The organism is Pseudomonas sp. B13(2017), from assembly GCF_002113245.1.
Classification (GTDB): domain Bacteria; phylum Pseudomonadota; class Gammaproteobacteria; order Pseudomonadales; family Pseudomonadaceae; genus Aquipseudomonas; species Aquipseudomonas putida_Z.
In genome coordinates, this window is the sequence record NZ_NEJX01000006.1 from 111,754 (window position 1) to 169,424 (window position 57,671).

The window sequence follows — 57,671 nt, forward strand, 5'->3', positions numbered from 1 at the left end:
CACGCCCACTCACTAGATTGCATGCAACCCTGCACACAACAAAACAGGAGTCGCCGATGAACAGGTTCGAGAACAAAGTGGCAATCGTTACCGGTGGTGCTGGAGGCATTGGTGCCGCCATTGCCAGCAGGCTGGCAAGCGAAGGCGCCACGGTGGTGGTCAGTGACGTCAACCTCGAGGCGGCGCAGGCCGTGGCCCAGGCCATCGAAGCAGCGGGTGGCAAGGCCCGCGCGATGGCCGCGGACATTGCCTCGGGTGAGGCCTGCCGTGGCCTGGTGCAGGCGGTTGCAAGCGAATTCGGGCGCATCGACGTGCTGGTCAACAACGCTGGCATCAACCGCCGCGGTAACCTGCTGGCCCTGAGCGAAGACGATTGGCACAGCAGCTTTGCCGTCAACCTGGACGCCATGTTCCACCTGTGCCGGGCCGTGCTGCCGGGCATGATCGAAGCCGGTGGTGGCGCCATCGTCAACACTGCCTCGCAGTGGGGCCTGTACCCGGCGCCCGGGCACATCGCCTACAACGTGACCAAGGCCGCGGTGGCCTCGTTCACGCAGAACCTGGCACGCGACTACGCGCCGCAGAAAATCCGCGTGAATGCCGTATGCCCGGGTGAGATCCACACGCCAATGCTGGAAGCAGGCGTACTGCGCTCGGGCCGCACCATTGCCGACCTCGACCGCATGGTGCCGTTCGGGCGTATTGGCAAACCGGAAGAAGTGGCCGCGCTGGTGGCCTTCCTGGCGTCGGACGAAGCAGCGTTCATGTGCGGGTCGCTGGTGGAGATCACCGGGGCGCAGGCGGTGGCCTGAACAACAACCCTGTGGGGTTTACCCGCGAACACCGGCGCAGCCGGTGCCATGCACCGCGTCGCATTCTTCGCGGGCAAGCCCGCTCCCACAGGGACGGCGTCGCACTTGAGATCACGCGGTACCTGTGGGAGCGGGCATGCCCGCGAACACCGGCAAAGCCGGTGCCATCCACCGCGTCGCCTGCTTCGCGGGCGCGCCCGCTCCCACAGGGACGGCGCGGGCTTCGAGTTGGCGCTGAACCTGTGGGAGCGGGTTCACCCGCGAAGAGGCCCTCGAGCTCAATCACGGCTGCAGCTTGATTTCAACAAAGCCCAGGTACCCGCCAGACACCCGGCACCGGCCCATTCGCGGGTGAAACCCGCTCCCACAGGGAACGTGCAACGTATGAGAATGCTGTTAACTACCTGCCCCCCCAGCCAACGCGACACATCTGCGTGCCAAAATCATCGTGGGGTCCACCAGGGCAACCGTCCTGCCACTCAGTTCATAAGCATCACAGTGGCTGAGCACCAGCGGCAGTTCCGTACAGCCCAGAATCAGCACCGTCGCCCCCACTTCCGAGAGATGCTCGGCCGCAATCAACAACTGGTCCCGACACAGTCCTTCAGTGAAACCAGCCTTGATGCCCCGCTCACCGTAAATGGCCTCCATGACCAGCTTCTGGTAATCCGGCGCCGGCACAACAATCTCAAGCCCGGCGCGGCTCGCTGCCTGGTGATAGACCTGGCTGGCGACGGTGCCTGACGTCGCCAGCAGGCCGACCGTCTTGTCGCGGCCGTATGTTTGCCTTATCCAGTCGATCGTCTCGGTGAGCATGTTGACGATTGGCACGCGCAGGTGCTCCTGGATGCGTTCAACAAACGCGTGAGCGGTATTGCACGGGATTGCAATTGCGTTGGCACCGGCGCTTTCCAGGCGCTTGCAGGTCGCGTACATGGCCATCGTCGGGTCGGTTTCATCATTCAGCAGGCTGGCCGTGCGGTCCGGAATTTGCGGGTTCTGCTCGACCACCATCTTGATATGGTCCTGATCCCGGCCCGCAGGCGTACCGGCAACCACCTTGCCCATGAAATCCACCGTCGCTGCAGGGCCGACACCACCCACGATACCCAGCTTGAAAGGCAGTTCACGGGGCGCACTTGAGCCTTGGGTCGCAAACGTGGCGTAGAGCTCATTGATATCCAGTGCGGCAATGCCACGGCGCTGCAGGTCGGCGCACACCAGCGAAAGCTCGGTCATACCCGGCACGACCAAGGTGGCACCCTGTGCCTGCACTGACAGGCATGCCTGGTACACGGACTCCAGAGGCACGCCATCCAGGTGCCCATCCTTGATGCCGTTGACGCCATACATGGCCTCCATCAGCGCGACCTGCGCTTGCGCGTCGGGGTACACCACATCGTACTGGCGGCCCAACGCTTGTTCGAAGAGCCCGGAATGGCGCACATAATCCGAAGCAAGCACACCGAGTGTACTGCCCGGTTCCGCAACCTGACGGATGTGTCGCACCAAGGCTTCCATCATGTCCAGTACCGGAATCCCCAGCTCTTCCTGGATCTGTGCGCGGAACGTCTGGCTGGCAAAGCAAGGCAGCATGATCGCATCCACACCGCTCGCTTCGAATGACCTGCACACCTCGAAAACGTAGAACTTTCGCGAGGTCATGCTTGCGCTTGCGTCCAGAGGCAGCAGCACATCCTTGAAGGGATGTTGCTCGAGCAGGAAATGAAAACGCCCCTGGTCCTCCAGCACCGCCCGCGACTTCACAAGCTTGTAGAAAAGGTCGCCCCCCGCGAGCGAACCAAGCCCGCCGACAATCCCGATCGTGTGGGCAAAAGCTTGTGGACCTGCTGCCTTCTTCGACTTCATGAGCAAACTCCTCAGGCGGCCGATACCGGGCGGTCGAGGGTGGACGCCCCGCTTGCCGCTTCCGGCTCGGTCTGTGGCTCTGATCTGGCGATCACCGCCGTGGCAATGCTGTTGCCCACGACGTTGGTAGCGGTACGCGCCATGTCGAGGAACTGATCGATACCGATGATCAACAGCAGGCCAGCCTCAGGCAGGTTGAACATCGGCAAGGTCGCAGCGACCACCACCACCGACGCCCGCGCCACGCCCGCCATGCCCTTGCTGGTAATCATCAGTGTCAAAAGGATCAACACCTGCTGGGTGAAACTGAGGTCGATGTTGTATGCCTGGGCGATGAACATGATGGCGAACGCCTGGTACATCATCGAACCGTCGAGGTTGAACGAGTAGCCCAACGGCAGGACGAAGCTGGACACGCGTTTCGGCGCACCGAACTTCTCGAGCGCTTCCATCGTTTTCGGGTAGGCCGCCTCGCTGCTGGCCGTGGAGAACGCCAGCAGCACAGGCTCGCGAATCAGTTTGCCGAGCGTGAAAACAGACTTGCCCAGGCACAAGTAACCCGCACCGAACAGCACTGCCCACAGCAGCAGGATGCCCAGGTAGAACTCGACAATGAGCTTGCCATAGTCGACCAGCAGCCCCAGGCCTTGAGTAGTGATTGCCGAAGCGATCGCTGCAAAAACCCCGATCGGTGCAAATGCCATGACATAGTCAGTGATGCGAAACATCACTTTCGCAAGTTCATCGATGCAGTCCACAATCTTTGTATGGCCAGCTCGGTTGACGCCAGCCAGAGCGAAGCCGAAGAACAAAGAGAAGACCACAATTTGAAGTATTTCATTATTAGCCATGGCCTCGGCAATACTGCGAGGGAATACATGACTGATAAATACCTTGAGGCTGAAGTCCCCCGTATTCACCGGGGCTGTAACGGCATCAGCGTGCTGCGCGACCTGCAAGTTGATGCCAGCGCCTGGTTCGAACAGGTTGACCAGCGCCATGCCGATCGCCAGTGAAATGGCCGAAGCGCAGACGAACCAGGCCATGGCACGAAAGCCGATGCGGCCGACCGAACGTGAATTGCCCATGCTTGCGATCCCGCCGACAAGTGTGGCGAACACCAGCGGCGCAATGATCATTTTGATCAGACGCAGAAAGATGTCCGTCACCATGGAGAAGTAGGCTGCTATCTGCCTGGCGTCCTGTTCGCTGCCTGCGAAATGATGACATGCCCAGCCGACGACTACGCCCAAGGCGATACCTATCGCAATTCGGCGCGGAAGCTTATTGTTTTTCACGATGTTTTCCTCAAGTTATTTTCTATTTCTTCTACTTGGCAGGATTGGAATAAAGACAGGAACAGCAACTCGCCAGGAGAGTGCTGGAGACAAGTTTATCGCCGCGAAAAAACAAGTTGATGAGTAATAGGGCTGACCCTATGCGTTTTCGGAATAGTTTATAGGCATCGCTGTCGAGGCTTGTGCGAACACGCTTACACTGAGCGCCTGGCGAAGGAGATCAGCGATGCAAATCAAGTGGCTGGACGACCTCTTGGCGATCGCCGAGTGGAAGAATTTTTCTCGCGCCGCCGAGGTGCGATGCGTTACACAGTCCGCGCTCTCCAGGAGAATCCGCTCGCTCGAAGAGTGGGTGGGTGTCGAACTGGTTGATCGTGCCACCTACCCGGTACAGCTCACGCCCGCCGGCCAGACCTTCTGCGCTGAAGCCCGCCAGGCGCTCGCCGCATTGATGGCATTGCGCGCCGACCTGAGGGATGTGAAACGGATGCCTGGGCGCTCGATCCAGATCACGGCAGCCCACAGCCTGTCCATGACGTTCCTGCCGAAATGGCTCAGCCAGTTCCAGCAGCAGAACGAGCGCTTCAATGCCCGGGTAGTGGCGGCCAACATCAATGACGCCGTCATCGCCCTTGAAGAAGGCAGCTGCGACCTGATGATTGTCTACCATCATCCGCTCACCCCCATCTCCCTGGACCCTGAGCGCTTCGGTAGCCTGGCGCTCGGCCATGATGCATTCATCCCCGTGTGTGCGCCCGACGCGCAGGGCAAGCCGATGTTCCGGCTTTGCGCAGGCAAGAAGCCTATTCCGCACCTGGCGTACACGGCCACGACATTCCTGGGGAAGGTGGCAGACGTCGTCATTCGCAACGCACCTGAAGTCGCCCCTCTGGAACGCTGCTATGAGGCCGATATGGCGATGCTGCTGGTTCGCATGGCTGTCGAGGGCTATGGGGTAGCCTGGCTGCCCCACAGTGCGGTGAATGACGAGCTGGAAAGAGGGTTGCTCGTACAGGCTGGAGGCGCCGAATGGAGCACGCGCCTGGAGATCCGCTCGTACTGCTCGCTGTTGAATCAGAACCCTACAATGAGAAGCCTGTGGAATACCCTGGATAACGCTGCGCACGGATCGGCCAAGGCTTGAGCACAGTTTTCGCCTGACAAGCTGTTGCGAAATTACTTACAGTGAAATACTGTATGCGCATACAGCAAAAACAAGGAAACACTTGTGTCCAGCACCGCCTCCGCCACCCCGAGCAGCTATGAACAACTGGGTATGCGCATCCAGAAGATCATCAACAGCCCCACTGCCCAGCGCAGCCGCGCGGCGCTGATCTTTCGCCTGGAACAGGAAGCCCCGGAAGACTGGGAAACCCTGCTCGAGGAAATCGCCGAAAACGATAACGTCACCCTCGCCCACCGCGACGATGGCGGTGTGCAGATTTTCTGGACTGTGCCGAAGGAAGACTGACCGCGTATTCAACCTCAGGCCAACGCCTGCAGGTAGGCGCTGGCTTCGCGGTAACGCGCCAGCCGCTCCAGGTCGGTGGGGCCTGGGCAGGGGATGCGCGAAAGGTCGCTGTTGTCGGCCAGGTCGGCCAGCTTGACGGTGCGCGCCAGCGGGTCACCGCCCAGGCGCACCACGAAGTCCTGGTAGGCCTCGCCCTCACGGCGGCTGAGCGCCAGCAAGGCGGCAAGGATTTTCAGCGCGAAACCCTCGCGCGCCAGGTCGGACAGGGTCAGCGGGGTGTCTTCGATCACATCGTGAAGCACCGCGACAATCCGTTGTTCGGTTGTGGAAACCCGCATCATCACGCGTAGCGGGTGGAGGATATAAGCAGCCCCACCCTTGTCGTATTGCCCTTCATGCGCCCTGGCGGCCACGGCAATGGCCCGCTCCAGTGTAGACATGAGGCCCTCCCCGTTCGGCTTCTTCCTGCCAAGCATAGCCAAAACTGTGCGGACAATGTCTAGCGCGCGTTTGACTGTGCCGCGCCGACCTTGCACAAGCGGCCTTGTGGAAGCCGTGTGGGAGCGGCCTTGTGTCGCGAAAGGGCCGCATAGCGGCCCCGGCAATCTGTGCAGGGTTCAAGATTCTGGGGCCGCTGCGCAGCCCTTTCGCGACACAAGGCCGCTCCCACAAAAGGCCGCGCCTGCAGAAACCGGGTTTAGCGCGCTGCGCCGTGCTGGATCACCACCGAATCGGTACCCAGCTTGGCCATCACCTCGGCCTTGCGTGCTTCGGCTTCCTCACGGCTGGGGAACGGCCCCATCAGCACCACCGGCTTGCCGTCGCGGTACTCCACCGAGGATGGGATGCCCTTTTCGATCAGGCGCGCGGTCATGTCGCTGAGCGCGCCCATGTTGGCGCCCTGGATCACTTCCACATCCCAGCCTTGCGGGGCCGGCTGGCCAGCCAGGGCCTCGGCGCGACGCTGCAGCTCGGCGCCGCCACACATCTCGCGGATGCGCAGGTTGTTGCCGCTGTCGTCGACGATGATTTCGTATTGGCCATCGCGCTTGATCGCCACGTAGCTGCGGTAGGCTTCATACTGCCCGGCATCATCCTTGCCGCGGACCTGGCCGCAGATGGTGCCCTGGGTGTCGATCCGCACGTTGCCGAACTTGGCGGTCTTGGGGTTGTGCAGGTGTTCGGCCACCTGTTTGTGCACGCCTTCGACCTCGTTCTCACAGCCCGCCAGGGCGAGCACTGCCATTACCACAGCCAGTTTGCGCACGCGTGTACCTCCAGATTCGAAGGCGCGGATTCTAGCACGCCCTCCCCGGGCAAGGACCGCGACCATACGTTACACCGTGCAACCAGTGGCCATGCACCCCAGGCAGTCATGGCATGCCATGCCTCGTCATGACGGCAGCAGATCCAAGGTCCGTTCGAGCTCATCAAGGTCGATGCGGAAGCCGCTGCCATCAGGTATCCCGACCACAAAGCCGAAATGCTGTTGATCGCGATCAGTCAGGTACTTGTAGAAGCAGACAAAGCGATCAGGTGGCTGCAGCGTCAGCACCGAAGCGCCGGGCGACAGCACATTCATACCGTGGATGAGCTGGCTGCCTTCGACGCCCACCACTACCCTCGCCCCGGCACAGGTTTCCACGATGGTTGCCAGGTCGCACTTCAAAGGGGCAAGGATGCGAAAGCCGCGATGTTTTTGCAGATGTTCGGCGATCTCCAGTTCGTTGTGCAGCAGGCGCGGATCCCCATCACCGCCCCGCAAGATGAAAACCCCCGGGTGGGACTGGTAATTTACCCGCGACAACAACTTTTGGCCCATGGCGCGGTATCGCTCGGACTGGTTTGTGTTGTGGCTGAAGTCATCGAACAGCACCAACTCTCGAAAAAAGGCCGTGTGCAGCCGAAGCGGATGCATGCCAAGCCATTCTTCGTACTGCGCAGCCTGGGAAAAAAGCGGGAACCTGCCGGAGGGTGCCGTGGTGACCGGCACGCCTTCGTTACGGGCCAAAGCATATGTGACGCAATCCTCGGCCAGCCACGTTCCAAACCAACGGTTGCCGTAACGTGAACAATAAGCGGCCCCACGCTCGATCTCTTGCTCCACGACGATTCGCGGCAACCCGTTGGGCCGGTCAGACAGCCAGAAGCTGGCATTGTTCTTGTAGAGTGCGCCATCGATCAGAATGACGTCCTTGATCAGATAGCCCTTGGTAGGGGCCTGTGCGACGCTGCCCAGCCCCTCCATGGTCCGCCGCGGATGCTCGAAAGGAAAGAAACGTTTCGCTTCCCAGCCGGTCACTCGCTCCAACTGATTCGGCAGAAAGAAAGCGGGAGGCGCTGGGGTGACCTCGACCGGGGCGATATCCCAGGTCCTGACCGCAAGGTTCTTCAGGTTCTCCGACGGCTTTCGTACCAGCCGCTTTCTTGCGAGGTACTTGTATGCGGCCAAGCTCCAGCTTTTATGGTCGGATCCCTTCGTGTCTACATCCGAAATGTCGTTCATCATGCAGCGCTCTCATTGAAAGGCTCTCTTTCACGCTCAGTTGCACACTACTTTTTCCAGAATGGGAGGGGACTGGAAGTGAGCATATCGATCACGCAAGTTCTCCAGCAGCAGTTCGCCAGGCGCTTTCGCACAGTAAATGTATATCTTGAATAATCCACCGAAGACCATTTCACGATAGCGGTCGACAACTTCGTCGTCACTTGGCCCATCCGGCAAACCCAGATGCAGTGTGAGCCTGCTGTTCTCGACGGCAAATAACGGGAATTCCCAGAGAAACTTGGCGATGCCGGTCTTCGGCAGCCGGACGAACATGTAAGCCTGGTTGCCCAAGGTATCCACATCACCGCCGCGCCGGCGCTTCCATTTCAAAAGCCCATCGTCCGGACGTGCCAGACATTGGCCGATATCGTAATAATCGAAACCCTGCTCGATGGCCCATTCCAGGGCCATGAAGGTAGTGATCGAGTTGACCTCGCGCAGTCGTTTTGGGTCGTTGAAGACGGCCTCCGGGTAGCCAAAGCGAAGCGTGCTCCAATAGCGCTTGCCGGCCCGGGTTATTACACAACCGAAATGACAGGCTACAACCTCGTCGCCTTTCATCACGAGGTCGAGCCGGCCAACGGTCTTGGCGATGCGCAACACATCCTGGGAATCGAACTGTTTGGCATACAGGCCATGCCGCGCCTGGGCATAAGGCTGCAACATTTCCCGGTCGGCCTTGCCAATCTCCTCGTCCGTCAGCACCTGCTGCATGCGGTACAGTGGCCGACACTTGCGGATGTTGCGGCGCAGTTCACCGTCGTAGCGGGCGATGATCTCTTCCAGCGGACGCCCCAAGGGGATGATGGCACTCAGATAATGGGGCACGTACAGGGCACCTGCACTGGGCATCTCGCTGATCAACACCCTATGGGACGCGGCGCCAGGCTGTTGCGTGCCATCGCCGGACTTGGTGTCGGCCTCGGGTTTACCGCCGATGAGCAGCTTGGCCATTTCCTTGCGGCTCTTTCGACCCACATATAAGACTTCGTAGTCGTTACTTGTCTGCAGCTGAAACCTGGTAATCTCCCAGCGCCACAAACACGCGCGCCCCATTATATCCTGGGCCCAAGCCAAGAACTTTCTTATTTCGAAGCGCATCGACGGCGTTATGAGCTTTCGTATGTGCTTTCTCATTTCATGCCCTTGGAGCTCATCCAGTTAACAGGTAATAAACGCTGCCAAATAAACACGCAATAACCTTTGGCAATTAAACGCCTCAGGCTGCCAGATACCAAAAGATTAAAGATCTGCGAAAAAGATCTGTCAAGACACGCTTAATCATTGATTATTCAATGATTAGCCAGTGAAAACAGTATGTTTTATGGCGCCATTTTTTCTACTTGTGGATATGGCGAAAGATAACAACGGCATACCTGACCATGCGGTCTCAGAGGCCGCCTGATGCAGCCTCCCCTCCCAGGCGCTGGAACCTTTCGCGGCACATGTGTCTACCGACCACACGCCCACCGGCCTGCGCCTTCACGGCCCAATCAGGTGAACAGGCTGGTTATCATTTCACCGAAAAAGACGCCGATCAGCAGGGCAGGCAGGACTACAACCTCGCGCTTGAGGTCCAGCAGTCCCAGTTTGCGGTTGACAGGAAAAATCAGGAAAAGCGTGAAGAAGGTATGCAGCGCCACACCCCAGATGGCATAGCTCACGCCACCGATGGCCATGAGGACCGGCAGCAGGATAAACAGCGAAACGACCCGGATGATGTTGTCCATCGCCACGTATTTGGTCAGCCCCAGGGCCAACCAGAGCTGGTGTGCCAGTGTGAAGCGCAAGGTGAAAAGAGAGAGCGAGAGAATGGCCATGGTATTGCCGGCGCCGACATAACGGTCGTCGTACAGCCAACTGATCAACAGCGGGCTGGCAGTCAGCAAAAAACCGCAAGCGAACAGCGAGGTCAGATCGAACAGCACCCTGGAACGGTAGTAAAGGCTGCGCACCCGCTCTTTGTCGCCACTTCTCGTTGCCTCACTGAAGGCCGGCAAGGCGACTGCCCCCGCCAGCCGCAGCAACACCGACTGAATGGCCCCGAGGATGGCGACAGCGATGGAATAGACCCCTAGTTCCGCGACCGACATACTTCCGCCGAACCAGATCCGGTCACCCTGCATCGCCAGCACCCCTACGGAGGATGACAACAAGATCCAGCGCCCGTAATCGAACACCTCGCGCAGCGCGGCGGGGTCCCATCGCAGGCGGTTGCGCGGCCCCTGGAAGACCAGGTGACTGAGTACGGTGAAAACCAGTGTGCTCAGCAGCCCCGCCGCCACCAATGACCAGATGGAGCGGGTGAGATAGCCTGCCACGAGCATCACGATCAAACCGACAAACTGTGCAATCAGTTCGGCGATCACTACCTTCTTCTGCTGGAAGACACGGATGGCCACATCGACCTTGGGCGACTGGAAGCCATAGATGATCGCGGCGAACCCAGACAACGCCAGCACCATCGGTAGCTCTGGAGCGGCGTAGGTGGAATGGGCCGGCCACAGTTCGATGTACTGCGTGAATTTTGCCCCCAGGGCCAATAGCAACGTCAGAAGGAACAGCACAAACCCACGGATGACTTGCACCGTCCACACGGTATCGAGAAACAGCGGTTCGTCGCCGCGCGAGCTCTGAATGACGTTCGGCCGCAGTCCAACATCGGAAAGCAGTTGCAGCACCACTGCAACAGTGGTGGCAATGGCCATCACGCCGAACATTTCCGGCACGAGCAAGCGGGTGATAACCAGATTGCCGCCCAGCCGCATGACCTGGGAAGCAAAGACAGCGAGAAGGTTCAACGCACTGGCCAACATGGCTCGTTTGCGCAGGCTCAACGGAAGCGACACATCAATCGAAGGCATAGCCGCATCTCTGACCCCATCGCTAGAGACTCACTATAGTCGCAATTCGCTATGCGGTTATCCGACGAGACTGCAGCGCGTGAAATCGCCCTCCGTTGGGCACGACAAAAACAAAAGGGCGACCCCTTGGGGTCGCCCTTTTGATGCCCGGAAACCGGGACTTTTGTTTGGTAGGCACAATTGGACTCGAACCAACGACCCCCACCATGTCAAGGTGGTGCTCTAACCAACTGAGCTATGTGCCTGTCGTGTGGTGCGCATATTAGTGATCGAATGCGTACCTGTAAAGCGTTTTTTTGAGAAAAATCAAAAACTTTCGAGTTTTCTACACATGGGGCCGCCTTGCCGGAGCACGACACTGGTCGGATGGGCTGCGCACCAGCCCCTGGCCGCATAAAATCACAATGAAAAAAGGGGTGACCCTTTCGGATCACCCCTTCTTCGATTTGGTAGGCACAATTGGACTCGAACCAACGACCCCCACCATGTCAAGGTGGTGCTCTAACCAACTGAGCTATGTGCCTGTCGTGTGGTGCGCATTCTACCCATTCCAAAAACCCTGTCAACATTTTTTTCGCGCTAACCTACTGAATCTTAAACTCTTTATAGAAAGGCGCGCTGACGGGGACCGAGTAAAGGATTTTCAACGGACGACTAGCGGGTGTTTATTATTATTGATAGCATCGGTACATTCGTTAAAAATATAAAACACGAGGTTCCTGCAGCATGGCTAACACCCCCTACCCCCAGTCCTACTACGCCGCCTCGGCCAACCCGGTGCCGCCACGTCCGGCGCTGCAGGGTGAGGTGGAAACCGATGTGTGCATCATCGGCGCCGGCTACACCGGCCTGTCCAGCGCCCTGTTCCTGCTGGAGAACGGCTTCAAGGTGAGCATCGTCGAAGCGGCCAAGGTCGGCTTCGGCGCATCGGGCCGCAACGGTGGCCAGATCGTCAACAGCTACAGCCGCGACATCGACGTCATCGAACGCACCGTCGGCCCCAAGCAGGCCCAGCTGCTGGGCCAGATGGCCTTCGAAGGCGGGCGCATCATTCGTGAGCGCGTGGCCAAGTACAACATCCAGTGCGACCTGAAGGACGGTGGCGTGTTCGCTGCCCTCACCAGCAAGCAGATGGGTCACCTGGAGTCGCAAAAGCGCCTGTGGGAACGCTTCGGTCACAACCAGCTGGAGCTGATGGACCAGAAGCGCATCCGCGAAGTGGTCGCCTGCGACAACTATGTGGGCGGCATGCTGGACATGAGCGGCGGCCACATCCACCCGCTGAACCTGGCCCTGGGCGAAGCCGCCGCGGTCGAGTCGCTGGGCGGCATCATCTATGAACAAACCCCGGCCGTACGCATCGAGCGTGGCGCCAACCCGGTGGTGCATACCCCGCAGGGCAAGGTCCGCGCCAAGTTCATCATCGTCGCCGGCAACGCCTACCTGGGCAACCTGGTGCCGGAACTGGCCAGCAAGTCCATGCCATGCGGCACCCAGGTGATCACCACCGAGCCGCTGGGCGACGAACTGGCGCGCACCCTGCTGCCGCAGGACTACTGCGTCGAGGACTGCAACTACCTGCTCGACTACTACCGCCTGACCAGCGACAAGCGCCTGATCTTCGGTGGTGGCGTGGTGTACGGCGCGCGTGACCCGGCCAACATCGAGGCGATCATCCGTCCGAAGATGCTCAAGGCCTTCCCGCAGCTGCAGAACGTGAAGATCGACTACGCCTGGACCGGCAACTTCCTGCTGACCCTGTCGCGCCTGCCGCAGGTTGGCCGTATCGGCGACAACATCTACTACTCCCAGGGCTGCTCGGGTCACGGCGTGACCTACACCCACCTGGCGGGCAAGGTGCTGGCCGAGGCCATGCGCGGCCAGGCCGAGCGCTTCGACGCCTTCGCCGGCCTGCCGCACTACCCGTTCCCGGGTGGCCAGATGCTGCGCGTGCCGTTCAGCGCCATTGGTGCCTGGTACTACAGCCTGCGCGATCGCCTGGGCTTCTGATGTAGCCAGGGCTGGCCTCTTCGCGGGCACGCCCGCTCCCACAGGATTTGTGCTGGTTGCACGGCCCCTGTGGGAGCGGGCGTGCCCGCGAAAGCGCCGGTACAGACAAAGCTATTTGTTCAGGCTACTCACGGCCTGTTTCGCTGCAATCTCCTGCCCCGCCCGGGCCAGTTCATCCGCAGCCTGCAACCAGCGCTGGCGGTCCACCTGGGCCGGCAGTTGCCGCGGTGGCTGCACCAGCACCGCCCAACTCCCAAGCTTCGCCCAGGCCGAGGCAAAGTCATCGAACGCCATCAGCTGCCGCCGGTGCATGCCTGAACGCAACAGCACCCGCTGCTTGTAGCGGTCGTAGCCGATCAGCACGGCATAGCGTGGCTCGCTCCACCAGGCCGAACCATCCTCGTAACGCAGCAGCACCGGGTTGCCCGCCGCCACCTGGGTCAACAGCGCGTCCAGCTGCTTGTCCAGCGGATACACCACCATGCCGTAGTCGCGCGCCACCCGGGGGATGCTGGTGTCCAGCGCTTCGGCGCCCTGGGGCAGGTTCAGCGGCTTGTCCAGCAGCCCCGGCGTGATCGGAGCTCCCTGTTGCGACAGCACCGCCGCCAATGCCATGGCCCCGCTGTGGTTGGCGTTGCCACGGTAGAACGGCACGCTGCTGATCTCGACCCGCTGCGGCAGACCCTTGAGGTTGGCGGAGGGTGCGCTGGCACAACCGGCCAGGCTGGCCGCTACCAGGCAGGCCGCCAGCAGCCGACGAGGGATGGTCTTGAAGGAAGGTTGCTGCATGGACACTCGCTTGCTCCAACGCCGGGCAGGCAGCGCCCGGCTCTGGCCACCGATCATAGGTCGGACAGCGGCGCGGGTATAGTCCGACACCGGTTAGGAGCAAATCGGACCAAGCAATAGACCTTTGGTCAATGGAACGTCACAGGCGAGAGACTAGACTAAAGCAGTGTCTGGAAGGCCAGCGTCGGCGACCGAGCGTGGCCCGTAGAGATGGAGGCACAGATGAGCCTGACCATGGCAATCCTCATGCTGGTGGGCATGTGGCTGAGCGTTGCAGCCGCCATGCTATGGGGTGTACTGCGTATCGTGCGGCGTCATTCCCACTACCACCTGCCACCGCAAGCCCCCGCCAAGCCACAGCCTGTGCGCCGGGCGCGGCGGCATGCCGGGGTGCACTGACTACAGATTTTCCCTACTCCCCTTCGTGGGCTTGCCCGCTCCCACAGGGACCACGTAGCTATCCGGCTGACGCGGCACCTGTGGGAGCGGGCAAGCCCGCGAACGGGGCGCAAGCGCCCCGCTTTTCTTGCATCAACCTTCAGCCGCTTCGCGCTTCAACCGCGCCCGACGGGCCAGGATGTTGAGGATCTCGATCGCCGTCGAGAAGGCCATGGCTGCGTACACATAACCCTTCGGTACATGGGCGCCGAAACCTTCGGCGATCAGCGTCATGCCGATCATGATCAGGAAGCCCAGGGCCAGCATCACCACGGTCGGGTTGTCGTTGATGAAGTTGGCCAACGGGTCGGCGGCCACCATCATGACGATCACGGCAGTGATAACGGCAATGATCATGATCGGCAGGTGCTCGGTCATGCCCACGGCGGTGATGATGCTGTCGACCGAGAAGACGATGTCCAGCAACAGGATCTGGAAGATCGCCGCGGCAAAGCCCAGGGTAACCGTCGACGACACCTTGGCTTCTTCCTTGGCCCCGTGCGGGTCGACGTTCTCGTGGATTTCCTTGGTCGCCTTCCACAGCAGGAACAGGCCACCGGCAATCAGGATCACGTCCTTCCAGGAGAAGGCATTGCCGAACACTTCGAACACCGGGTCGGTCAGCTGGACGATCCAGGCCACCGTGCTGAGCAAGGCCAGGCGCATGACCAAGGCCATGCTGATACCGATACGGCGCGCCTTGGAGCGGTACTCCACCGGCAGCTTGTTGGTCAGGATGGAGATGAAGATCAGGTTGTCGATGCCCAGCACGACTTCCATGGCCACCAGCGTAGCCAGGGCAACCCAGGCGGTAGGGCTAGCGACGAGTTCCAGCAAGTATTCCATTGTTCAAATCCTGCAGCAGCGGTTGGGGGTCAGATTTCCTGGGTGTCTTCTTTCTTGTCGGCGTCCTTGGGCTTGTGCCCTTCGCTGCCGATGGCCTCGCTCAACGCCTGCTGTGCGGCCTTGTTGGTGTCGTCGATGGCCTGCTTGGCCGACTGTGCGGCCTGGTCGAGCATCTGCTGGGCGGATTTCTCGGCCTGCTCGCAACCGGCCAGGGTGAACAGGGCCAAGGCCAGCACCAGCGGCGTGCCGATGGATTTGAGTTGCAGCATGGGTTCCTCGCTTTTCATGTTCCGGCGGCGCACACGGCGCCTGATGGGGTCGCATTCTAAAGAGCGCAACACATCCGGAAAATTCGTATTTTCAGCGGTTATACTTCGGTTTTTACGATTCCGGAAACATTCCGATGCTCAACTATCGGCAGTTGCACTACTTCTGGGCCGTGGCCAAGACCGGCAGCATCGCCCGCGCCAGCGAACAGTTGAACCTGACCCCGCAAACCATCAGCGGGCAGATCAGCCTGCTGGAACAGACCTACGGCCTGGAGTTGTTCCAGCGCGTGGGGCGCCAGCTGGAACTGACCGAAACAGGGCGCCAGACGCTGATCTATGCCGAGCAGATGTTCCAGCTGGGTAACGAGCTGGAGGCCATGCTGCGGGCCGGCCCGCAGGAGCAGATCCTGTTCCGCGTGGGCGTGGCGGACGTGGTGCCCAAGTCCATCGTCTACCGCCTGCTGGCACCGACCATGGAGCTGGACGACGTGCTGCGTATCAACTGCCGCGAAGACAAGCTCGAACGGCTGCTGGCCGACCTGGCGATCCAGCGCCTGGACCTGGTGATTTCCGACAGCCCCATGCCCAGCCACCTGGACATCAAGGGCTATAGCCAGAAACTGGGCGAGTGCGGGTTGAGCTTTTTCGCCACCCCGGCGCTGGCACAACGCCTGGAAGGCCCCTTCCCCGCCTGCCTGCAGGATGCGCCACTGCTTATCCCCGGGCAGGAAACCGTGGTACGCAGCCGCCTGCTGCGCTGGCTGGGTGAGCAGCAGGTGCAGCCACGAATCGTGGGCGAGTTCGATGACAGTGCCTTGATGCAGGCATTCGGGCAGTCGGGCAGCGGCATCTTCGTCGCCCCCAGCGTGATCGCCGAAGAAGTGTGCCGCCAGTACGGCGTGGAGCTGATCGGGCAGACCGAGGCGGTGCACGAGTCGTTCTATGCCATTTCGGTGGAGCGCAAGGTCAAGCACCCGGGGATCGTGGCGATTACCGAGGGGGCGCGACGAGAGTTGTTTCATTGGTAGCAGGCAGATTTGACGCCCCCGCGTTTCAATGGTCATATGCCCGCCAGTTTCAGGTGCCCTGCGCCGCCGCGCGCAGGGTGAAACGGGAAGCCGGTGCGTCGTGTTGCCCACGACAAGTCCGGCGCTGCCCCCGCAACGGTAAGCGAGCGAACCCTTCGAGATACCACTGTGCACATGCATGGGAAGGTGAAGGTTTCATGCCCCTCGCAAGCCCGGAGACCGGCCTGGAGCTTCACTTGGCAACCCGCGGTGGGCGGGCGCAGGCCGGTATCCGTGCGTGCGCCTGCGTGCACGGTGCGCCTTTGCGTGTTTTCCACCGGGATCCATTCATTCCTGCAGTAGTGGAACGACATGTCCCGTATCTTCAAGCTTCACCCCCTGGCGGCCTGCCTGGCCGTATCCCTGCCGGCCCTGGCCGATGACCTTGACCGACAGCCACTGGCCCTGCCCTCCACGGCCATCACCGACACCCAAGGCAGCCACGCCATCGACCTGGCCACACCGACCCAGGCGGGCTCGCGCCTGGGCCTCAGCGCCCTGGAGACACCGGCCAGCACCAGCAGCATCAGCGCCGAGCAGATCCAGCAGCGCAACAACCTCACCGTGCAGGACGCGGTAACCCGCTCACCGGGCATCAGCTACATCGGCTCCCCGGGCGACGGCGGCACGGGTCTGTCCGCCCGCGGCTTTACCGGGCACAACTCGGTGATGACCTTGTTCGACGGCGCACGCCTGTACACCGGTGCCGGCACCCAGACGTTCCCGGTCGACCCGTGGATGGTCGAGCGCATCGATGTGATTCGCGGCCCGGCCTCGGTGCTGTATGGCGAAGGCGCCACCGGTGCGGTGGTCAACGTGGTCCCGAAAAAGCCGTTTGCCGGCGAGGTACGCAACCACCTGCGCCTGGGCTACGGTTCGTGGGACCGCCAGCAGCTCGGCCTGGACAGCGGCGGCAGCCTCGGCGAGCGCCTGAGCTACCGCCTGGCCCTGAACCAGCAAACCGGTAACGGTTGGGTCGACCGCACCCCGTCACGCAGCCTGGCGCTGAGCGCCGCGCTGCGCTTCGATGCCAGCGACGACCTCAGCTTCACCCTCGCCCACGATCGCGGCGATGCGCAGCCTGCCAACTACTATGGCACCCCGCTGATCGACGGCCACTACCGCAGCAGCCTGCGCAAGAAGAACTACAACGTGCAGGACGATGTGCAGCACTACGTCGATGAATGGACCCGCCTGAACACCGACTGGACGTTGAGCGACCACCTCAGCGCCAGCAACCAGCTGTACTACATCAAGAGCCGCCGTCACTGGCGCAATGCCGAGGAGTACAGCTGGGATGCCGGGCGCCAGCAGCTGCTGCGCGGCAGCTACCTGCAGATCAAGCACAACCAGGAACAGTTCGGCGATCGCCAGGCCTTCACCCTCGACCACTCGCTGTTCGGCCTGGCCAGCAAGACCGTGGTCGGCGCCGAGTACAACAAGGTCCGCTTCAACGTCGACAGCAACGCGCCCTACAACGATGTGGGCGGTGACTACGTCGACCCTTGGCAGCCACAACCGGGTTGGTTCCACAGCGCCTCGCCGCTGCGCCCGCAAACGCTGTCCACCACCCACACCTTTGCCGTGTTCGCCGAAAACCGCCTGCAGTTGAGCGATCGCCTGTCCCTGGTCACCGGCGTGCGCCGCGACCAGAACCACATCGTCCAGGAGAAACTGACCACCGACAGCCGCAGCGACCGCAGCCTGCAAGGGGGCAACTGGCGTGCCGGGCTGGTGTTTGCGGTCAGCGACGACCTGTCGCTGTATGGCCAGTACTCCAACAGCGAGGACGGGGTCGACAATCTCATCAGCCTCAGCGCCAACCAGATGCACTACGACCTGACCGAGGCCAGGCAGACCGAGGTGGGCCTGAAGCAGCGCTTCTGGGACGGGCGTGGCGAATGGACATTGGCGGCCTACCACATCGTCAAGAAGAAGTTGCTGGTGGATGACCCGGTCACCCACGAGAAGCAGCAGGCTGGCCAGCAGACGTCCGACGGCCTGGAGGCAACCCTGGAACTGGCGCTGGCGCACCAGTGGCAGGTGTCGGCCAACGCGGCGATCGTGCGCGCCAGGTATGACGACTTCGACGAAATGGTCGGCGGCGTGGCGCAGGACCGTGCGGGCAATCGCCCGGCCAATGTCCCGCGGCGTACCGCCAACCTGTGGCTGAACAAAGGCTTCGGCCAGCGGCTGGAGGCCGGCATTGGCGCGCGCTATGTGGACGAACGATATGCCAATACCGCCAACACCCAGAGCGCCCCCGGCTACACCGTGGTCGATGCCGACATCGGCTGGCAGGTGTTGCCGGATGTGCGGCTGGGGTTGCAGTTGAACAACCTGTTCGACCGCGAGTATGTGCAGTCGGCGTTCAGTGGCCAGCAGTGGCTGATGGGGATGCCACGGTCGTACTTTGCGACGGTGGATTACAGCTTCTGACCTGAACTGCCTGCACCGGCCTCTTCGCGGACTTGCCCGCTCCCACAGGTACTGCACAGATTTCAGAATGGGTGAAATTCCTGTGGGAGCGGGCAAGCCCGCGAAAGGGCCGGTACAGGTCCCACAAAAACAGTTACCAACTCACCATCATTTAGTTATAAGATAACGTTTCAGTTGACATCCATTCCTATCAGCGACCTCCCATGACAAGCGCCAGCGCCACCCCCACCCTGCTCAACCAGCGCCTGCAGAGCATCGATGCCCTGCGCGGCCTGGTGATCCTGTTCATGCTCCTGGACCATGTCCGCGAAACCTTCTTCCTGCACCGCCAGGTGAGCGACCCGATGGCGATCGATACCACCGAGCCTTCGCTGTTCTTCAGCCGCACCCTGGCCCACCTGTGCGCGCCGGTGTTCGTCATGCTGACCGGCCTGTCGGCCTGGCTGTACGGCGAGAAACACCAGGGCCGCGGCGATGTCTCGGCGTTCCTGTTCAAGCGCGGGCTGTTCCTGGTGGTGCTGGAATTCACCCTGGTCAACTTCGCCTGGACTTTCCAGCTGCCACCCAGCGTCATCTACCTGCAAGTGATCTGGGCCATCGGCGTGAGCATGATCGCCCTGTCGCTGCTGATCTGGCTGCCACGTGCCGCCCTGATCACCCTGGGCGCAATCATCATCGCCGGCCACAACCTGCTCGACGGCCTGCACTTCGGCGCCGAATCCGCCCTGCATGTGCCATGGGCGATCCTGCATGACCGGGGTTGGCTGGAGTTCTCCGAAAACCTGCGCCTGCGCACCTCCTACCCGGTGCTGCCGTGGATCGGTGTCATCGCCCTGGGCTACGGCCTGGGCCCGTGGTTCGCCCGTGGCAGCGCGGCCGGCCAACGCCAGCATCGCCTGCTGCTGGCCGGGCTGATCGCGCTGCTGGGCTTTGTCGTGTTGCGCCTGGTCAACGGCTACGGCGAGGCGCCGTGGAGCGCTTACCCGACCGTCACGCAAACCCTGATGAGCTTCTTCAACATCACCAAGTACCCGCCCTCGCTGCTGTTCCTGGCCCTGACCCTGGGCTGTGGCCTGCTGTTGCTGCGCGCCTTCGAACGCGCCGGCCAGGCCCGCTGGATCAGTGCCCTGGCGGTGTTCGGCGCGGCACCGATGTTCTTCTACCTGCTGCACCTGTATGTGCTGAAGCTGCTGTACCTGGCCAGCGTGGCGCTGTTCGGCCGCAACCATGGCGACTACTTCGGCTTCGACGGCATCGCCGCGGTGTGGCTGGGGGCAGTGCTGCTGGCGGTTTCGCTGTACCTGCCGGTGCGCTGGTTCGCTCGCCTGAAGGCGCGGCGGCGCGACATCACCTGGCTGAAGTACTTCTGAAAAGCGTTTTCACCCGGCGGCACGATGGTCTACCATGCCGGCCGCCGGTTTCCACCACGGAATCAATAGGGAATCCCAGGCCCGCCAATTCGGGCCAAACGGAACTGCCCCCGCAACTGTAGGTGCCGAGCCTGCTCCATCGATGCCACTGGGCCACGAACCCGGGAAGGCCGGAGCCAGGCCATGACGCACCAGTCAGGAGACCTGCCGGCCTACATTCACCAACCGGCGGGGTGTCCGGGATTGGCCATCAGTGTTGCCCCTGCCGCCAGCGGGGGCTCGGCGATGCCTGTCCGTGCGTTCCTCACCCGAACTGTCCGATAGGAGATCGCCCAGCATGCTGCCCCGTTTTGCCACCCTGCTCGCCGGCCTCGGCCTCACCGGCCTGGCCCAGGCTGCTGCCACCCACTACCCGCTGACGGTCGACAACTGCGGCAAGCCGCAAACCTTCGCCCAGGCGCCGCAACGCGCGGTCACCATTGGCCAGGCCAGCACCGAGATGCTCTACGCGCTGGGGCTGGGCGACAAACTGGCGGCCACCTCGCTGTGGTTCAACAATGTGCTGCCCGAGTACCAGGTGCAGAACGCCAAGGTGCCGCGCCTGGCCGACAACGAGCCCAGCTTCGAGGCAGTAGTGGGCAAGCGCCCGCAACTGGTGACGGTGCAGTTCGAATGGATGGTCGGTGCTCAGGGGGCGGTCGCCACCCGCGAACAGTTCGATGAACTGGGCATCCCCACCTACCTGCTGCCGTCCGACTGCGAAGGCAAGGACAACCTGGTGGGCGCCGATGGCACCCGCCTGCAGGCGTTCCAGGTCGACACCATCTACAAGAGCGTCAGCCAGCTGGCGGCAATCTTCGACGTGCAGGACCGTGGCACGGCCCTGAATGCCGAGCTCAGAGGCCGCCTGGACAGTGCCAAGGCGCAACTGGCCGACAAGGACCTGTCCGCCACCTCGGCGCTGTTCTGGTTCTCCAGCGCCGACCTGCATATCGACCCCTACGTGGCGGGCCGCCAGGGGGTCGCCGACTTCATGCTGCGCACCCTCGGCGTGCGCAACGTGGTCGAGTCCAGCGAAGAATGGCCGACCGTAGGCTGGGAAACCCTGGCCAAGGCCAACCCCACCTGGCTGATCATTGCCCGCATGGACCGCCGTCGCTACCCCGCCGACGACTACCAGAAGAAGCTGGCATTCCTGCGTAGCGACCCGGTAACGCGCAACATGGACGCGGTGAAGCACGATCGCATCATCATCCTCGACGCCGACGCCATGCAGGCCGGCATTCGCTTGTTCAGCGGCCTGCAGACACTGGCCGCCGCCTTCGCCAGCGGCAAAGCAGCCCAGTGATGATGCGCCTGTTACCCTGCATCGCCGTTGCCCTGGCCGCCCTGTTGGCGGCCCTGCTGGCCGGCACCGCCATCGGCGAAACCAACCTGTCACCCGGCGTGGTCGGCCAGGTGCTGGCCAACCACCTGTGGCAGGCCGGCTGTCCGGTCGACCCGATCGACGCCGGCATCGTCTGGAACTACCGCCTGCCCCGCACCCTGGTCGCTGCAGCCTGCGGCGCCGGCCTGGCCACCTGCGGCGTGATCCTCCAGGCACTGTTGCGCAACCCATTGGCCGAACCTTACCTGCTGGGGCTGTCTGCCGGCGCCTCGACCGGTGCGGTGCTGGTGGGCCTGCTGGGCTTCGGCAGCCTGGCGCTGAGCATGTCCGGCGGCGCCTTCATCGGCGCCCTGGCAGCGTTCGCCCTGGTACTGGTGCTGGCCCGGGCAGCCGGCCCCAGCAGCAACAATGCCCAGGTGATCCTTGCCGGGATCGCCGGCTCGCAACTGTTCAACGCCCTTACCGCCTTCCTCATCACCATGTCGGCCACCGCCGAGCAGGCGCGCGGCATCCTGTTCTGGCTGCTGGGCAACCTCAGTGGCGTGCGTTGGCCTTCGGTGTGGCTGGCCGTGCCAGTTGTACTGTTCGGGCTGTTGGTGTGCCTGTGGCATCGCCGTGCCTTGGATGCCTTCACCTTCGGCGCCGACTCGGCGGCATCGCTGGGCATCCCGGTGCGGCGTACCCAGTTGTTGCTGATCAGCTGCGCGGCGCTGGTGACCGCCGTGATGGTGTCCATCGTCGGCGCCATCGGTTTTGTCGGGCTGGTGATCCCCCATGCCCTGCGCCTGCTGCTCGGCCCCGGGCACAGCCGCCTGCTGCCCGCCAGCGCACTGGGCGGGGCACTGTTCCTGATTGCCGCCGACATCCTGTCGCGCACCTTGATCCCTGGCCAGGTGATCCCCGTTGGCGTGGTCACCGCGCTGCTCGGCGCACCGGTCTTCGCGCTGATCCTGGTCAGCCGCCGGAGGCGCCCATGACGGTCATGACAGCGCTACAGATGGCCCCCTTGAGTTGCCAGAACCTGGGGCTGCAACTGGCCGGCAACACCGTGCTCAGCGATATCGAACTGAGCGTTGTCGCCGGTGAAACCCTGGGCATCGTCGGCCCCAACGGTTCCGGCAAATCCTCGCTGCTGAAGGTGCTGGCCGGGCTGCGCAAGCCAGGCAGCGGCAGCGTGCAACTGCTGGGCGAACCGCTGGCATGGTTGCCCCGACGCCGTGTCGCCCAGGCCTTGGCGCTGGTCGAACAGCAGGCCGACACCCTCGATGCGATCAGCGTGTTCGATGCCGTTGCCCTGGGCCGCACCCCCTGGCTGTCGGCGCTGGCGCCGTTCTCCGGGGAAGACCGCGCGATCGTCGAGCAGGCCCTGGCCGACCTCGACGCCCTGCACCTGCGCACCCGCCTGTGGGGGTCGCTGTCCGGTGGCGAGCGCCAGCGCGTGCACATCGCCCGTGCCCTGGCACAGCGGCCGCAGGTGCTGCTGCTGGACGAGCCAACCAACCACCTGGATATCCAGCACCAGCTGAGCCTGTTGCAACAGGTGCAGGCCCTGCCGGTGACCACCCTGGTGGCCCTGCACGACCTCAACCAGGCGCTCACCTGCGACCGCGTCGCGGTGCTCGACAAGGGCCGCCTGGTCGCCCTCGGCAAACCGCTCGAGGTGCTTACGCCCGAGCGCCTGCTGAACACCTTCGGCGTGCACGCCCACTACCTCATCGACCCCTTCGACGGCGCGCACATCCTGCGTTTTCGCGCCCCCTGAACAGGAAGTTCTGCCCATGCCGCGCCCTGTCGTTTTGCTGCTCGCCAGCGCCCTGCTCGCGCCCCCTGCGCTGGCCGACTCCGCCCAGTCGCAAAGCAACGGCTTTGTCGAGGATGGCCGCTGGAGCCTGCTCAACCGCAGCGTATTCGACCAGCGCGACTACAAGCATGGCGGGCGCAACAGTGCCGGGCGCAACATCTACAAGCCGCGCGATGAACGTAGCGGCAAGGCCGAGGAATGGGCCTATGGCCTGATGGGCACCTTCCGGTCCGGTTTTACCCAGGGGCTGATCGGTGTCGGGGTCGACGCCCACGCCTACCTGGGCGTGCAACTCGACAGCGGCGGCGGGCGCGTGGGCAAGGCACGCTTGCTCGGGGTGGATAACGAGGGGCACCCGAAGAACGAATACAGCCGTGCCGGCGCGGCGCTGAAACTGCGCATGTCCGATACCGTGCTGTCCTACGGTGAGCAACGGGTCAAGACCCCGGTGTTCAGTTCCTCCGACAGCCGCCTGCTACCCGAGACCGCGACCGGGTTCTTCCTTGACAGCACCGAGTTCGACCACCTCAGGCTGGTGGCCGGGCACTTCAACGAGAACGCCGACCGCAATGCTTCCAGCCACGACCAGGGCTTCGTGGTGAACTACTCCAATGGCCGCCAGGGCAACAGCTTCGATTTGGCCGGCGTGGTGTGGAACCCCGGCGCCGCCTTCAGCGGCAGCCTGTACACCTCACGCTACCAGGACAGCTGGAACCAGCATTACCTGGGCAGCACCCTCAGCCATGCCCTGGATGAGAGACGCAGCCTCACCCTCGACCTCAACCTGTACCGCACCACCGACACCGGCAAGGCGCTGTCCGGGCACATCGACAACACCACCTGGAGCCTGGTCTCGCGATACGACCACGGGCCGCACGGTTTCAGCCTGGGCTGGCAGCAGGTGGACGGCAACACGCCATTCGACTACGTGACGCGAGGGGCGATCTTCATTGCCAACGCGGTGCAGATGTCGGACTTCAACGCACCGAACGAGAAATCGTGGCAGGCACGCTATGACCTGAACATGGGCGCCTACGGCGTACCGGGGTTGAACCTGACGGCGTTGTACGTGCGCGGGTTCGATATCGACGGCAGCCATGTCGACCCTGCGGGCGGGTATGCGTACCTGGGGTATGGCAAGGGGGGCAAGCATTGGGAGCGCGACCTGGAGGCACGGTATGTGGTGCAGAGCGGCAAGGCCAAGGGCACCGCGTTTTCGCTGCGGCATAACGTGCATCGGGGCAATACGGCTCAGGCGGAGCTGGATGGGGACCAGATACGGTTGGCGGTGGAATGGCCGTTGGGGGGTGGGTTCTGATGCTCCGCGTTGCCTGAATGGGGCTGCTTTGCAGCCCATCGCGACACAAGGCCGCTCCTACAAGGGATTCGCATACAGATCTGGCCAAGCGCGATCCCTGTAGGAGCGGCCTTGTGTCGCGATGGGCCGCACAGCGGCCCCCAAAATCCATCAGGCAACCACAACTGCCGTATAATCGGCAGCACTCACTGCCCAACCAGGCCACGCCATGCCTCGCCTCCAGAAGTTGCTGCTGCCCCTGCTGCTGACTGCAGCCCTCACCGCCTGCGACCAGAAATCTTCCCGTGAAGAACAGATCCTGGCCCAGCTGCCGCTGCAGGATGCCTACACGCACAACATCGAGCGCATGGCCGCGCTGCTCGGCCGCACGCACCCGCAGCTGCCGCAGGCGACCATCCAGGACGTGCTGCGCAAGCACCTGACCGTCGAGGACCAGCGCCAGGACCTGTTCCGCCTGTACAGCGAAAAGAACTTCAGCGATGCCGAGTTCGCCACCATCGTCGAGGCCACCCAGGACCCGGCCAAGGCCCGTGCCCTGGAAGACACCGAGGCCGGCAAGCGCCTGAGCGAGAAGCTCACCGCCCTGATGCGCGAATCGGCCCGTGACGCGAAGGTGCAGGCCCTGGCGCACCAGCGCATGCAACAGGTTGAAGACGAGCTGGACGCGCTGGAAAACGCAGGCTCCTGAACGCAGTTCCCCACTGCGCTCATAAGGCGTAAGGTTGTTCCCATTTCGTAGCTGTTTTTCGATCACCCGAGGTCAGGATTGCCACACGCCAAGCACGGACTGCGCCTGGATCTACGCACACTCATTCTGGTGCTTTGCGCCCTTACCGCCGTGGTCATGCTGTGCGCCAGCTATTTCGCCAGCTACCGGGTGCAACGCCAACTGCTGATCGACCATGCCCTGGAAGCCAACCGGGTGTATGCGATGAAGCTGGCCAGCATCACCGAGACCTTTATCGACAACGCCTTGCAGCAGCTGGCGTTCAGCGCTGGCGTGCAAGGCCGGCAGCTGGGTGACGCCGTCGCCCTGCAGGCGGAGACCGAGCGTGTCCTGAGCCAGAGCATGGCGTTCAATTCCACGTTCGTGATCGATGCCAACGGGGTGCTGCTGGCGATTTCCCCCGCCCCCTTGCGGCACCTGGTCGGCAGCCACATGCATTCGCCCGGTGCCCAGGAGGCGCTGCAGGCGCGCCGCCCACTGGTGTCGACGCCCTACATATCGGCGGCCAACAACCTGGTGGTGGCGCTGTCGCAACCCATTTTCGACAGCAATGGCCGCTACCTGGGGTATGTCGGCGGCAGCCTGTACCTGCGTGAACGCAACATCCTCAACAGCCTGCTGGGCGAGCATTTCTACAAGGATGGTTCCTACCTGTACGTGGTCGACCGCAACCGCCGTCTGCTGTATCACCCCGACAGCCAGCGCGTGGGGACGGTGGTTGAAGGCAATGAATTGATCGATCAGCTGGCGAGCCTGGGCAATGGTACCCGGCAATTGACCAACAGCCTCGGCGTGGAAATGCTCGCCGGATACGCCACCGTGCCCAGCGCCGGTTGGGGCGTGGTGGCGCAGCAGCCGCTGACCCAGACAGTGACGCCGCTTAGCCACCTGATCCTCAACGTGGTCGGCACCTCCGCACCGTTGGCGCTGGTGGGCAGCATGCTGCTGTGGTGGCTGGCCATGACCATCGCCCGGCCGCTGTGGCAGCTGGCCGCCGGCGCCCGCTCGATGGACCGGGCCGGCACTGCCGAGCGCCTGCATCGGGTACCGGCCTGGTACTTCGAGGCGGCCGAGCTGAAGCGCGCGCTGCTGTTCGGGCTGAACCTGCTGCATGAACGCATCGGCCGGCTCAACCGCGACGCCCAGACCGACCCGCTGACCGGCCTGGGCAACCGCCGCAGCCTGGAGTTCAACCTGTCGTTGCTGGAAGCCGAGGGCCGGGCATTTGCGGCCATCGTGCTGGATGTCGACCATTTCAAGCGGGTAAACGACTGCCACGGGCACGAGGTGGGCGACCAGGTGCTGCGCCGGCTGGCGGAGCTGATGCGCCGCTGCTGCCGCGAGGGTGACCTGCTGTGCCGCACCGGCGGCGAGGAGTTCCTGATGCTGCTGCCGGGGGCCGGCCTGGACGTTGCGGCAGTGGTGGCCGAGCGGCTGCGGGTAACGGTGCAGGATACGCCAGTGGAGCCGGTGGGGGCGGTGACCGTGTCGCTGGGGGTGGCGCATTGGGATGGCGAGACCGAGAGCGAACCGGGGGATGCGTTGAGCGAGGCTGACCGGGCGCTTTACCGGGCCAAGCAGGAGGGGCGCAATCGGGTGGTTGTTGCCTGAGCGTCTTGCTTCGCCTGTACCGGCCCTTTCGCGGGCACGCCCGCTCCCACAGGAACTCTGCTGCCCTTGAGGGTGGCGCATGACCTGTGGGAGCGGGCATGCCCGCGAAAGGGCCGGTACAAACAATAATGAATGCGCAGGCTGTAACATTCCTTGTCATAAAACTGTCTTGTTCCAGTCATAGGATTGACCCCAACCTGACATTTTCACTTCATGGATGAGCGTCTAATGCGTCGTGTGGTTTTCAATCAGAAAGGTGGCGTCGGAAAGTCCAGCATCGCCTGTAACCTTGCCGCCGCCAGCGCCGCCGAAGGCTACCGGACCTTGCTGGTCGACCTCGACCCGCAGGCCAATGCCACCTACTACCTGACCGGCCTGGTCAATGACGCCATTCCTTCCGGCATCGCCGATTTCTTCCGCCAGACCTTGTCGCCAGTCACCGCTGCCGGCAAGAAGCACCGGGTGGCGATCACCGAAACCCGCTACAGAAACCTGCACCTGGTGACCGCCAGCCCCGACCTCAGCGACCTGCAAGGCAAGCTGGAGAGCAAGTTCAAGATCAACAAGCTGCGCAAGCTGCTGGTGGAACTGGGCGAGGACTACGAGCGGATCTACATCGACACCCCGCCGGCGCTCAACTTCTATACCTTCAGCGCGCTGGTGGCGGCCGAGCGGCTGTTGATCCCGTTCGACTGCGACAGCTTTTCGCGCCAGGCCCTGCACTGCGTCATGGCCGAGGTCGAAGAACTGCGCCAGGACCACAACCCGGCGTTGCAGGTGGAAGGTGTGGTGGTCAACCAGTTCGCCGGGCGCACCGCGCTGCACCAGACCCTGGTCGAGCAATTGCGCGGTGAAGGCATGCCGGTGCTGCCGGTGTACCTGAGCAGTTCGATCAAGATGCGTGAATCGCACCAGGCCTCGGTGCCGCTGGTGCACCTGGCGCCGCGGCATAAACTGGCGCTGGAGTTTGTTGATTTGCTGGATGTACTGGAGCGTGCGGCCTGACAGAACCCTGGGGGCGCTTTGCGCCCCTTTCGCGACGCAAGGCCGCTCCTACAAAGACCGCGCCGCCTTTGAAAGCTGTGTACGGCCTTTTGTCGCGATGGGCTACAAGGCAGCCCCAAAATATCAAGCCCGAAGCACTACCCGACCGTTCATCCGGATGGTAGATTCGCCGCCATGAAAACCACCCGGCATACCCGCACGCTGACCGCCTGGACGCTCTACGCCAGCGTCCTGTTCAGCCTGGTTCTGTGCGGCCTGCACCATGGCCAGATGGGTGGCCTGCGCCTGGCCGGCCTGGAAGGCGGTTTCTGCTCGATCAACAGCGAACACGGCGTTGCCATCGACCTGGATGGCGCCGGCGGCGACCAGCACATGGCCCAGCTCGACTGCCCGGTGTGCTCCTCGTTCGGCCTGGCCGTGCCGCTCAGCAGCAGCGGCTGGTCGTTCACCCCGGCGCAAGCCGTGGCCACCTCGCCCATTGTGGTGCGCAGCTGGGCGCAACCGCCGCCGCGCTATCAACGCCCCGCCCTCAACCCCCGCGCCTCCCCCGTTGCTTTTCCCGCAGCCGTACTTCATTTCGCCTGACCTCAGCCGGGCGCGCCTGACTGCGCGCTCGCGGTCAGCCATGACCTTTGCGTGGAAGACACACCAACATGCTTCGCAAAACCTCCCTGGTGCTCCTCATGGGCACCTGCAACCTTGCCTGGGCGGATGCTGCCCCGGTGGAACTGAGCGCCACCACCATCGACGGTGAACGCGACGCCGCCAGCGGCGTGCAACTGGACGAGCCGATCCGCACCGGCTCGCGCCTGGGGCTCACCGCGCGGGAAACGCCGGCCTCGGTCAGTGTCTCGGACCGCCGCCTGATCGAAGAGCGCGGCGCCAAGGACAGCCAGGATGTGATCAACGCCATGACCGGCGTCAATGCCTCGGCCAACCCCGGCTTTGGCGGCTTCGTCGCCTACCGCGGCTTCACCCAGAACCAGGTTACCCAGTTGTACAACGGCATCAACCTGGGCTACAGCAGCGCCACCCGGCCAGTGGATGCCTGGGTGCTCGACCGCGTCGAACTGATCGGCGGGCCATCGTCGTTCCTGCATGGTGCGGGCGCGGTGGGCGGCTCGATCAACTACATCACCAAGCTGGCCAGCCGCGATCAGCAGACCATCGACGGCCGTATCCGCCATGGCAGCTTCGACGACAGTGAAGTGGCGTTCGGCATCAACCAGGCACTGGCCAGCAACCCCGCCGATGCCCGCCACTTCATGCGCCTGGACTTCAGCCGCGGGCAGGGCAACGGCTACATCGACCGCAACGAACGGCACACCGACAGCCTGGCCTTCTCGTTGCTGAGCGACCTCACGCCCAACCTCACCCACACCCTGGCCCTGGAGTACCAGGAAGACCGCGAAGACAGCCCTTACTGGGGCTCGCCGATCCTGCCCGGGCGCAGCACGATGAAGATCGACAACAGCCGCCGCTTCGAAAACTACAACGTCGGTGACGGGCGCTACGAGCAGCGGGTACGCTGGCTACGCTCGATCCTCGACTACCAGCTCAGCGACAGCACCAGCGTGCAGAACACGCTGTACCACTACAACGCCCAGCGCGATTACCGCAACCTCGAACGCTACAGCTACACCAGCGATGGCAAGGTACGACGCAGCAGCCCTTACCTGCAGCGCCACGACCAGAACCTGCTGGGCGACCGCATCGAACTGCGCCACGACAACCAGCTGTTCGGCCTGGCCAGCCAGTGGTCGCTGGGGCTGGATTACTCGCGCATGCGCCAGACCCTTTACCCCACCTCGAGCAGCTGGAGCGATGTGGTCGATGCCGAGCACTTCGACCCCGGCAGCTTCGACGACATCCCCGGGGTGAATGCCGGCCTGACCAAGCAACGCCGCCACGAGGTGACCAACCGCGCGGTGTTTGCCGAAAACCGCCTGCAACTCACCGAACGCCTGGCCCTGCTGACCGCCCTGCGCTACGACTACCTTGACATGCAGGTGACCAACTACGGCGCGGTAACGCCAACCTCGCCGGCGTTCTTCGAACGGCGCTGGGAACCGCTTTCCGGGCGTATCGGCCTGACCTACGCGCTGACCCCGTCCGCCAGCGTCTATGCGCAGTACAGTACCTCTGCCGACTTGCCGGCCGGCTCGCTGGCGGCAGCGACCTATTCCAACGTCGGGCTGTTCGACCTGTCCAAGGGCGAGCAGTGGGAAGTGGGCAGCAAGTTCGACTTTCTCGACGGACGCGGCGCGGCCACGCTGGCGCTGTACCAGATCGTGCGCAAGGACTTTGCCGTGCGCGACTCCAACGACGCCAACCTCACGGTCCAGGCCGGGCAGCAGACCTCACGCGGTGTCGAGTTGTCCGGGCGCCTGCAGGTGACGCCGGAGCTGCTGGCCGAGGCCAACTATGCCTATGTCGATGCGCAGTACGACGAGTTCAACGAGGCGGTCAACGGCGTGTCGGTATCGCGCAAGGGCAACGCACCGGTGAACGTACCGGCCAACGTCGCCAACCTGTGGCTGACCTACAGCCTGACCCCGGCGTGGTCGGTGGGGGCAGACGGGCGCTACGTGGGCTCGGTGTATGCCGACAACGCCAACAGCCTCAAGGCCCCGGCGTACACCCTGTTCGGCGCGTTCGCCCGCTACCGGCTGGATGAACACACCACGCTCACTGGGCGGGTACGCAACCTGACCGACGAGGTGTATGCCAAGCAGGCCTACAACAGCCAGTACTACATGGGGCCGCCGCGTACCTTCGAGCTGGCGCTGGATATGCGCTTCTGAGCCCATGGCCCTATCGCCGGCAAGCCAGCTCCCACAGGTACTGCACAAGCCTTGAGTGCGGTGCAAATTCTGTGGGAGCTGGCTTGCCGGCGATAGGGCCATCAGAGGCAGCCCACCATGTTCGGTTGAATCAGGTATCCCGAGGTCGCCCTCGACAAAGCGCGTTCCAGCGCCCGGCTATCTACTGGCAAGCACAACAATGATGGCGCGGCCCGACCGCGCCACTTTCATCATGCCTGCCAATGGAACCGGAGAGCACTCGCATGCCCGTACCTCACGAGGTATCCCCCGCCACCCTGCGCCGGGTGATCGCCGCCTCGGCCATCGGCAATTTCGTCGAATGGTTCGACTTCGCCGTCTACGGCTTTCTCGCTACCCTGATCGCCAGCCAGTTCTTCGCCAGTGAAGACGCCAGCGTGGCCTTGCTCAAGACCTTTGCGGTATTCGCCGTAGCGTTCGCCCTGCGCCCGCTGGGCGGCATCGTGTTCGGCGCGCTGGGTGACCGCCTGGGGCGCAAGCGCATCCTGTCGCTGACCATCCTGCTGATGGCCGGCTCCACGACCCTCATCGGCCTGCTGCCGACCTACGCCAGCATCGGCTTGGCAGCCCCCGCGCTGCTGACCCTGGCGCGCTGCCTGCAGGGCTTTTCTGCCGGTGGCGAGTATGCCGGGGCCTGCGCCTACCTGATGGAACATGCGCCCAACGACAAGCGCGCCTTCTATGGCAGCTTCGTGCCCGTGTCGACCTTTTCCGCCTTTGCCTGCGCGGCAGTGATTGCCTATGGACTGGAAGCCAGCCTGTCGGCCGAGGCGATGAATGCCTGGGGCTGGCGCATCCCGTTCTTGATCGCCGCGCCGCTGGGGCTGGTCGGCCTGTACCTGCGCTGGCGCATGGAAGAAACCCCGGCGTTCCGCGAAGCCATCGCCCAGGGCAAGGAGCATGAACATTCGCCGCTCAAGGAAACCCTGCGCAACCATGGCCGGGCGATCCGCAACCTGGGGGCCTTCATCTCGCTGACCGCGCTGTCGTTCTACATGTTCACCACCTACTTCGCCACCTACCTGCAACTGGTCGGCAACCTGACCCGCGCGCAATCGCTGCTGGTAACCACCGTGGCCCTGCTGTTCGCCGCGGTCGGCTGCCCGCTGGCCGGGGCGTTCTCGGACCGCGTCGGGCGGCGCAAGACCATCGGCTTTACCTGCCTGTGGGTGATGCTGTGCGTGTTCCCGGCGTACTGGCTGGCCAGTTCCGGCTCGATGTCCGGTGCGCTGCTGGGGGTGATCCTGCTGGCGGTGGGGGCGTTGTGCAGTGGCGTGGTCACGGCGGCATTGCTGTCGGAAAGCTTCCCTACCCGCACCCGCTATACCGCTTCGGCAATTACCTACAACGTGGCCTATACGCTGTTTGGCGGCACCGCACCGCTGGTGGCGACCTGGCTGATCGGGCAGACCGGCAGCAGCCTGGCACCGGCGTTCTACCTGGTGGTGATTGCACTGGTGGCGTTGGTGGGTGGGTTGGCGTTGCCGGAGACTTCGCGGATTTCGTTGCATGATGAGGCTGGGGGCGACGGTGCAAGGGCTGGGGCTCGTCGTACCGTTTAGGATTTTGGGGCCGCTGTGCGGCCCATCGCCGGCAAGCCAGCTCCCACCTCGACCGCATCGCCCCTGTGGGAGCTGGCTTGCCGGCGATGGGCTGCAAAGCAGCCCCAGGATTCTCAACCCTCCTGCACCTCTTCCCGCCGATACGCCCACTGATACAACGCCGGCAACACCAGCAAGGTCAGTGCGGTGGACGACAGAATCCCGCCAATCACCACGGTCGCCAGCGGCCTTTGCACCTCGGCCCCGGTCCCGGTCGCCAAGGCCATCGGGATGAACCCCAGCGACGCCACCAGTGCCGTCATCAGCACCGGCCGCAAGCGCGTCAGCGCGCCCTCCTCGACCGCTGCCCGCAGTGTGCGCCCTTCCTCCCGCAGGCCACGGATAAAGGCGATCATCACCAGCCCGTTGAGCACCGCCACCCCCGACAAGGCAATGAACCCCACGCCTGCGGAAATGGACAACGGAATGTCTCGCAACCACAGCGCCAGCACCCCGCCGGTAAGGGCGAACGGGATGCCGGTGAACACCAGCAGGCCATCCCTGAGGTTGTTGAACATCATCAGCAACAGCGCCATGACCAGCAGCAAGGCCACCGGCACCACCACCTGCAGGCGCTCGGCCGCCGACTGCAGTTGCTCGAACTGGCCACCCCAGCGGGTCCAGTAACCCGGCGGTATCTGTACCTGCTCGATCAGCGTCTGCTCGGCCTCCTCGACGAACGAACCCAGGTCGCGCCCGCGCACGTTGGCACTGACCACCACCACCCGCTTGCCATCCTCGCGGCTGACCTGGTTCGGCCCCAGCTGCAGGTTCAGCGTGGCGACCTGCGACAGCGGGATGAAGCCTATTTGCCCGGCACCCGTAGCAGCACTGGCCGGCACCGGAATCAGCAGGCTGGCCAGCCCGTCGACATCGGTGCGCAGGGTTTCCGACAGGCGCACCACCATGTCGAAACGGCGGTCACCTTCGTACAACGTGCCGGCCGTGCGGCCACCCACGGCAATGGCAATGGCGTCCTGCACATCACCCACGTTGAGGCCATGGCGGGCCGCCTTGTCGCGGTCGATATCGATGGTCAGCACCGGCAGGCCGGTAGTCTGCTCGACCTTTACCTCGGACGCGCCCGGCACGCCTTGCAGGCTGCTGGCGATCTGCGCGGCTGTGCGGTTGAGCACGTCCATGTCATCACCGAACAGCTTCACCGCCACATCGCTGCGCACCCCGGAAATCAGCTCGTTGAAGCGCAGCTGGATCGGCTGCGACAGCTCGTGGTTGCTGCCCGGCACGCTGGCGGCGGCGCGTTGTACCTCGGCGATCAGCTCATCACGCGGCTTGCCCGGGTCGCCCCATTGCTCACGCGGACGCAGCATCACATAGGCGTCGGAAATGTTCGGCGGCATCGGGTCGGAGGCGATCTCGGCGGTGCCGGTGCGGGCAAACACCCGCTCCACTTCCGGCACCTGGGCGATGATCGCCTGTTCCAGGCGCTGCTGCATGTCGACCGACTGCGACAGGCTGGTGCCTGGCACGCGCAAAGCCTGCAGGGCAAAGTCGCCTTCGCTGAGGCTGGGGATGAACTCGCTGCCCATGCGGCTGGCCATAACTCCGGACAGCAACACCAGGGTAGCGGCGCCAGCGAACGCCAGCTTGCGCCGGCCCAGCACCCAGGCCAGCACCGGGGCATAGCGCTGACGCGCCGTGCGCATTACCAGGCCTTCCTCTTCCTTGACCTTGCCGGTGACGAACAGGGCAATGGCCGCCGGCACGAAGGTAACCGAGAGGATCATGGCACCAAGCAGGGCGATGACCACGGTAAAGGCCATAGGGTGGAACATCTTGCCCTCCACCCCGGTCAAGGCAAAGATCGGCAGGTACACCACCATGATGATCAGCTGGCCATAGATCAGCGGCCGACGCGCCTCACGGGCGGCAGCGAACACTTCATGGAAGCGCTCGGTGCGGGTCAGCATGCGGCCATGGCGTTGCTGGGCGTGGGCCAGGCGGCGGATGGCGTTCTCCACGATCACCACCGCGCCGTCGACGATGATGCCGAAGTCCAGTGCGCCCAGGCTCATCAGGTTGGCGCTGACCTTGTTGCTGAACATGCCGGTGAAGGTGAACAGCATCGACAAGGGAATGACCATGGCGGTGATCAGCGCAGCGCGGATGTTGCCCAGGAACAGGAACAACACGGCGATGACCAGGATGGCACCTTCGACCAGGTTCTTCTTCACCGTGGCGATGGCCTTCTCCACCAGGTTGGTGCGGTCGTACACCGTCACCGCGACCACGCCCTTGGGCAGGTTGCGGTTGATCTCGACCAGCTTGGCGGCAACCGCCTGGGACACCGTGCGGCTGTTCTCGCCAATCAGCATGAAGACCGTGCCCAGCACCACTTCCCGGCCGTTTTCGGTGGCCGCGCCCGAGCGCAGCTCTTCGCCCAGGCCGACCTGGGCAACATGGCTGACGCGGATTGGCGTGCCATCGACACTGGAGATGACGATGTTGGCGATGTCCTCGGCCGACGCCACCTGGCCTGGCGCGCGAATCAGCAACTGCTCGCCATTGCGTTCGATGTAACCGGCGCCGACGTTGGCGTTGTTGCGCTCCAGCGCCGCGATCAGGTCGTTGAGGGTGAGTTTGTAGGCCGCCAGGCGCTTGGGCTCCGGCGCAATCAGGTACTGCCTGGCATGGCCGCCGATGCTGTTGACCTCGGCCACCCCGGGCACGTTGCGCAACTGCGGCTTGATGATCCAGTCCTGGATCACCCGCAAGTCGGTCGGGGTGTAGGGCGTGCCGTCTTCCTTCAGCGCGCCCTGCTCGGCTTCCACCGTCCACAGGAAGATTTCACCCAGCCCGGTGGAAATCGGCCCCATGCCCGCTTCGATGCCGTCGGGCAACTGCTCACGCGCCACTTGCAGGCGCTCGTTGACCAGTTGGCGGGCGAAGAACAGGTCGGTGCCGTCGTCGAAAATGACCGTGACCTGCGACAGGCCCGAACGCGACAGCGAGCGGGTCTGCTTGAGCCCGGGCAGGCCGGCCATGGCGGTCTCGATGGCGAAGGTGATGCGCTGCTCGGTCTCCAGCGGCGAATAGCCGGGGGCGGCGGTATTGATCTGCACCTGGACGTTGGTGATGTCCGGTACAGCGTCGATCGGCAGTTTCTGGTAGCTGTGGATACCCACCGCGGCCATCAGGACCACGGCCAGCATCACCACCAGGCGCTGCTCGATGGCGAATTGGATCAGGCGTTCGAACATGCAAGCGTCCCCGTGATCAATGGCTGTGCTCGGCCGAGCCTTTGCCCAGTTCGGACTTGAGGACAAAGCTGCCGGCAGCGGCCACCTGGGTTCCGGCGGCAAGGCCGGTGGTGATTTCCACCTGGCCGGCGTCGCGGCGGCCGGTCTTCACCGGGCGGGCCTCGAAGCCTTCCTCGGTACGGGCAAACACCACGGTCTGCTCCTCCCAGGTTTGCAGGGCGCTTTGCGGTACCACCACGGCGGCGTTGAAGCGTTCGACGCTGACCGCGACATTGACGAACAGCCCGGGGCGCCAGGCACCGTTGGGGTTGGCAAGCGTGGCGCGGACAGTGGCGGCACGGTTCTGCTCGCCGAGCAGGCTGCCGACATAATTGACCTTGCCCTCGACCTGGGCGCCCAGGTCCGGCGCGCTGACCGTGACATTGCGGCCGGTGGTCACCTTGTCCAGGTCGCGCGGGGCGACGGCGAAGGTGGCCCAGACCCGGCTCAGGTCAGACAGGGTGAAGGCATTGCTGGTCTCATCGACCACCTCGCCCACGGTCAGGTGCTTTTCCACCACCACTGCATCGAACGGCGCGCGCAGTTCATAGCGGTTGCCGGCGCCGGCCGGGCCCACGGCGGCGACTTTCTGCCGGGCGTTGGCCAAGGCAATCTCGGCTTCCTGCAACGCCTGACGGGCCTGCAGGTAATCCTGCTCGGCACTGATGCGTTCCTGCCACAGCTGCTGTTCGCGCTGGAAGGTCAGGCGCGCCAGTTCCAGGCGGCGCTGGGCAGCCTGTTGTTCGCTGCGCAGGTCGGAAATCTGCTGGCTGGCGATTACCGCCAGCACCTGACCACGCTTGACCGCCTGGCCCAGCTCGGCTTGCACCGACTCGACCACACCGGGCACGCGTGGCACGACGTGGGCGGTACGGTCCTCGTCGAAGCGGATTTCACCCGGGAAGCTGATGGCGGTGCCCAGTTCACGAGGGCCGGCATCAACCAGTTGCACACCGGCAGCTTCGATCTGGGCGATGGACAGGTGCAGCTTGCCCTCCTCTTCTTCGTGGCCTTCGCCGGCCTGTTCCTCGCCGTGGCCGTGGCTGTCTTCGCCGTGGTCGTCGTGCCGGGCTTCAGTGCCTGACGCGTTGCCGAGGTTGCCGGTCCAGGCCAGGCCACCCAGGCCAAGCGCGGCAATGGCGGCAGCCAGAAGGGCTATCTTGCGTGGATTAGTCATTGTTGCTCCTGCTGTTCAATTTGTTGCTCAGCCCATCGAGGTCGCCATAGATCCGCTCGACCTGCGCCCGCGCGTCGGTCGCCGAGGCCAGCGCCTCGAGGTACAGCCCGCGCGCCTCGATCAGCGTGCGCTGGGCGTCGAGCACATCGAGAAAGGCGAACTTGCCCATTTCGAAACCGCGTGTGGCGGTGTCCACGGCCTGCTGGGCAGAGGGCAGGATGGTGCGGTCATAGGCCTGCACTTCCTGCATGGCCGTGGCCCACTGGCTGACGGCGCTGCGGGTTTCACTGCGCAGGCGCAGCTCCACGGCGTTGCGCAGGTCACGCGCCTGGTCGGCACGGCGGGCCGCGGCCAGCACGTTGCCCTGGTTGCGGTCGAACAGCGGCAAGGGCATCGACAGGCCCACCACATTGACCCGCTCGCGGTCTTCGCGGCTGTACTGGCTGCCAAGGCTGACGGTGAGGTTGGGAATGCGCAGGGCCTTTTCCGAACCCAGGGACGCTTCGCCGCGCTCGACCTGGGCGGCGGCCAGGCGCCATTCAGCCGTTTGCTCGACCTGGTCGAGCAGAGCGTCGGCGCTGGGCGCATCACCGGGGGACAGGTTGGCGGCCTGCAACTGGTCGAAGCTTGCCAGCGGGCTGCCGGTCAACCGTGCCAGGGCCTGGTAAGCCACACTGCGCTGGGTTTGCGCACGGCGCACTTCGGCCTGGGCCTGGGCCAACTGCACCTGGGCCCGGGTGGCCTCCACTGGCGATGACTGGCCAGCGGTCACCCGCCCCTGCACCACTCGCAGCCCACGCTCGGTCAACGCCTGCGATTGCTGCGCCAGCTCCAGCGCGGTCTGCGCGCGCAGGGCCGCGTGGAACGCCTGCACCACATCGGCGCGCAAGCCGTTGCGCTGGCGCTCCAGGTCCAGCTGGGCAATGGTCTGGCCGGCACCGGCCACGGCGATGCGTGCACCGCGCTTGCCGCCCAGCTCCAGCGGTTGGCTGAGGGTGACAGTGGTGGTGCTGGTGTCACGGCGGGTGTCCTCGACCTCCCAGGACAGCTCCGGGTTGGGGATCAGCCCGGCCTGGCGCCGCTCGCCATCGGCAATGCCGATTTCCCGGCCGGCCGCGGCCAGCTCCGGGTTCTGGGCAAAGGCGGCGTCAAGCGCCTGGGGCAGGCTCAGGCTCTGGCTGGCCTGGGCGCTGGCGGCAACAGCCAGCAACAGGCAGAGCAAGGCGGTCTTGCGGGGGATGGGCACGAAACAGATCCTCGTCGGCGAGCTTTGGCGAGGGACTGTAGAAAGCCGCGCTTATCGGGGCGGTGGCGGGAAAATTACAATTTTGTAATCAAGCTGCAGGCGACAAAGCTGGAGCCCTATGGAGTTCCTGTGGGAGCTGGCTTGCCGGCGATAGGGCCGGTACAGGCGATATCAAGTTCGATAATCGCCCACTTTCCCGGTACAGCAGTTTAGTCCAATTGACTAAACTAACCAGTCGGTACAAAACTAGACGCATCCAACAACAACAAAGCGATGCCCGTCATGAAGCCCCTCATTCTCGTGCTCAACGGCCCCAACCTGAACATGCTGGGCACCCGCGAGCCTGCCCAATATGGCCACGAAACCCTCGCCGACCTGGCCCAGGGCTGTGCCGATACCGCCCATGCCCACGGCCTGGAAATCGAATTCCGCCAAACCAACCACGAAGGCGAACTGATCGACTGGATCCATGCCGCCCGTGGCCGCTGCGCCGGCATCGTGATCAACCCCGGTGCCTGGACCCATACCTCGGTGGCCATCCGCGATGCCCTGGTGGCCAGCGAAGTGCCGGTAATAGAGGTGCACCTGTCCAACGTGCACAAGCGCGAACCGTTCCGTCACCTGTCGTTCGTATCATCCATCGCCGTCGGGGTCATCTGCGGCCTGGGCAGCCATGGCTACCGCATGGCCATCAGCCACTTCGCCGAAATGTTGCAGGAGCACAACGCATGAGCCAGCAAGCCATCCTCGCCGGCCTGATCGGCCGCGGCATCCAGCTGTCGCGCACCCCTGCCCTGCACGAACACGAAGGTGATGCCCAGGCGCTGCGCTACCTGTATCGGCTGATCGATGCCGACCAGCTGCAACTGGACGACAGCGCCCTGCCCGGCCTGCTCGACGCCGCCCAGCACACCGGTTTCACCGGGCTCAACATCACCTATCCGTTCAAGCAGGCGATCCTGCCACTGCTCGACGAACTGTCGGACGAAGCCCGCGGCATCGGCGCGGTGAACACCGTGGTGCTCAAGGACGGCAAGCGGGTCGGCCACAACACCGACTGCCTGGGCTTTGCCGAAGGCTTGCGCCGTGGCCTGCCTGATGTGGCACGGCGCCAGGTGGTGCAGATGGGTGCCGGTGGTGCCGGTTCGGCCGTGGCCCATGCCCTGCTGGGTGAAGGGGTCGAGCGGCTGGTGCTGTTCGAAGTGGACGCGGCCCGTGCACAGGCACTGGTGGACAACCTGAATGCCCACTTCGGTGCCGGGCGCGCCGTGGTCGGCAACGACCTGGCCACGGCCCTGGCCGAGGCGGACGGGCTGGTCAACACCACACCGGTGGGCATGGCCAAGCTGCCGGGCACACCGCTGCCGGTGGAGTTGCTGCATGCGCGCCTGTGGGTGGCGGAGATCATCTACTTCCCGCTGGAGACCGAACTGCTGCGCGCCGCCCGGGCGCTAGGCTGCCGCACCCTGGATGGCAGCAACATGGCCGTGTTCCAGGCGGTGAAGGCGTTCGAGCTGTTCAGCGGGCGCCAGGCGGATGCGGCGCGGATGCAGGCGCACTTTGCCAGTTTCACCTGACAGACAAGTGTCGGCTTCTTCGCGGGCTTGCCCGCTCCCACAGGTGCTGCGCAAATTTCACTGATTACGCAAATCCCTGTGGGAGCGGGCAAGCCCGCGAAGAGGCCGGCACAGACAACTCACCCTTTCTCATCCAGCAACGCCTGTATCACCTGCTCCTGCCCACCATAATCCCCCTCGCCAAAGTGCACATGGCGCACCTGCCCCTTGCGGTCGACAAAGTAATGCGCCGGCCAGAACTGGTTGCCCCAGGCGTTCCACACCTTGTAGTCGTTATCCACCGCCACCGGGTAAGCGATCCCCAGGCTGGCTACCTTGTCACGCAAGGTGCCTACATCGTGCTCGTAGTCGTACTCCGGGGTGTGCACGCCGACCACCACCAGGCCCTGGTCGGCATAGCGCCGCGCCCATTCGTTCACGTGCGGCAGGCTGCGCCGGCAGTTGATGCAGTCCCAGGTCCAGAAGTCCACCAGCACCACCTTGCCCTTGAGCCCGGGGCCATCCAGCGGCGCCGAGTTCAGCCACTGGCTGGCGCCGGACAGCGACGGCATGGCACCGTAGCTGTCGCGGGCCATCAGGTGCCCGGCCAGGCCCAGGCCGGCCAGCGCCAGGGCAATGCCGCCAACCTTCAACAACAAGCGGCGATCAATTCTCATGGCAACCGCCGGTGGCGTAGGTGCGGTACTGCACGCTCTGCTGCTGGCCCTTGGAGTCGAGGTAGTCCATGCGGGTGTTCACCAGGCCGCAGGCGTCGCTCTGGTCATCCTGTATCGACAGCACTTTCTTCACATCCAGGTGGTCACCGTAGCGGTACTGCATGACCCCGGTATCGTCCATCGGCATCGTGGAGGCCTGGGCGGCAATGGCGCCAAAGCTGAGCACGGCGAACAGGCTGGCACGGGCGAAGGTAATGAAGTTCATGGCATCTCTCCTGTGTAACGCTTGAGGGTGGGGAGTTGTGCTCCCCGGTCGAGAGCCATTTCACGCCGGCCAGGTATCCCGTATGTGTCGCCCGAAGCTGTGATGTGCTTCCTCCTGTGTCTGTACACATGCCAGATACACTGCAATACAAACCCCCGCAGGCAAGCGCGAATGCGCTCGGTACACTGCGCCCATCCCCTCTTGCACAGGAACGCAGCGCATGGAACACGTCGATCACATCCTGATCGTCGACGACGACCGCGAAATCCGCGAACTGGTCGGCAACTACCTGAAGAAGAACGGCCTGCGCACCAGCATCGTCGCCGACGGCCGGCAGATGCGCGCCTTTCTAGAAGCCAACAGCGTCGACCTGATCGTCCTGGACATCATGATGCCCGGCGACGACGGCCTGCTGTTGTGCCGCGAGCTGCGCGCCGGCAAGCACCGCAACACCCCGGTGCTGATGCTGACCGCCCGCAACGACGAAACCGACCGCATCATCGGCCTGGAAATGGGCGCCGACGATTACCTGACCAAGCCGTTCTCGGCCCGCGAACTGCTGGCCCGTATCAACGCCGTGCTGCGCCGCACGCGCATGCTGCCGCCCAACCTGACCATCAGCGAAAGCAGCCGCCTGCTCGGCTTCGGCCAGTGGCGGCTGGACACCACCGCGCGCCACCTGCTCGACAGCGAAGGCACCCTGGTAGCCCTGAGCGGTGCCGAATACCGCCTGCTGCGGGTGTTTCTCGACCACCCGCAGCGGGTGCTCAGCCGTGAGCAGTTGCTCAACCTGACCCAGGGCCGCGAAGCCGACATCTTCGACCGCTCCATCGACCTGCTGGTCAGCCGCCTGCGCCAGCGCCTGGGTGACGACGCCCGCGAACCCAGCTGCATCAAGACCGTGCGCAGCGAGGGCTACGTGTTCTCGCTGCCGGTGCAACTGCTCGAGTCGCCATCATGAAGTGGCCACGTACCCTGGCCTCGCGCCTGGCACTGATCTTCTTCACCGGCCTGGTGCTGGCCTACGGCCTGTCGTTCGGCCTGCAAGCGTACGAGCGCTACATCAGCAGCCGCTCGATGATGCTCAGCACCCTGGAGCAGGACGTGGCCACCTCGGTGGCCATCCTCGACCGCCTGCCCGCGGCCGAGCGCGCCGCCTGGCTGCCGCGCCTGGAGCGGCGTACCTACCGCTACCGGCTGGACCAGGGCCTGGCGGGCGAAGCCATGCCGACCAGCGACCCGCCCATGGCCGCCGACTCTATCGTCAAGGCCATTGGCGCCGACTATCGCCTTTCCTTCCAGGAAATCCCCGGCCCGAACGCGCACTTCCAGGCACACCTGACCCTGGCCGATGGCGCACCGCTGACCATCGACGTCACCCCATCGCCGGTCCCGGTGGCACGTTGGCTGCCCGTGGTGTTGCTGATCCAGTTGGCCGTGCTGTTGCTGTGCACCTGGCTGGCGGTACGCCTGGCGATCGGCCCGCTGACCCGCCTGGCCCGTGCGGTGGACAACCTCGACCCGGACAAGCCTGGCGTGCAGCTGGATGAAAGCGGCCCGCGCGAGGTGCGCTACGCCGCCGTGGCCTTCAATGCCCTGCAGGCGCGCATCGCTGCCTACCTCAAGGAACGCATGCAGTTGCTGGCGGCCATTTCCCACGACCTGCAAACACCGATCACGCGCATGAAGCTGCGTGTCGAAGTGATGGACGAAGGGGTGGAAAAGGACAAGCTGTGGAGCGACCTGGGTGAAATGGAACACCTGGTGCGCGAAGGCGTGGCCTATGCCCGTAGCATGGACACCAGCACCGAGGCCCCGTGCCGGGTCAACCTCGATGCCTTTCTCGACAGCCTGGTGTTCGACTACCAGGACAGTGGCGCCCAGGTCGAGCGCCACGGCAGCAGCGGCAGCCTGCTGGAAACCCGCCCGCATGCCCTGCGCCGGGTGCTGGTGAACCTGGTGGACAACGCCCTCAAGTTTGCCGGTGCTGCCGAACTGGAGGTGTGCCGCGAGGGCGACTGGACGTTGATCCGCGTGCTCGACAACGGGCCAGGCATACCCGGTGGCGAACTGGATGAAGTGCTCAAGCCGTTCTATCGCGTGGAAGGTTCACGCAACCGCAGCACCGGCGGTACAGGGCTGGGGTTGGCGATTGCCCATCAGCTGATCCAGGCCATGGGCGGCCGACTGACCCTGAGCAACCGCGCAAGCGGCGGGCTGTGCGCGCAGATCGAGCTCAAATGACAGTTTGTGGGAGCGGCCTTGCGTCGCGATAGGGCTGCGCAGCAGCCCCAGGTTTTCAGCTTCGTCGCATGAATTGCCGGGGCCGCTTTGCGGCCCTTTCGCGACGCAAGGCCGCTCCCACAAAAAGCAGGTGGCGTATCAGTACACTCCGATACACAACCCCACCACCACCGACACACTGCAGATACCCCACCCCGACACACTCCCGGTCACACAACCACACCCCGGGAGCCTCCCTGATGAAACCCCTCACCCTTCCCTCCGGCTGGAAGCTGTTCGTCACGCTCGCCGGCCTGACCTTGGCGATGACCGCCGTGGTACTGGCCAGCCAACCTGATCCGGACGGCCTGCGCAGCGCGATCCGTGCCACTGCGCGCAGCTCCTTCGCGCTATTCCTGCTGGCCTTCCTGGCCTCGTCGCTGGTGATCTTGCTGCCTGGCACCAGCAGCCGTCGCATCCTCCAGGAACGGCGCTATCTGGGGTTGGCATTCGCCTTTTCCCACACCGTGCACGGCGTACTGATCTACCGCTATGCCCAGCAATTCCCCGAGCTGTTCTGGGCCGGCCGCACGCTCACTTCCAGCCTGCCCGGCACCCTCGGCTACCTGTTCCTGCTGCTGCTCACCATCACCTCGTTCAAGGCCCCGATGCGCCTGTTGGGTGGCCGTGCCTGGCAGGCCCTGCACAGCACCGGCATGTGGGTACTGGCCGCAGTGTTCTGCCTGTCGTTCTACAAACGCATCCCCATGGGCGGCTGGTACCCGCTGGCGTTCGCCCTGATGTTCAGCGCCATCGCCGTCAAGCTCACCGCCAAGCTGGCGCGCCAGCAACGCCGTAACGCCCGTGCCCTTTCCTGAAGAGAGAAACCAGCATGACCACCTTGACCCGCACCCTGACCACCTTCGACCGTTTCGGTAACTGGAGCGCCGACCTGCCGTTGCGGCTGTTCCTGGCCTGGGAATTTTTCGAATCCGGCTGGGAGAAATTCAATGGCAGCAACTGGTTCGCCGACCTGCAAGCTAACTTCCCGTTCCCCTTCAACCTGCTGCCTGCAGAGCTGAACTGGCAGCTGTCGATGTGGGCGGAGCTGATCCTGCCGTTACTGCTGTTGCTGGGGCTGGGTACCCGGCTGGCCTCGTTGGGGCTGATGGTGGTGACCGTGGTGGCGATTGCCGCGGTGCATTGGCCGGCGCACTGGTCGAACCTGGCCGAGCTGGCCCAAGGGTATGCAATTACCGACCAGGGCTTTGGCAACTTCAAGTTGCCGCTGATCTACCTGGTGGCGTTGCTGCCACTGCTGCTGAAAGGGGCTGGGCGGTTGAGCCTGGATCATTGGCTCAGAGGGCGGTTCTTCAGGTGATATCGCCGGGGCTGCCTTGCAGCCCATCGCCGCGGTTCGTCGCCACGGCAAGCCAGCTCCCACAGGTACTGCGCAAGATTCTGGGCATGCGCTGTACCTGTGGGAGCTGGCTTGCCGGCGATGGGGCGCAAAGCGCCCCAATACCACGATTCAACATGTACCGATGATAACCCCCTGCTCGCGCAATCCCTCCAGCAACGCCAACCCCTCCTCCACAGCACCGCCCAACGCCTGCAACCGAGCCCGCCCACTGCCCTGTTCCAGCGCCAGCAACCGGTACGCCAGCGGCGCCAGGCGCGCGAAGCGCACCTTCAACCCCGCATCGCGATAAACCAGCAACAAGGTCGGCGCCTCTGGCGCGACCGCTGGCTGGTAATCCGCCCCGATCCGCTCCACCGGCCAGCGATAGGCCAACACCCGCGCCACACACGACAACAGTGGCTCCCCTTCCAGCAGGTCGCCTGCCGGGTCATGGGCCGGGTCCTCGGCATCGCTCAGATACAACTGCGCCTCGACCCACTCATAGTGCGCCAGCTCCAGCTGCCAGGGCGCATCCAGCTCGATGCCTTGCAGGTAATCGACGAACGCTTCGGCAATCTCGGTGAACAACGGTGTCTGGCAGCGATAGTTGGCATAGAAATCTCGCACTCGGGCGTGCCAGCGCGGTTCGCCCAACGCCTGGCGCATCACCGGAAAACTGCCGGCCAGCAAACCTTCGATAGCACCATAGAACAGCTCGCGGTAAACCTTCAGGCGCCGGGCCTCCACGCCCGGCGGCGGCGCATGGCGCTGCGGGTCACGCAGGTGCCGGGCCAAGGTGTACTGCTGCTCACGCAAGGTCTCATTCATTTGCATGCCCTCCCGCAGCACGCTGCACAGTGCGGATGCGCGCCGCCTCGGCGAGCAGTTCGGCAAGCGGCGGGTAGTTGAAATCACGCTCGAGCACGGTGGGTTGCACACCGAAGCGCGCACAGGCGACCGCGTACAGCGCCCACACATCTTCCTTCACCGCAGCCCCGTGGGTGTCTACCTTGAGGTCCGGCGCTTCATCGTAATGGCCAGCCACGTGCATGCCGGAGACCCGCGCCTGGGGCAAGCCCGCCAGGAATTCGCGGGCGTCGTAGCCGTGATTGCAGGCATTGACGAAGACGTTGTTGACGTCCAGCAGCAGGTCGCAGTCGGCCTCATCGAGTACCGCGCGGATGAAGTCGAGTTCGCTCATCGCCTGGTACGGCGCGGCGTAGTAGCTGATGTTTTCCACGGCAATGCGCCGCTCCAGGTATTCCTGGGCCTGGCGAATCCGCGCGGCCACATGGCGCACCGCTTCGTCGGTGAATGGAATGGGCATCAGGTCATACAGGTGCCCGTCATCACTGCAGTAGCTCAGGTGCTCGCTGTACAGGCGCACCTGGTGGCGATCGAGAAACTGGCGGGTCTGGCCAAGGAAATGGCGGTCCAGCGGCTCGCTGCCACCCAGCGACAACGACAGCCCGTGGCAGGTAATGGCAAAACGCTCGGCCAACTGCGCCAGGCCCTTGCCGTAGGCACCGCCCACGGCAACCCAGTTTTCCGGTGCGCATTCGAGAAAGTCCACGGCGCCAGCCTCCATGGCCAGCAGTTCCGGCAGCAGGCCACGGCGCAGGCCTAGCCCGGCCTGTAAAGGTACAGGGGACAAAGATGTGGGGTGCATGAACAGGTCTCCGCAACAGGCACAACGCCCCGCCTGACCAGCAGGAGGGGCGTTGCGCGGTTCATGGGGCAGAAGGTCAGGACTTGCCGGTCAGGTGGCTGAACAAGCCTTCGGGCATGGCCTTGCCATTAGCCTGGTAGATCGCCTTGAGGTGATCCGCCGCCTCCTGTTCGGAGATGAAGCCATCATGGTTGCTGTCGATCTTGTCGAAGTCGCCGGCACGGTCCTTGGCCACCGCCAGGAACTCATCGCGCGAGACCTTGCCGTCGTGGTTGCTGTCGGTCTTGGCGAACGAGGCATCACCACACTTGCCCTCGCCACATTTGCCTTCGGCACCGGCCTTGGCGCTGGCACCGCACTTGCCCTCTCCGCATTTGCCTTCGCCCTGGGTGGCCTTGGCGCTGCCACCACATTTGCCTTCACCACACTTGCCCTCGCCGGCCACCTTGGCCGAAGCCAGCTGGTAACCCTGGGCCAACGGCTCGACGGCAAAGGCGCTGCTGCTCAATGCCATGCTGCCGATCAGGGCAGCGCCGAGCAGGCCGAGGGTGTTTCGTACTTGAGTCATGGTGTCGCTCCACTGTGGTTGGAATGTGGAGCCATTAGGCCGTTGCGGTATGTCGTGGATGTATCGCGCGGGGTGCGGTTTTGTATGGGAATGGGTCTGCGGCGTGGGCAGATACAGTGGGATACACAACGGCCCCAAGGTGCCTCGGGGCCGTCGTGCAGGGTCAGTCTTCCAGCGGCTTGGGTGGCGCGGTCGGCTTGGCGGGCTTTGCCGGCTTGCTGTCCTTGGCCTTGGGTTCCGGTGCCGCCGCTGCCACAGGCTCCGGCGCCGACACGGCTTTTTCGCTGGCGGGCAGATCATCGACCGCCTTGAGGATCACCTGCGGGTCGATGGCCCCTCCCTCTTCGTCGTCCTTGAGCATGTGCCGCTCACCGTCCTTGCCCACCAGGATCACCTTGGTGCCTTTGCTGGCACCCAGCTTCAACTCGCGGATCAAGGCCATGGTGGTCTGCTGCTCGAGGTTCTTGTCCTCACGCTTGCCCATCATGTTGGCAACGCTGTACACCACCAGGTTGCGCTCTTTGAAGGCGGCCTGGGTGGCCGGGTCCTTGAGGGCCTCGTTCAACCCACGCAACGTTGGGTCGGCGCTGCTGGGTGCAATGACGACCAAGGGCCTGGCCTTGCCCAGTTCCTTGGCCAGCGGCGCGTCACTGTCGGCAGCAAACACAGGGGCGACAAGCGCGAGCAAGGTGGCGAGGGTCAGTGACCGGACGAGCATGCGTATCTCCTTATTCTCTCGATAAACCAGAAGACTACAGATCAGGGCGAAAGATCCGACGGGCGAGCGTAAACCACCCAGAGGCCTCCATGTTTCAATGAACAGTAACCGGCGGTTACCAAGCGTGGTCACTCTTCGTCGCGAGCCCGAAAAAGTACCTCTATCACTTGTAACTTGAGCATAGTCCAATGCGCCCTCGTCATACCCAACGTTGCAGAGCCTCGATGGTCAGTTGAAGTTCGGTCCTTTCGGTCCATAGCCTGATTTCCGCCATCAACCTGGCGGCGTCCTCGGCATTGGCATCCTCAGCCAACTGGTTCTGAAAACTTCGCGGCACTTCGAGTTCGCGTACGTAGCGTTTCTCGATATATTTTCTCCAGAACGATTGCTGGACCATCCACACTGCCACCGATTGGGCTGTCTCGTTACGCCTTATTTCCTCACGCGCGCGCATGACCGAAGCGTCATCCAGGTTCGGGATGCCCGCGTGTAGCATGCTCTGCGCATTACCAGGCAGGTCCAGGTCCTCGCGCAAGCGGATCGAGTAGGCCAGTGCCCATTCGATCGACTCGTTCCCGCGACGTGCAGCCTCAGCCTCACGCAAGGCGATGAACTCGACCTCCCGCTGCCTCCACAACCGCCGCGCCAACGCGACCAGAACTCGCTCCTGGCTACCAGAAGGGGCAGCCTGCTCGGCGTCCCATTCAAGGCATCGGATTTCAAGTTCCTGGAAGACCACCGTGGCGTTGTCGGCGCAGTTCTCAACCACCGCACGGGAGAAAAGCTCATTGGCCAGCTGTGGAACCTTCTCGATCTTTGCCATCATCGCCAAAACCCGTAAAGCCAGCATTTCCCCAAATCGAGGATGAGTGAAATCTTGCGAGTGCGTGAGCTGTTTGAGCAACTGCATGAAACTCGTCGCCCCATCCATTTGCTCGATAGTCATCCACAAGTTGCTCAGGTCTTCACGGCTCTCGCCATCCAGGCGGTCCGCCCAGCGAAACTTCTCAGGGACCGTGCTGTACTCTGGAATATTCCAGTTCTGCTGCGCCCGTTCAGCCTGACGCAGCAACACAGGATTGCCTGCCAGCGCCACGTAACCTCGCTGCCATAAATTGGACTCGATGAAACCAGGGGGCAACGTAGTGATGAAGTTGTTGGAAGCATCGAGCATGTACAGCGCCCGACAATTCGTGATGCCCTCGGGCAACGATGCCAACCCGGTATTACGTAAACGCAGTTCGGCCAACTGTTCCATCCCTACCACGGAAAAGGGCATGTTCAAACGGTTGTCCGAAAGGTTCAGGTACCGTAGCCGGCGGCAGAGCGCCAGCACTTGAGCCTGAGGCACGTCCAGCGAGATGCGGTTGGCGGACAGGTCGAGAATGCGCAGATCATTGAGCAACGCCAGGCTGCCTGGCAGACGCTCCAACCGGTTGTAGTTCAGTTCCAGAGACGTAAGATTGGGGAATGAAAGAAGAAATTGTTCTGGCACTTCCGTCAGTTGCAGGCTGCGCAGGGAAAGCTCGGTAACATGCTGGAAGATGAACTGTGGCCCCAATACAGGCAATGAGCGCAGCTCATAGCCGCTGTACTGCCAAGCCACAGATTCCCTTTCGTTCTCAGGGACAACCTGACCAGGCACCCGCGCCCGCCAGCAATTCATGATTGCTTTGCGAAACCGCTTGCGCTCGGTTCGTTCACCGGTCATCAGGCCTTGCCGCTCCCAGCCTTTCAAGTGGGCCTTCAACAGCTCCTCTTGCTGTTCGAGCACCCTGAGTTCAGCCTCGGTATCGCGCCCCGAAGCATGCAGCCTGGCCAGCCAGGCTTCGATCTGCTCGTCACTGTACGCGGGGTAGAGTTTGCGCAGGCGCGCCTCGAACGCGCGCGGTCGAGACGCAGGCCGGACAAAGCGTCCCAGGCCCCCACCAAGCGGGTAGCCGACCCGGCCATCCTCCAGGCGCATTGGCGTCAGCATCCATGGCTGTCGAGGGTTTTTGCCCAACGCCTGGGCGAGCACCCTGCTGTGCCCGGCAATTTGCCGTCCCAATACTGCTCTCAAGCTCGCGGCATAGGGTTCAGTGATGCCGAGTGCCGCATGATCGGCAGGGACAAACGCCTCCACCAGGGTCTCGAACAACTCGCCGGGGCCGCGCAGCTCCAGGCCTAGCGCGTCCTCAAGTTCGAACTGCCCGTTGTCATGTACAAGCCTGTAGTTCTGCCCGTTACCAGCGGTAGTCATTAATGGCTGCGGGCTATCGCCATCGTACAGCCGCCAGCGCGGCCTGGCCTCCCTGACATCCAGAGTCTCCAGCAGCGTCAGCGCGACCTTGGCCTGATCCAGGGTCTGGGGCGTTTCGATGAACAGCCCCTCGCAGGCACGCGCAACACGTATGCGCAGTACACTCAGCCGGGACCTTTCGACCAGCCGAAACGGCACCGTGCCGCTGACCAGTGCCTGAAACTCCGCACCTTCGGCCGACAGCTCAGCCAGCAGCTCGCGCGCCGCTCGGCGATGCAGGCTCGGGAATGCCCTGCGCAACGTTGCCACCGCCGCATCGTCCGGCTCCTGCTGCCCGTCATACACCTGTTGAAACAGTTGGCGACGCCTTGCAGAGACCTGCGCCGCCAATGCCGGCCCGTCGTGCTCGGTGACGCCAGGCAACGCCCGGGCCTTCGACAGCAACGGTGCGTCCTCCGGCACCCGCCCAAGCTTCAAATCGTCCAGCAAGGCTTGCAGCCGACGGTCGATCAGCAGGCGCTCTACGGTATCGACCAGCTCGGCCTCAGGCGCACGACCGTACACATGTAACGCCCGAAGATGATCTGCCTCCAGGGCATGGATAGCCATGGCCTGGTCAATCTGTTCATCATCCAGCCGAGCGAAACGCTCACCCAGGCGGCGGAACATCCTGTGCTTGTCTGTCCAGCTGGCCGGTTGCTCGGTCCATAGCCGCCAGGCACCGGCGTCATTGTGACGCAACAAAGGTCCATGGCCACCTCGTGGTGCCAGTTGCCACTCTTCATCTGCGCGCTGCACGATTTCGTAGTTGTGGCCGTCCATGATCATCCAGCTTCTGTCCTGGGCACGGTAGATGCCCATAGCATCGGCTACCTCACCAGCGGGAGGTGCAGCACTGCGAAACGGCACCAGGTCTCCATTCCAGAGCTTCTCGCTGCCGTCTTCCAGGCGCGCTGGCACCCACTGGTCCAATGCGGCCCAGGCCCGGCTCGCTTCCCGCCATACCACAGCGGTGACACCGATCACGGCCAGGTCTTTGGTCACGCTGAGCACATGCTCCATCGCGGCACTGGTATCGCCCTCGCGCCAGTCTTCGACGGCCTGGAACAGCTCGCCCAGCAGGTCCCAGACCATTACCGCCAGCAGCAGTGCATTGAGCGCAGGGATGAACACGCCCGCCACCGTGGCCAGTGTCCAACCCTCGGCAACCAACCTTTGTTGATGAGCTTCCTGGGCCTTGCGGTCAAGGTCTGACACCGGCGTTGCAATCACCGCAGCATCGTCCTTGATGTGATCGATGCGCGCGCAAGCAAGGTGCTCGAACAACGGCAGCGGGTAGTCCCGCATGTGCTGGTCCATTTCCCGGGTTGCCCAATCGGCGACGCCTACCAGGTCCTTGGCAACTCTGGAGAAGAACTGCTGGCTGTCGCGCCGGCGTATGAAGCGTTTGAAGAAATCCTGATAGCGCTTGTCTCGCAGACGCTGGCCCAGGACCTTGCGGGTGAAGCTTTCCAGGTCGGGGCTTGCGGTCCAGGGACCGTGGGGGTCATCGGGAATATAGACAATGATCTTGCGGCTGACCTTGTCATGAAATACATCGAGTATCACGATCTGTTGCAAGTCGCAGCCGAACGCCTTCAGTTGCCGGGCCACCACTTTCGATTCGTAGAGCGTGCCGGGGCGTCCGTGCTTGCACAGGTCCACCACCAGTTCCAGTTCAGCGGCATTCAGTACGCCATCACTCTTGGCCTTGCACGCATCGATCAGCATGACCGAGCTGTACAGCTGGGCAAGCGTCGAAGCCATGCTGCGCCAGCCGCTGGCCTGGCTGTTCGGCGCTTTGAGCACGGAGTCCAGGTGCTGTTGATAGCGCTTGCCCAGGTCCAGCTTGCGGCACAAGCGCGCGAAGGCAGGCGCGGTTGGCGACGCGAGGCGTTGCGACAGGCTGTCGACGATGCAGTTGTCCTTGTGCTGTTCGTTCCGCCCCTCGCCCGGCGTGAAGTTGTCCAGTGCCGCCTCGATCAGCGGTACGTCGAAATAGTCCTTTTCCACCACCGGGTAGCGCCCCCACACGGTGCCCTGGCTGGGAGCGGTGTAGGTGTACCAGCGCCTGAAATACAGGCCATCGACATTTTCCCTGGTGACGAATTCTTCCTGCATGGCGTGTTGTAGCAGCGGCTTGACGAAACGGTCGATGCCCTCGATGCGCGCAAGCTCCTTTTCCAGCCACTGTCGACAGGCCAGGCTGTCTTTCAATGCGTTACGTAAAGCAGCATGCTGCGATTCATACAGACCGTTGGCCGGGATGTTCTGCTCGGTCGGCGATACGATACGCAGCCGGCGAATCCATCTGGGCAGTCGTTTGACGATGAGGTTGTCCTGATAGGCCTGCTCCATGGCCAGCGTATCGGCGGTTGGCGGTAGTTCCTGGCGGGGTGTAGTCACGTTGTTGCGCCTCTGGCTGATCCAAAGGCCCGACACTAGACGCAGGCTTGCCAAGCGATTGGCTAGATAGCTACCACCTCTTCAGAACAGCGCCAGCTGCTGGCCGGTCAGCCCTTCGAAACTGTCGCCAACGAAAGGCAGGATGGCATCAGCCACCGGCTGCAGCTGCCGCGTCAGGTAATGCTCGTAGTCCACCGGTGCTTGCAGGTTTTCCAGGGGTTCTGGGCCCGCCAGGGTGATCAGATAGCTGATCCAGCCGCCGCGCTGGTATTGCAACGGGCGGCCAAGGCGGCGGTTGTAGTCATCGGCCAGCCGGGCCGCACGCACGTGCGGTGGCACATTGCGCTGGTAATCGGCTAGCGGCCGGCGCAAACGCTTGCGGTACACCATCAGCTCATTCAGCTCGCCCGCCAGGGTGCGCCGTACATAATCACGCACATACGCCTGGTAAGGCTCCCCGCGGAATATCCGGCCATAAAGCTCCTGCTGGAACTCCCGGGCCAGCGGCGACCAGTCGGTACGCACCGACTCCAGGCCTTTGTAGACCATCTGCTCGCTGCCATCGGCCCGCTGCACCAGCCCGGCGTAGCGCTTCTTGCTGCCTTCGTCCGTGCCGCGGATGGTGGGCATCAGGAAGCGCCGGTAATGCACCTCGAACTGCAGCTCCAGCGCGCTTTCCAGGTTCATCCGCTCGCGCAGGTGTTCGCGCCACCACTGGTTGACCTGGGCCACCAGCTCACGGCCGATGCGTGCTGCAGCCTCCTCGCCGTGGGCGCCCTTGAGCCAGACGAAGGTGGAGTCGGTATCGCCGTAGATCACCTCGTAGCCCCTGGCTTCGATCAGCGCACGGGTCTGGCGCATGATCTGGTGCCCGCGCATGGTGATCGACGAAGCCAGGCGCGGGTCGAAGAAGCGGCAGCCGCTCGAGCCCAACACCCCGTAGAAGGCATTCATGATGATCTTCAGCGCTTGCGACAGCGGCGCGTTGCCCTCGCGCTTGGCCGCTTCCCGGCCCTGCCATACACGCTCGACGATGGCCGGCAGGCAATGCTCGCTACGGGAAAAACGCCCACCCCGGAAGCCTTCCACCGAGTGTTCATCGTCGGGCAGGCGCAAGCCTTCGACCAGCCCCACCGGGTCGATCAGGAAGGTACGAATGATCGACGGGTACAAGCTCTTGTAGTCCAGCACCAACACCGAGTCGTACAGGCCCGGGCGCGAATCCATGACGAAGCCACCGGGGCTGGCTTCGTCGGGGCGGCTGCCGAGGTTGGGGGCGACGAAGCCCAGGCGGTGCATCTGCGGGATGTACAAGTGGCAGAACGCGGCCACCGAACCACCGCTGCGGTCCACCGCAAGGCCGGTCACCGAAGACCGCTCCAGCAGGAATTCGAGCAGGCGGGTGTGGGCGAAAATGCGCGTCACCAGCTCGCAATCCTTGAGGTTGTAGCGCGCCAACGCCGGCTTGTCCTCGGCGAAGCGGCGGTTGATTTCATCCATGCGCTGGTACGGCGTGTCGATGGCCTTGCCTTCACCGAGCAAGGTCTGGGCGACACTTTCGAGGCTGAACGACGGGAAGCTCCAGGTCGCCGAGCGCAGCGCCTCGATGCCGTCGATCAGCAGCCGCCCCGGGGCATCGGCGAACACGTGGCCACCACCGGCATGGCTGCGCAAGGTCATCGGCGTGCCATTGCGCCCCAGTGCCAGCGGTACCAGCAGCAGCTTGGCGTGCTCGTGCAGCAGGCGCAGGTCGAACTGGATCAGGTTCCAGCCGATGATTGCATCCGGGTCGTGCTCGGCCATCCACTGGTTGAGGCAGGCCAGTATGTCGGCGCGGTCGGCGCAGTAGTGCAGGTCGAAGTCGAGGTCATCAGCCGTGCCGTTGGCCGGCCCGAGCATGTACACCTGGCGCTGGCCACAACCTTCCAGGGCAATGCTGTACAGCTCGCCCCGCTCGCTGGTCTCGATGTCCAGCGACACCAGGCGCAGCGGCGGGCGATAACCCGGCAGGGGCTTGAGCTGGGCATCGCAGAGCACGCCTTGGGCATCCGGTTGGCCGGTGAACTGCACCGGGGCGGTGATGAAGCGCTCCATCAGGTAGCGCTCGGGCGGGCGAATATCGGCTTCGAACACCTCGATACCGGCCGTGCGCAGGCGTTGCTCCAGCTGCATCAGTTGCCGGTGCTGGCGGCAGTACAGGCCCAGCACCGGGCGCTGGTCAAAGTCCTTCAGCTGCAGCGGCCGCAACTCGACACCGGCTTCGTTGGCCAGCAGCACCCGCGCGTGCGCTTCCTGCGCCTGGGGGATGAATGCCACCGATACCTGTGGCGCCAGGCGCAGCTGCCGTGGCCCCTGGTCGGTGGCCAGCCAGAATTCCACACAGGTGCCTTCGGGCGTGTCATGCCAATGTCGGGTCAGGACAAAGCCCTGCTGCAACTCCACCGCGTCGACCTCTGAATCGTTTGTTGTGCTGATTGCGGGATTCTACCGCTGACGCACCGTCGCAGCGCATTTTGTTGGGGCCAGCAGGTGTTTGCCGAAATATTTTCAGCGCCGGGCGCTTGCCGGCGGCCGGGCGTTTGCTCGAACGCGTGTTCAACCGTACAGGTAATTGATGTCCTTGCAGGCCAGCGGCGGCACCTGGCCCAGCAGGAACTCGCGCAGCTTGTGCATCTGCCGCGCCTTGGGGCTGGCCTTGAGCCAGGTCATGTAATAGCCGTCGCCGGTGGCCACCGCGTGCTTGAACGGCGTGACCAGGCGCCCGGCCAGCAGGTCGGCGCTGGCCAGCACCAGGTCGACCACCGAAATACCCAGGCCTTGCTGTGCGGCCGAGATGCCCTGGTCGAGGGTATCGAACACTTGCCCGTGATCGATGCTGATGTCCAGCGCATCCATGCGAGCCAACCAGCGCCGCCAGTCTCGTCGGTCAGGGGACGGGTGCAGGAATTCGCACTGGGCCAGGTCGGCAAGGACCGGTTGTGCCTGGGCCATGTAATCCGGGTGGCACACAGGGATCAGCCATTCATCGAACAGCTTGAAACTCTCGATATCGGCGGGAAAACGCCCGTTGGCCAGGAGGATCGCACAGTCGTAGGGCTCGGAGTAGAAGTCCACGCTGTCGATGTCCATCCACACGCTGGACAGCTGCACGCTGCAGTTGTCCTCGACCTTCTTGAACGCATCCAGCGCCCGCAGCAGCCAGCGCACGGTGAGCGTGGACGGCGCCTTCAGACGCAGGCCGTAGCGGTCCTGACGCAGCAGGGCGCAGGCATTTTCGATGATCTTGAAGCCAACCTTGAGCTCCTGCGCCAGCAGGCGGCCGTGCTCGGTCAGGGCCAGCTTCGGCCCGCGGCGTTCGAACAGGTCGCAGCCGAACATGGCTTCGAGGGTCTTGATGTGGTGGCTGACGGCGCCCTGGGTCAGGGCCAGCTCTTCCGCGGCACGGGTAAATGAGCCATAGCGAGAGGCCACCTCGAAGGCACGCAGCGCGTGCAAAGCCTGAATCCGTTCCGACATGGCGACGCCCTGAGCATGAGTAAGACTAATAGTAGGTCATAGTTCCACGCGTTTTACAACGCCAAGGACGTCTCGGAAAATGCGGGTAAATAATAAACATAACCAAGATCCTGCCTGCATGTGACTTGAACGTTCATCAAATTTACGCCTGGGGAAATCATGTCGACGGGTTATGGAACTTGCTATCGCCTGGATGCGCTAGAGCTGGCCGCTGACCATGTGCGCAACGCGCGACATTGGACCTACAAAGCCGTAGAACATTTTCGCAGTGTCCTCGCCAACCCCGAGTTTCCCTGCCTGTTCGGCCGCAAGGCGGTAAACGGCGCAACCTGCCACATCCTCTTCGCCCGCGCCGGGCAGCTGGCCGATGACATCGCCATGGGCCTGGCCGACTACGTGCGCACCGTCACACCTATCCCACCCAAGCAGCGTATCGGCAGCCCACTGGTGGTGTTTCTCGAAACTGCCGCCGACTACACCCTGGCCGAGCAACAGGCGCTGGCCTGGAAGGTGTTGCGTGGCGTGCACGCGCGCGACCCGCATCCCTGGCCGCAGGGCATCCCGACCGACCCCGACGACAACGCCTGGTCGTTCTGCTTTGCCGGCATGCCGCTGTTCATCAACATGAACTTCCCCGGCCACCAGCAGATGAAAAGCCGCAACCTGGGGCCACACATCACCTTCGTCATCAACCCGCGGGCGAACTTCGACGAAGTGGCCAACGTCAACACCGAAAGCGGCCATCGTATCCGCGAACGCATCCGCGAGCGCGTGCACCACTACAACGACGGCGTCATGCCCGACACCCTTGGCTTCTTCGGCGATGCCGACAACTACGAGTGGAAGCAGTACCAACTGCAGGAGGCAGGGTCGCTCAACCCGTCCCGCTGCCCGTTCCACGCCCATGCCGTACAGCCGGCAACACCCGACATACTGATCGAGACCTGACCGTGAATACCGCACTCACCGCTACCTACGCCCTTACTGTCCTGCTACTGATCGCCACCCCCGGCCCGGTGGTGGCACTGATCGTCAACACCGCGGCCGCCTCCGGCTCACGCAAGGCCATGTTCACGGCTGTGGGCACCAACTGGGCATCACTGGTGCTGATCGGCGCGGCGGCCTGGATCATCCTCACCAGCGCCGCCATCGACAAGGCCTGGCTCAGCGCCATGAGCCTGCTGGGTTGCCTGTTCATCGGCTACATTGCCGTCGGCACGCTGCGGGACGCCTTGCAGGCGCCAGCAGCCGAGGCACCGGGCGAGCTCGCCAAGCCTGGCCGCGGCGGGCTGCTGCAAGGTTTCATGGTGGGCATTTCCAACCCGAAGGACATCATCTTCTTCATCGCCTTCTTCCCGCAGTTCATCCAGATCACCGAGTCGTTCGGCAAGAGCATGGTGGTGCTGTCGATGCTGTGGGTGGCCATCGATTTTGCCGTGCTCAGCCTGTACATCTTCGCCATCGGCAAGATCGCCTCGCAGCGCAGCAACCGCATGATCAGCCTGGCCTCGGGGGTCGCCCTGCTGCTGATCGCCGCCGGCGGCCTGCTGTACAACGTCAAGGAGCTGGCGGCCTGAACGTGACGCAAGGTGCCCGCTGCAACAGAAGGAGAACCCATGACTGCGACTGACACGACCCCGTCGCCTTCGCCGTTGCAACAGGACTACCAGCGCTTTCTGCTGCTGGGCAGCCGGCGTGCCCCGCACACCGTGCATGTGCACGAAACCGGCTACCGCTCCGGCACCATCAACACCGATGCCCTGGGCCTGCGCTACAGCCATTTTGCCGGCAAGCGCTTTTCGGCAGCCGAGCGCGGTGGTGCGTCACGCATCAACTTGCTGGTCGGCGGCTCCACCGCCTTGGGCATCGGTGCCAGCTCCGACGAACACACGGTGGCCTCGCACCTGTCGATGCTGACTGGCGAAGTCTGGCTGAGCCTGGCTGGCTGCGGGCTCAATGCCAGCCAGGAGCTGCTGATGTTCCTGACCCACCAGCACCGCCTTGGCCAGCTCGGCCATGTGGTGGTGCTCAGCGGCCTCAACACCCTGGCCCACGAAGCCCTCTGCGAAGTCCTCGCCAGCCTGAGCGACCCGCGGCACGCCAAGGCCTACCAGGATTTTCTCAACAGTTTCAGCGAAGGCATGCAGCCCACGGCGGCTCCCCGCCGGCAATCGCTGTGGCGGCGCATCGGCCAGGCGTTGGCCACGCCCTCGGTCGCAACACCTGCCACCTGGCCGCTGTCACCCCCGGAAAAGCGCCTGGCCCGTGCCGCCGATAGCATTGGCCGGACCTTGCGCCAATGGGACCGGCTGCTGGCAGACAGC

49 protein-coding genes, 2 tRNA genes and 2 riboswitches (1 of these 53 running past the window's edge) are annotated in these 57,671 nt (G+C 63.6%); of the genes, 27 read left to right on the forward strand and 24 right to left on the reverse strand.

Features of this window, described 5'->3' with window-relative positions; all coding sequences use genetic code 11:
• Positions 1–56 precede the first annotated feature (56 nt).
• The gene (locus CAG44_RS10565; RefSeq protein ID WP_085692097.1) at positions 57–812 is read left to right on the forward strand and encodes an SDR family NAD(P)-dependent oxidoreductase; all 756 of its coding nucleotides are present in this window, start codon (positions 57–59) and stop codon (positions 810–812) included.
• 396 nt (positions 813–1,208) lie between these two features.
• On the opposite strand, the gene CAG44_RS10570 is transcribed toward CAG44_RS10565, so the two are convergent.
• Both CAG44_RS10570 and CAG44_RS10575 read right to left on the reverse strand, forming a co-directional pair.
• On the reverse strand, positions 1,209–2,681 hold the full coding sequence (locus tag CAG44_RS10570; RefSeq protein WP_085692098.1) for an aspartate/glutamate racemase family protein: 1,473 nt from the start codon (positions 2,679–2,681) through the stop codon (positions 1,209–1,211).
• Positions 2,682–2,692: 11 nt separating this feature from the next.
• Entirely contained in the window at positions 2,693–3,979 is a 1,287-nt protein-coding gene (locus CAG44_RS10575) for a dicarboxylate/amino acid:cation symporter (protein WP_025338528.1), read from the reverse strand.
• Positions 3,980–4,205: 226 nt separating this feature from the next.
• Here CAG44_RS10575 and CAG44_RS10580 point away from each other — a divergent pair, with 226 nt between their 5' ends.
• Positions 4,206–5,123, forward strand: coding sequence for a LysR substrate-binding domain-containing protein (locus CAG44_RS10580; RefSeq protein WP_085692099.1), 918 nt, complete (start codon positions 4,206–4,208; stop codon positions 5,121–5,123).
• Between the two features lie 84 nt (positions 5,124–5,207).
• A complete protein-coding gene (locus tag CAG44_RS10585) occupies positions 5,208–5,450 on the forward strand; it encodes a DUF1654 domain-containing protein (protein WP_075044724.1) in 243 nt (80 codons plus the stop codon).
• Positions 5,451–5,464: 14 nt separating this feature from the next.
• Here the strand turns inward: CAG44_RS10585 and CAG44_RS10590 are convergent, their stop codons facing one another.
• The 7 genes from CAG44_RS10590 to CAG44_RS10620 form a co-directional block, all read right to left on the reverse strand.
• Positions 5,465–5,890, reverse strand: a complete 426-nt coding sequence (locus CAG44_RS10590; protein WP_085592275.1) for an HD domain-containing protein — start codon at positions 5,888–5,890, stop codon at positions 5,465–5,467.
• Between the two features lie 257 nt (positions 5,891–6,147).
• On the reverse strand, positions 6,148–6,717 hold the full coding sequence (locus CAG44_RS10595; protein ID WP_025338525.1) for an SPOR domain-containing protein: 570 nt from the start codon (positions 6,715–6,717) through the stop codon (positions 6,148–6,150).
• A gap of 126 nt (positions 6,718–6,843) precedes the next feature.
• Positions 6,844–7,959, reverse strand: coding sequence for a glycosyltransferase 61 family protein (locus CAG44_RS10600; protein ID WP_085692100.1), 1,116 nt, complete (start codon positions 7,957–7,959; stop codon positions 6,844–6,846).
• A 33-nt stretch (positions 7,960–7,992) separates the two neighbouring features.
• On the reverse strand, positions 7,993–9,135 hold the full coding sequence (locus CAG44_RS10605; RefSeq protein WP_085692101.1) for a hypothetical protein: 1,143 nt from the start codon (positions 9,133–9,135) through the stop codon (positions 7,993–7,995).
• Between the two features lie 356 nt (positions 9,136–9,491).
• Complete coding sequence (locus CAG44_RS10610; protein WP_085692102.1) at positions 9,492–10,862, reverse strand: oligosaccharide flippase family protein; 1,371 nt, start codon at positions 10,860–10,862, stop codon at positions 9,492–9,494.
• 168 nt (positions 10,863–11,030) lie between these two features.
• Positions 11,031–11,107 (reverse strand) — tRNA-Val (locus tag CAG44_RS10615).
• 202 nt (positions 11,108–11,309) lie between these two features.
• Positions 11,310–11,386 (reverse strand) — tRNA-Val (locus tag CAG44_RS10620).
• A gap of 202 nt (positions 11,387–11,588) precedes the next feature.
• On the opposite strand from CAG44_RS10620, the gene CAG44_RS10625 reads away from it, so the two are divergent.
• Positions 11,589–12,872, forward strand: a complete 1,284-nt coding sequence (locus CAG44_RS10625) for an FAD-binding oxidoreductase (protein WP_025338521.1) — start codon at positions 11,589–11,591, stop codon at positions 12,870–12,872.
• Positions 12,873–12,983: 111 nt separating this feature from the next.
• Here the strand turns inward: CAG44_RS10625 and CAG44_RS10630 are convergent, their stop codons facing one another.
• Entirely contained in the window at positions 12,984–13,718 is a 735-nt protein-coding gene (locus CAG44_RS10630; RefSeq protein WP_085619087.1) for a peptidase C39 family protein, read from the reverse strand.
• 165 nt (positions 13,719–13,883) lie between these two features.
• Between CAG44_RS10630 and CAG44_RS28920 the strand changes: the two genes are divergently transcribed.
• Positions 13,884–14,060, forward strand: coding sequence for a hypothetical protein (locus tag CAG44_RS28920; protein ID WP_170929309.1), 177 nt, complete (start codon positions 13,884–13,886; stop codon positions 14,058–14,060).
• Positions 14,061–14,192: 132 nt separating this feature from the next.
• On the opposite strand, the gene CAG44_RS10635 is transcribed toward CAG44_RS28920, so the two are convergent.
• The gene (locus tag CAG44_RS10635; RefSeq protein WP_003260907.1) at positions 14,193–14,945 is read right to left on the reverse strand and encodes a TerC family protein; all 753 of its coding nucleotides are present in this window, start codon (positions 14,943–14,945) and stop codon (positions 14,193–14,195) included.
• A 29-nt stretch (positions 14,946–14,974) separates the two neighbouring features.
• Positions 14,975–15,214, reverse strand: a complete 240-nt coding sequence (locus tag CAG44_RS10640; RefSeq protein ID WP_025338519.1) for a hypothetical protein — start codon at positions 15,212–15,214, stop codon at positions 14,975–14,977.
• 134 nt (positions 15,215–15,348) lie between these two features.
• Here CAG44_RS10640 and nhaR point away from each other — a divergent pair, with 134 nt between their 5' ends.
• The 13 genes from nhaR to CAG44_RS10710 all read left to right on the forward strand — a co-directional run bounded on the left by nhaR (position 15,349) and on the right by CAG44_RS10710 (position 32,344).
• Positions 15,349–16,242 (forward strand): transcriptional activator NhaR, encoded by an 894-nt coding sequence (gene nhaR, locus CAG44_RS10645; protein ID WP_085692103.1) that lies wholly within the window; start codon positions 15,349–15,351, stop codon positions 16,240–16,242.
• Between the two features lie 34 nt (positions 16,243–16,276).
• A riboswitch (cobalamin riboswitch) is annotated at positions 16,277–16,485 on the forward strand.
• Between the two features lie 108 nt (positions 16,486–16,593).
• Positions 16,594–18,720, forward strand: coding sequence for a TonB-dependent siderophore receptor (locus tag CAG44_RS10650; protein ID WP_085692104.1), 2,127 nt, complete (start codon positions 16,594–16,596; stop codon positions 18,718–18,720).
• A gap of 203 nt (positions 18,721–18,923) precedes the next feature.
• Entirely contained in the window at positions 18,924–20,090 is a 1,167-nt protein-coding gene (locus CAG44_RS10660) for a DUF1624 domain-containing protein (RefSeq protein WP_085692105.1), read from the forward strand.
• Positions 20,091–20,118: 28 nt separating this feature from the next.
• Positions 20,119–20,317: riboswitch (cobalamin riboswitch) on the forward strand.
• 110 nt (positions 20,318–20,427) lie between these two features.
• Positions 20,428–21,438: an ABC transporter substrate-binding protein gene (locus CAG44_RS10665; protein ID WP_013971987.1), complete on the forward strand. Its 1,011-nt coding sequence runs from the start codon at positions 20,428–20,430 to the stop codon at positions 21,436–21,438.
• Positions 21,438–22,454, forward strand: a complete 1,017-nt coding sequence (locus tag CAG44_RS10670) for an iron ABC transporter permease (protein ID WP_085692106.1) — start codon at positions 21,438–21,440, stop codon at positions 22,452–22,454. Before CAG44_RS10665 ends, CAG44_RS10670 begins: the two co-directional genes overlap by 1 nt.
• Positions 22,451–23,239, forward strand: coding sequence for an ABC transporter ATP-binding protein (locus CAG44_RS10675; protein ID WP_085692108.1), 789 nt, complete (start codon positions 22,451–22,453; stop codon positions 23,237–23,239). The genes CAG44_RS10670 and CAG44_RS10675 overlap by 4 nt, the downstream gene beginning before the upstream one ends.
• Before the next feature lie 16 nt (positions 23,240–23,255).
• Positions 23,256–24,596, forward strand: a complete 1,341-nt coding sequence (locus CAG44_RS10680) for an OprD family porin (RefSeq protein WP_085692110.1) — start codon at positions 23,256–23,258, stop codon at positions 24,594–24,596.
• A gap of 208 nt (positions 24,597–24,804) precedes the next feature.
• The gene (locus CAG44_RS10685; protein WP_085692111.1) at positions 24,805–25,284 is read left to right on the forward strand and encodes a hypothetical protein; all 480 of its coding nucleotides are present in this window, start codon (positions 24,805–24,807) and stop codon (positions 25,282–25,284) included.
• Positions 25,285–25,362: 78 nt separating this feature from the next.
• The gene (locus CAG44_RS10690) at positions 25,363–26,934 is read left to right on the forward strand and encodes a sensor domain-containing diguanylate cyclase (protein ID WP_085692112.1); all 1,572 of its coding nucleotides are present in this window, start codon (positions 25,363–25,365) and stop codon (positions 26,932–26,934) included.
• 228 nt (positions 26,935–27,162) lie between these two features.
• Positions 27,163–27,939: a ParA family protein gene (locus CAG44_RS10695; RefSeq protein ID WP_085692114.1), complete on the forward strand. Its 777-nt coding sequence runs from the start codon at positions 27,163–27,165 to the stop codon at positions 27,937–27,939.
• Between the two features lie 174 nt (positions 27,940–28,113).
• Complete coding sequence (locus CAG44_RS10700; RefSeq protein WP_085592246.1) at positions 28,114–28,524, forward strand: DUF2946 family protein; 411 nt, start codon at positions 28,114–28,116, stop codon at positions 28,522–28,524.
• A gap of 68 nt (positions 28,525–28,592) precedes the next feature.
• Positions 28,593–30,743: a TonB-dependent siderophore receptor gene (locus CAG44_RS10705; RefSeq protein WP_085692116.1), complete on the forward strand. Its 2,151-nt coding sequence runs from the start codon at positions 28,593–28,595 to the stop codon at positions 30,741–30,743.
• A 263-nt stretch (positions 30,744–31,006) separates the two neighbouring features.
• A complete protein-coding gene (locus tag CAG44_RS10710; protein ID WP_085692118.1) occupies positions 31,007–32,344 on the forward strand; it encodes an MFS transporter in 1,338 nt (445 codons plus the stop codon).
• A gap of 113 nt (positions 32,345–32,457) precedes the next feature.
• Here CAG44_RS10710 and CAG44_RS10715 read toward each other — a convergent pair whose 3' ends face one another.
• The 3 genes from CAG44_RS10715 to CAG44_RS10725 are packed head-to-tail and all read right to left on the reverse strand — an operon-like array spanning position 32,458 to position 38,066.
• Positions 32,458–35,604, reverse strand: coding sequence for an efflux RND transporter permease subunit (locus CAG44_RS10715; protein WP_085692120.1), 3,147 nt, complete (start codon positions 35,602–35,604; stop codon positions 32,458–32,460).
• Between the two features lie 16 nt (positions 35,605–35,620).
• Positions 35,621–36,820, reverse strand: coding sequence for an efflux RND transporter periplasmic adaptor subunit (locus tag CAG44_RS10720; protein ID WP_085592237.1), 1,200 nt, complete (start codon positions 36,818–36,820; stop codon positions 35,621–35,623).
• Complete coding sequence (locus tag CAG44_RS10725; RefSeq protein ID WP_085592235.1) at positions 36,813–38,066, reverse strand: TolC family protein; 1,254 nt, start codon at positions 38,064–38,066, stop codon at positions 36,813–36,815. Before CAG44_RS10725 ends, CAG44_RS10720 begins: the two co-directional genes overlap by 8 nt.
• A gap of 282 nt (positions 38,067–38,348) precedes the next feature.
• On the opposite strand from CAG44_RS10725, the gene aroQ reads away from it, so the two are divergent.
• Both aroQ and CAG44_RS10735 read left to right on the forward strand, forming a co-directional pair.
• The gene (gene aroQ, locus CAG44_RS10730; RefSeq protein WP_085592233.1) at positions 38,349–38,798 is read left to right on the forward strand and encodes a type II 3-dehydroquinate dehydratase; all 450 of its coding nucleotides are present in this window, start codon (positions 38,349–38,351) and stop codon (positions 38,796–38,798) included.
• Positions 38,795–39,643 carry a shikimate dehydrogenase gene (locus CAG44_RS10735; RefSeq protein WP_025338504.1) on the forward strand — a complete coding sequence of 283 codons (849 nt, stop codon included), beginning with the start codon at positions 38,795–38,797 and terminating at the stop codon, positions 39,641–39,643. Before aroQ ends, CAG44_RS10735 begins: the two co-directional genes overlap by 4 nt.
• 119 nt (positions 39,644–39,762) lie before the next feature.
• Here the strand turns inward: CAG44_RS10735 and CAG44_RS10740 are convergent, their stop codons facing one another.
• Both CAG44_RS10740 and CAG44_RS10745 read right to left on the reverse strand, forming a co-directional pair.
• On the reverse strand, positions 39,763–40,299 hold the full coding sequence (locus tag CAG44_RS10740; protein WP_256573570.1) for a thioredoxin family protein: 537 nt from the start codon (positions 40,297–40,299) through the stop codon (positions 39,763–39,765).
• A complete protein-coding gene (locus CAG44_RS10745; RefSeq protein ID WP_025338502.1) occupies positions 40,289–40,564 on the reverse strand; it encodes a DUF2790 domain-containing protein in 276 nt (91 codons plus the stop codon). Before CAG44_RS10745 ends, CAG44_RS10740 begins: the two co-directional genes overlap by 11 nt.
• Positions 40,565–40,784: 220 nt before the next feature.
• Here CAG44_RS10745 and CAG44_RS10750 point away from each other — a divergent pair, with 220 nt between their 5' ends.
• From CAG44_RS10750 to CAG44_RS10765, 4 genes are all read left to right on the forward strand, one after another.
• Positions 40,785–41,525: a response regulator gene (locus CAG44_RS10750; protein WP_003250463.1), complete on the forward strand. Its 741-nt coding sequence runs from the start codon at positions 40,785–40,787 to the stop codon at positions 41,523–41,525.
• Positions 41,522–42,808 carry a HAMP domain-containing sensor histidine kinase gene (locus tag CAG44_RS10755; RefSeq protein WP_085592231.1) on the forward strand — a complete coding sequence of 429 codons (1,287 nt, stop codon included), beginning with the start codon at positions 41,522–41,524 and terminating at the stop codon, positions 42,806–42,808. The genes CAG44_RS10750 and CAG44_RS10755 overlap by 4 nt, the downstream gene beginning before the upstream one ends.
• Before the next feature lie 239 nt (positions 42,809–43,047).
• The gene (locus CAG44_RS10760) at positions 43,048–43,665 is read left to right on the forward strand and encodes a ferric reductase-like transmembrane domain-containing protein (RefSeq protein WP_085592229.1); all 618 of its coding nucleotides are present in this window, start codon (positions 43,048–43,050) and stop codon (positions 43,663–43,665) included.
• A gap of 14 nt (positions 43,666–43,679) precedes the next feature.
• Complete coding sequence (locus CAG44_RS10765; RefSeq protein WP_085592227.1) at positions 43,680–44,168, forward strand: DoxX family protein; 489 nt, start codon at positions 43,680–43,682, stop codon at positions 44,166–44,168.
• 150 nt (positions 44,169–44,318) lie between these two features.
• Here CAG44_RS10765 and CAG44_RS10770 read toward each other — a convergent pair whose 3' ends face one another.
• The 7 genes from CAG44_RS10770 to CAG44_RS10800 form a co-directional block, all read right to left on the reverse strand.
• Positions 44,319–45,017 (reverse strand): DUF2063 domain-containing protein, encoded by a 699-nt coding sequence (locus tag CAG44_RS10770; RefSeq protein WP_085592225.1) that lies wholly within the window; start codon positions 45,015–45,017, stop codon positions 44,319–44,321.
• On the reverse strand, positions 45,010–45,858 hold the full coding sequence (locus tag CAG44_RS10775) for a DUF692 domain-containing protein (RefSeq protein WP_085592223.1): 849 nt from the start codon (positions 45,856–45,858) through the stop codon (positions 45,010–45,012). Before CAG44_RS10775 ends, CAG44_RS10770 begins: the two co-directional genes overlap by 8 nt.
• A 76-nt stretch (positions 45,859–45,934) precedes the next feature.
• Positions 45,935–46,426 carry a hypothetical protein gene (locus CAG44_RS10780; RefSeq protein ID WP_013971966.1) on the reverse strand — a complete coding sequence of 164 codons (492 nt, stop codon included), beginning with the start codon at positions 46,424–46,426 and terminating at the stop codon, positions 45,935–45,937.
• 163 nt (positions 46,427–46,589) lie between these two features.
• The gene (locus CAG44_RS10785; RefSeq protein WP_085592221.1) at positions 46,590–47,144 is read right to left on the reverse strand and encodes a DUF4174 domain-containing protein; all 555 of its coding nucleotides are present in this window, start codon (positions 47,142–47,144) and stop codon (positions 46,590–46,592) included.
• Between the two features lie 199 nt (positions 47,145–47,343).
• Entirely contained in the window at positions 47,344–51,783 is a 4,440-nt protein-coding gene (locus CAG44_RS10790; protein ID WP_256576766.1) for an NEL-type E3 ubiquitin ligase domain-containing protein, read from the reverse strand.
• A gap of 129 nt (positions 51,784–51,912) precedes the next feature.
• Positions 51,913–54,273 carry a DNA polymerase II gene (locus CAG44_RS10795; protein ID WP_085592217.1) on the reverse strand — a complete coding sequence of 787 codons (2,361 nt, stop codon included), beginning with the start codon at positions 54,271–54,273 and terminating at the stop codon, positions 51,913–51,915.
• Between the two features lie 153 nt (positions 54,274–54,426).
• Positions 54,427–55,347 (reverse strand): LysR substrate-binding domain-containing protein, encoded by a 921-nt coding sequence (locus CAG44_RS10800; protein ID WP_085592215.1) that lies wholly within the window; start codon positions 55,345–55,347, stop codon positions 54,427–54,429.
• 159 nt (positions 55,348–55,506) lie between these two features.
• On the opposite strand from CAG44_RS10800, the gene CAG44_RS10805 reads away from it, so the two are divergent.
• The 3 genes in view from CAG44_RS10805 to CAG44_RS10815 are tightly spaced (at most 39 nt apart) and all read left to right on the forward strand, a layout consistent with a single transcriptional unit that may run on beyond the window.
• On the forward strand, positions 55,507–56,295 hold the full coding sequence (locus CAG44_RS10805; protein ID WP_025338492.1) for a YqcI/YcgG family protein: 789 nt from the start codon (positions 55,507–55,509) through the stop codon (positions 56,293–56,295).
• 2 nt (positions 56,296–56,297) lie between these two features.
• Positions 56,298–56,924, forward strand: a complete 627-nt coding sequence (locus CAG44_RS10810) for a LysE family translocator (RefSeq protein ID WP_025338491.1) — start codon at positions 56,298–56,300, stop codon at positions 56,922–56,924.
• 39 nt (positions 56,925–56,963) lie between these two features.
• A protein-coding gene (locus CAG44_RS10815) for a hypothetical protein (protein WP_085592213.1) crosses the window boundary here: on the forward strand, positions 56,964–57,671 show its 5' portion. It continues 375 nt past the right edge of the window; the window shows 708 of its 1,083 coding nt (coding positions 1–708); its start codon is at positions 56,964–56,966; its stop codon lies beyond the right edge, outside the window.

Excerpts from the sequence above, each read along its gene's own strand:
- CAG44_RS10640 (WP_025338519.1), bottom strand. The coding sequence starts at position 15,214 with ATGCTGCAACTCAAATCCATCGGCACGCCGCTGGTGCTGGCCTTGGCC.
- CAG44_RS10650 (WP_085692104.1), top strand. The coding sequence starts at position 16,594 with ATGTCCCGTATCTTCAAGCTTCACCCCCTGGCGGCCTGCCTGGCCGTA.
- CAG44_RS10565 (WP_085692097.1), top strand. The coding sequence starts at position 57 with ATGAACAGGTTCGAGAACAAAGTGGCAATCGTTACCGGTGGTGCTGGA.
- CAG44_RS10700 (WP_085592246.1), top strand. The coding sequence starts at position 28,114 with ATGAAAACCACCCGGCATACCCGCACGCTGACCGCCTGGACGCTCTAC.
- CAG44_RS10630 (WP_085619087.1), bottom strand. The coding sequence starts at position 13,718 with ATGATCGGTGGCCAGAGCCGGGCGCTGCCTGCCCGGCGTTGGAGCAAG.
- CAG44_RS10695 (WP_085692114.1), top strand. The coding sequence starts at position 27,163 with ATGCGTCGTGTGGTTTTCAATCAGAAAGGTGGCGTCGGAAAGTCCAGC.
- CAG44_RS10705 (WP_085692116.1), top strand. The coding sequence starts at position 28,593 with ATGCTTCGCAAAACCTCCCTGGTGCTCCTCATGGGCACCTGCAACCTT.
- nhaR (WP_085692103.1), top strand. The coding sequence starts at position 15,349 with ATGCTCAACTATCGGCAGTTGCACTACTTCTGGGCCGTGGCCAAGACC.
- CAG44_RS10590 (WP_085592275.1), bottom strand. The coding sequence starts at position 5,890 with ATGTCTACACTGGAGCGGGCCATTGCCGTGGCCGCCAGGGCGCATGAA.
- CAG44_RS10660 (WP_085692105.1), top strand. The coding sequence starts at position 18,924 with ATGACAAGCGCCAGCGCCACCCCCACCCTGCTCAACCAGCGCCTGCAG.
- CAG44_RS10800 (WP_085592215.1), bottom strand. The coding sequence starts at position 55,347 with ATGTCGGAACGGATTCAGGCTTTGCACGCGCTGCGTGCCTTCGAGGTG.
- CAG44_RS10665 (WP_013971987.1), top strand. The coding sequence starts at position 20,428 with ATGCTGCCCCGTTTTGCCACCCTGCTCGCCGGCCTCGGCCTCACCGGC.
- CAG44_RS10740 (WP_256573570.1), bottom strand. The coding sequence starts at position 40,299 with ATGAGAATTGATCGCCGCTTGTTGTTGAAGGTTGGCGGCATTGCCCTG.
- CAG44_RS10735 (WP_025338504.1), top strand. The coding sequence starts at position 38,795 with ATGAGCCAGCAAGCCATCCTCGCCGGCCTGATCGGCCGCGGCATCCAG.
- CAG44_RS10600 (WP_085692100.1), bottom strand. The coding sequence starts at position 7,959 with ATGATGAACGACATTTCGGATGTAGACACGAAGGGATCCGACCATAAA.
- CAG44_RS28920 (WP_170929309.1), top strand. The coding sequence starts at position 13,884 with ATGAGCCTGACCATGGCAATCCTCATGCTGGTGGGCATGTGGCTGAGC.
- CAG44_RS10720 (WP_085592237.1), bottom strand. The coding sequence starts at position 36,820 with ATGACTAATCCACGCAAGATAGCCCTTCTGGCTGCCGCCATTGCCGCG.
- CAG44_RS10570 (WP_085692098.1), bottom strand. The coding sequence starts at position 2,681 with ATGAAGTCGAAGAAGGCAGCAGGTCCACAAGCTTTTGCCCACACGATC.
- CAG44_RS10580 (WP_085692099.1), top strand. The coding sequence starts at position 4,206 with ATGCAAATCAAGTGGCTGGACGACCTCTTGGCGATCGCCGAGTGGAAG.
- CAG44_RS10745 (WP_025338502.1), bottom strand. The coding sequence starts at position 40,564 with ATGAACTTCATTACCTTCGCCCGTGCCAGCCTGTTCGCCGTGCTCAGC.
- CAG44_RS10780 (WP_013971966.1), bottom strand. The coding sequence starts at position 46,426 with ATGACTCAAGTACGAAACACCCTCGGCCTGCTCGGCGCTGCCCTGATC.
- CAG44_RS10805 (WP_025338492.1), top strand. The coding sequence starts at position 55,507 with ATGTCGACGGGTTATGGAACTTGCTATCGCCTGGATGCGCTAGAGCTG.
- CAG44_RS10635 (WP_003260907.1), bottom strand. The coding sequence starts at position 14,945 with ATGGAATACTTGCTGGAACTCGTCGCTAGCCCTACCGCCTGGGTTGCC.
- CAG44_RS10710 (WP_085692118.1), top strand. The coding sequence starts at position 31,007 with ATGCCCGTACCTCACGAGGTATCCCCCGCCACCCTGCGCCGGGTGATC.
- CAG44_RS10750 (WP_003250463.1), top strand. The coding sequence starts at position 40,785 with ATGGAACACGTCGATCACATCCTGATCGTCGACGACGACCGCGAAATC.
- CAG44_RS10610 (WP_085692102.1), bottom strand. The coding sequence starts at position 10,862 with ATGCCTTCGATTGATGTGTCGCTTCCGTTGAGCCTGCGCAAACGAGCC.
- CAG44_RS10770 (WP_085592225.1), bottom strand. The coding sequence starts at position 45,017 with ATGAATGAGACCTTGCGTGAGCAGCAGTACACCTTGGCCCGGCACCTG.
- CAG44_RS10765 (WP_085592227.1), top strand. The coding sequence starts at position 43,680 with ATGACCACCTTGACCCGCACCCTGACCACCTTCGACCGTTTCGGTAAC.
- CAG44_RS10755 (WP_085592231.1), top strand. The coding sequence starts at position 41,522 with ATGAAGTGGCCACGTACCCTGGCCTCGCGCCTGGCACTGATCTTCTTC.
- CAG44_RS10715 (WP_085692120.1), bottom strand. The coding sequence starts at position 35,604 with ATGTTCGAACGCCTGATCCAATTCGCCATCGAGCAGCGCCTGGTGGTG.
- CAG44_RS10605 (WP_085692101.1), bottom strand. The coding sequence starts at position 9,135 with ATGAGAAAGCACATACGAAAGCTCATAACGCCGTCGATGCGCTTCGAA.
- CAG44_RS10675 (WP_085692108.1), top strand. The coding sequence starts at position 22,451 with ATGACGGTCATGACAGCGCTACAGATGGCCCCCTTGAGTTGCCAGAAC.
- CAG44_RS10680 (WP_085692110.1), top strand. The coding sequence starts at position 23,256 with ATGCCGCGCCCTGTCGTTTTGCTGCTCGCCAGCGCCCTGCTCGCGCCC.
- CAG44_RS10685 (WP_085692111.1), top strand. The coding sequence starts at position 24,805 with ATGCCTCGCCTCCAGAAGTTGCTGCTGCCCCTGCTGCTGACTGCAGCC.
- CAG44_RS10760 (WP_085592229.1), top strand. The coding sequence starts at position 43,048 with ATGAAACCCCTCACCCTTCCCTCCGGCTGGAAGCTGTTCGTCACGCTC.
- CAG44_RS10790 (WP_256576766.1), bottom strand. The coding sequence starts at position 51,783 with ATGGAGCAGGCCTATCAGGACAACCTCATCGTCAAACGACTGCCCAGA.
- CAG44_RS10785 (WP_085592221.1), bottom strand. The coding sequence starts at position 47,144 with ATGCTCGTCCGGTCACTGACCCTCGCCACCTTGCTCGCGCTTGTCGCC.
- aroQ (WP_085592233.1), top strand. The coding sequence starts at position 38,349 with ATGAAGCCCCTCATTCTCGTGCTCAACGGCCCCAACCTGAACATGCTG.
- CAG44_RS10625 (WP_025338521.1), top strand. The coding sequence starts at position 11,589 with ATGGCTAACACCCCCTACCCCCAGTCCTACTACGCCGCCTCGGCCAAC.
- CAG44_RS10670 (WP_085692106.1), top strand. The coding sequence starts at position 21,438 with ATGATGCGCCTGTTACCCTGCATCGCCGTTGCCCTGGCCGCCCTGTTG.
- CAG44_RS10775 (WP_085592223.1), bottom strand. The coding sequence starts at position 45,858 with ATGCACCCCACATCTTTGTCCCCTGTACCTTTACAGGCCGGGCTAGGC.